40 protein-coding genes (1 of these 40 running past the window's edge) are annotated in these 46,947 nt (G+C 63.0%); 28 read left to right on the top strand and 12 right to left on the bottom strand.

Annotated elements, in window-relative coordinates; translation table 11 throughout:
• The first annotated feature begins 183 nt into the window (after positions 1-183).
• The 7 genes from AC3WLP_RS15580 to AC3WLP_RS15550 all read left to right on the top strand — a co-directional run bounded on the left by AC3WLP_RS15580 (position 184) and on the right by AC3WLP_RS15550 (position 8,225).
• Positions 184-1,437: a D-mannose isomerase gene (locus AC3WLP_RS15580; protein WP_012051350.1), complete on the top strand. Its 1,254-nt coding sequence runs from the start codon at positions 184-186 to the stop codon at positions 1,435-1,437.
• Positions 1,438-1,544: 107 nt separating this feature from the next.
• Positions 1,545-2,831, top strand: coding sequence for an ABC transporter substrate-binding protein (locus tag AC3WLP_RS15575; RefSeq protein ID WP_012051351.1), 1,287 nt, complete (start codon positions 1,545-1,547; stop codon positions 2,829-2,831).
• Positions 2,832-2,964: 133 nt separating this feature from the next.
• The gene (locus tag AC3WLP_RS15570; RefSeq protein ID WP_003255050.1) at positions 2,965-3,873 is read left to right on the top strand and encodes a carbohydrate ABC transporter permease; all 909 of its coding nucleotides are present in this window, start codon (positions 2,965-2,967) and stop codon (positions 3,871-3,873) included.
• Positions 3,866-4,711: a carbohydrate ABC transporter permease gene (locus AC3WLP_RS15565; protein WP_012051352.1), complete on the top strand. Its 846-nt coding sequence runs from the start codon at positions 3,866-3,868 to the stop codon at positions 4,709-4,711. The genes AC3WLP_RS15570 and AC3WLP_RS15565 overlap by 8 nt, the downstream gene beginning before the upstream one ends.
• A 3-nt stretch (positions 4,712-4,714) precedes the next feature.
• Positions 4,715-5,869 (top strand): ABC transporter ATP-binding protein, encoded by a 1,155-nt coding sequence (locus AC3WLP_RS15560; protein ID WP_012051353.1) that lies wholly within the window; start codon positions 4,715-4,717, stop codon positions 5,867-5,869.
• A 40-nt stretch (positions 5,870-5,909) separates the two neighbouring features.
• Positions 5,910-7,253, top strand: a complete 1,344-nt coding sequence (locus tag AC3WLP_RS15555; RefSeq protein WP_004575641.1) for a carbohydrate porin — start codon at positions 5,910-5,912, stop codon at positions 7,251-7,253.
• 117 nt (positions 7,254-7,370) lie between these two features.
• Complete coding sequence (locus AC3WLP_RS15550) at positions 7,371-8,225, top strand: D-hexose-6-phosphate mutarotase (protein ID WP_003255044.1); 855 nt, start codon at positions 7,371-7,373, stop codon at positions 8,223-8,225.
• On the opposite strand, the gene hexR is transcribed toward AC3WLP_RS15550, so the two are convergent.
• Positions 8,218-9,081, bottom strand: a complete 864-nt coding sequence (gene hexR / locus AC3WLP_RS15545; RefSeq protein WP_169774905.1) for a DNA-binding transcriptional regulator HexR — start codon at positions 9,079-9,081, stop codon at positions 8,218-8,220. The two genes, AC3WLP_RS15550 and hexR, sit on opposite strands and share 8 nt — an antisense overlap.
• Before the next feature lie 211 nt (positions 9,082-9,292).
• Here hexR and zwf point away from each other — a divergent pair, with 211 nt between their 5' ends.
• From zwf to AC3WLP_RS15520, 5 genes are all read left to right on the top strand, one after another.
• Entirely contained in the window at positions 9,293-10,762 is a 1,470-nt protein-coding gene (zwf, locus tag AC3WLP_RS15540) for a glucose-6-phosphate dehydrogenase (protein ID WP_012051354.1), read from the top strand.
• A complete protein-coding gene (gene pgl / locus AC3WLP_RS15535; RefSeq protein WP_012051355.1) occupies positions 10,749-11,462 on the top strand; it encodes a 6-phosphogluconolactonase in 714 nt (237 codons plus the stop codon). The genes zwf and pgl overlap by 14 nt, the downstream gene beginning before the upstream one ends.
• A gap of 17 nt (positions 11,463-11,479) precedes the next feature.
• Positions 11,480-12,160: a bifunctional 4-hydroxy-2-oxoglutarate aldolase/2-dehydro-3-deoxy-phosphogluconate aldolase gene (locus AC3WLP_RS15530; RefSeq protein WP_003255037.1), complete on the top strand. Its 681-nt coding sequence runs from the start codon at positions 11,480-11,482 to the stop codon at positions 12,158-12,160.
• Positions 12,161-12,379: 219 nt separating this feature from the next.
• Positions 12,380-13,099, top strand: a complete 720-nt coding sequence (locus AC3WLP_RS15525) for a monalysin family beta-barrel pore-forming toxin (protein WP_012051356.1) — start codon at positions 12,380-12,382, stop codon at positions 13,097-13,099.
• A 19-nt stretch (positions 13,100-13,118) separates the two neighbouring features.
• Positions 13,119-13,832: a monalysin family beta-barrel pore-forming toxin gene (locus AC3WLP_RS15520; RefSeq protein WP_014755484.1), complete on the top strand. Its 714-nt coding sequence runs from the start codon at positions 13,119-13,121 to the stop codon at positions 13,830-13,832.
• Between the two features lie 62 nt (positions 13,833-13,894).
• On the opposite strand, the gene leuA is transcribed toward AC3WLP_RS15520, so the two are convergent.
• From leuA to AC3WLP_RS15500, 4 genes are all read right to left on the bottom strand, one after another.
• Positions 13,895-15,568: a 2-isopropylmalate synthase gene (gene leuA / locus AC3WLP_RS15515; protein WP_003255035.1), complete on the bottom strand. Its 1,674-nt coding sequence runs from the start codon at positions 15,566-15,568 to the stop codon at positions 13,895-13,897.
• A gap of 467 nt (positions 15,569-16,035) precedes the next feature.
• Positions 16,036-16,863 carry a M23 family metallopeptidase gene (locus tag AC3WLP_RS15510; protein WP_012051358.1) on the bottom strand — a complete coding sequence of 276 codons (828 nt, stop codon included), beginning with the start codon at positions 16,861-16,863 and terminating at the stop codon, positions 16,036-16,038.
• A 3-nt stretch (positions 16,864-16,866) separates the two neighbouring features.
• Positions 16,867-18,246 carry an exodeoxyribonuclease VII large subunit gene (gene xseA, locus AC3WLP_RS15505; RefSeq protein WP_029611814.1) on the bottom strand — a complete coding sequence of 460 codons (1,380 nt, stop codon included), beginning with the start codon at positions 18,244-18,246 and terminating at the stop codon, positions 16,867-16,869.
• Positions 18,247-18,451: 205 nt separating this feature from the next.
• Positions 18,452-19,330 (bottom strand): LysR family transcriptional regulator, encoded by an 879-nt coding sequence (locus AC3WLP_RS15500; protein ID WP_003255031.1) that lies wholly within the window; start codon positions 19,328-19,330, stop codon positions 18,452-18,454.
• A 97-nt stretch (positions 19,331-19,427) separates the two neighbouring features.
• On the opposite strand from AC3WLP_RS15500, the gene AC3WLP_RS15495 reads away from it, so the two are divergent.
• From AC3WLP_RS15495 to guaA, 4 genes are all read left to right on the top strand, one after another.
• Positions 19,428-20,183 (top strand): sulfite exporter TauE/SafE family protein, encoded by a 756-nt coding sequence (locus tag AC3WLP_RS15495; protein WP_012051361.1) that lies wholly within the window; start codon positions 19,428-19,430, stop codon positions 20,181-20,183.
• A gap of 47 nt (positions 20,184-20,230) precedes the next feature.
• Positions 20,231-20,788 (top strand): hypothetical protein, encoded by a 558-nt coding sequence (locus AC3WLP_RS15490; protein ID WP_003255027.1) that lies wholly within the window; start codon positions 20,231-20,233, stop codon positions 20,786-20,788.
• 86 nt (positions 20,789-20,874) lie between these two features.
• Positions 20,875-22,344, top strand: coding sequence for an IMP dehydrogenase (gene guaB / locus AC3WLP_RS15485; protein ID WP_003255025.1), 1,470 nt, complete (start codon positions 20,875-20,877; stop codon positions 22,342-22,344).
• A gap of 78 nt (positions 22,345-22,422) precedes the next feature.
• Entirely contained in the window at positions 22,423-24,000 is a 1,578-nt protein-coding gene (gene guaA, locus AC3WLP_RS15480; protein WP_003255024.1) for a glutamine-hydrolyzing GMP synthase, read from the top strand.
• Between the two features lie 124 nt (positions 24,001-24,124).
• On the opposite strand, the gene tri1 is transcribed toward guaA, so the two are convergent.
• On the bottom strand, positions 24,125-25,192 hold the full coding sequence (tri1, locus tag AC3WLP_RS15475) for an ADP-ribosylarginine hydrolase Tri1 (RefSeq protein ID WP_088512959.1): 1,068 nt from the start codon (positions 25,190-25,192) through the stop codon (positions 24,125-24,127).
• Positions 25,189-26,664, bottom strand: coding sequence for a DUF6861 domain-containing protein (locus tag AC3WLP_RS15470; protein WP_012051363.1), 1,476 nt, complete (start codon positions 26,662-26,664; stop codon positions 25,189-25,191). The genes tri1 and AC3WLP_RS15470 overlap by 4 nt, the downstream gene beginning before the upstream one ends.
• 340 nt (positions 26,665-27,004) lie before the next feature.
• Here AC3WLP_RS15470 and AC3WLP_RS15465 point away from each other — a divergent pair, with 340 nt between their 5' ends.
• Positions 27,005-28,384: a multicopper oxidase family protein gene (locus tag AC3WLP_RS15465; RefSeq protein ID WP_014755491.1), complete on the top strand. Its 1,380-nt coding sequence runs from the start codon at positions 27,005-27,007 to the stop codon at positions 28,382-28,384.
• On the top strand, positions 28,384-28,863 hold the full coding sequence (gene tadA, locus AC3WLP_RS15460) for a tRNA adenosine(34) deaminase TadA (RefSeq protein ID WP_012051365.1): 480 nt from the start codon (positions 28,384-28,386) through the stop codon (positions 28,861-28,863). The genes AC3WLP_RS15465 and tadA overlap by 1 nt, the downstream gene beginning before the upstream one ends.
• A 91-nt stretch (positions 28,864-28,954) precedes the next feature.
• Here tadA and mltF read toward each other — a convergent pair whose 3' ends face one another.
• Entirely contained in the window at positions 28,955-30,412 is a 1,458-nt protein-coding gene (gene mltF, locus AC3WLP_RS15455; RefSeq protein WP_012051366.1) for a membrane-bound lytic murein transglycosylase MltF, read from the bottom strand.
• A 337-nt stretch (positions 30,413-30,749) separates the two neighbouring features.
• On the opposite strand from mltF, the gene purL reads away from it, so the two are divergent.
• Entirely contained in the window at positions 30,750-34,649 is a 3,900-nt protein-coding gene (purL, locus tag AC3WLP_RS15450) for a phosphoribosylformylglycinamidine synthase (RefSeq protein WP_012051367.1), read from the top strand.
• A 3-nt stretch (positions 34,650-34,652) separates the two neighbouring features.
• The gene (locus AC3WLP_RS15445; RefSeq protein WP_012051368.1) at positions 34,653-34,964 is read left to right on the top strand and encodes a YqfO family protein; all 312 of its coding nucleotides are present in this window, start codon (positions 34,653-34,655) and stop codon (positions 34,962-34,964) included.
• A gap of 103 nt (positions 34,965-35,067) precedes the next feature.
• On the opposite strand, the gene tatC is transcribed toward AC3WLP_RS15445, so the two are convergent.
• Genes tatC through tatA form a run of 3 tightly spaced genes read right to left on the bottom strand, consistent with a single transcriptional unit; the run spans position 35,068 to position 36,349 of the window.
• On the bottom strand, positions 35,068-35,829 hold the full coding sequence (gene tatC / locus AC3WLP_RS15440) for a twin-arginine translocase subunit TatC (protein WP_012051369.1): 762 nt from the start codon (positions 35,827-35,829) through the stop codon (positions 35,068-35,070).
• The gene (gene tatB, locus AC3WLP_RS15435; protein ID WP_003255013.1) at positions 35,826-36,116 is read right to left on the bottom strand and encodes a Sec-independent protein translocase protein TatB; all 291 of its coding nucleotides are present in this window, start codon (positions 36,114-36,116) and stop codon (positions 35,826-35,828) included. The genes tatC and tatB overlap by 4 nt, the downstream gene beginning before the upstream one ends.
• A complete protein-coding gene (gene tatA / locus AC3WLP_RS15430) occupies positions 36,116-36,349 on the bottom strand; it encodes a twin-arginine translocase TatA/TatE family subunit (protein WP_003255011.1) in 234 nt (77 codons plus the stop codon). The genes tatB and tatA overlap by 1 nt, the downstream gene beginning before the upstream one ends.
• Before the next feature lie 145 nt (positions 36,350-36,494).
• On the opposite strand from tatA, the gene gspK reads away from it, so the two are divergent.
• Positions 36,495-37,460: a type II secretion system minor pseudopilin GspK gene (gene gspK, locus AC3WLP_RS15425; protein WP_088512958.1), complete on the top strand. Its 966-nt coding sequence runs from the start codon at positions 36,495-36,497 to the stop codon at positions 37,458-37,460.
• A 129-nt stretch (positions 37,461-37,589) separates the two neighbouring features.
• Here the strand turns inward: gspK and AC3WLP_RS15420 are convergent, their stop codons facing one another.
• Complete coding sequence (locus AC3WLP_RS15420; protein WP_088512957.1) at positions 37,590-39,665, bottom strand: PhoX family protein; 2,076 nt, start codon at positions 39,663-39,665, stop codon at positions 37,590-37,592.
• Positions 39,666-39,889: 224 nt separating this feature from the next.
• Here AC3WLP_RS15420 and AC3WLP_RS15415 point away from each other — a divergent pair, with 224 nt between their 5' ends.
• The 7 genes in view from AC3WLP_RS15415 to gspH are tightly spaced (at most 21 nt apart) and all read left to right on the top strand, a layout consistent with a single transcriptional unit that may run on beyond the window.
• Entirely contained in the window at positions 39,890-41,530 is a 1,641-nt protein-coding gene (locus AC3WLP_RS15415; protein WP_033726021.1) for a bifunctional UDP-sugar hydrolase/5'-nucleotidase, read from the top strand.
• Positions 41,530-41,952 (top strand): pilus assembly protein PilZ, encoded by a 423-nt coding sequence (locus tag AC3WLP_RS15410; RefSeq protein WP_088512956.1) that lies wholly within the window; start codon positions 41,530-41,532, stop codon positions 41,950-41,952. Before AC3WLP_RS15415 ends, AC3WLP_RS15410 begins: the two co-directional genes overlap by 1 nt.
• Before the next feature lie 21 nt (positions 41,953-41,973).
• Positions 41,974-43,710 carry a type II secretion system secretin GspD gene (gspD, locus tag AC3WLP_RS15405; RefSeq protein ID WP_088512955.1) on the top strand — a complete coding sequence of 579 codons (1,737 nt, stop codon included), beginning with the start codon at positions 41,974-41,976 and terminating at the stop codon, positions 43,708-43,710.
• The gene (locus tag AC3WLP_RS15400; RefSeq protein WP_088512954.1) at positions 43,710-45,158 is read left to right on the top strand and encodes a GspE/PulE family protein; all 1,449 of its coding nucleotides are present in this window, start codon (positions 43,710-43,712) and stop codon (positions 45,156-45,158) included. Before gspD ends, AC3WLP_RS15400 begins: the two co-directional genes overlap by 1 nt.
• Before the next feature lie 3 nt (positions 45,159-45,161).
• Positions 45,162-46,364, top strand: a complete 1,203-nt coding sequence (gene gspF / locus AC3WLP_RS15395) for a type II secretion system inner membrane protein GspF (RefSeq protein ID WP_088512953.1) — start codon at positions 45,162-45,164, stop codon at positions 46,362-46,364.
• 17 nt (positions 46,365-46,381) lie between these two features.
• A complete protein-coding gene (gspG, locus tag AC3WLP_RS15390) occupies positions 46,382-46,816 on the top strand; it encodes a type II secretion system major pseudopilin GspG (protein ID WP_004575677.1) in 435 nt (144 codons plus the stop codon).
• Positions 46,817-46,818: 2 nt separating this feature from the next.
• On the top strand, positions 46,819-46,947 hold the beginning of the coding sequence (gene gspH / locus AC3WLP_RS15385) for a type II secretion system minor pseudopilin GspH (protein WP_003254996.1). Its footprint extends 303 nt past the window's final position; only the first 129 of its 432 coding nucleotides appear in the window; it begins with the start codon at positions 46,819-46,821; the stop codon falls past the right edge of the window.

The raw sequence follows: 46,947 nt of genomic DNA, 5'->3' as shown, positions 1-46,947 counted from the left end.
GGTGAACCCGCTCCTGCGACGCAAACCTGACTCGGCCGTTGTAGGAGCGGGTTCACCCGCGAAGAGGCCCGCACAGGCACCCCAAATGTCACTGACCGGTGACAATCCCGTCGTCCTTCGTGACATCCGCCATGACCCCGCTGGCTAGAATTCGCAAACGACTGGCAAGGATCAAGCTGGCCCATGAACACCCTCAACCTGCCGCCCACCAGCTGGCTCAACGCCCCGGCCCATACCGCCTGGCGCCTGGCCGAAGCACAGCGCCTGCTGGCATTCGCCAAAGCTGCGAAACTGCCTGACGGCTTTGGCAACCTGGATGCCAAAGGCCAGCTCGCTCCTGGCGCCTGCGCCGAAACCATGAACACCGCGCGAATGACCCACTGCTTCGCCCTGGCCCATCTGCAGGGCATTCCCGGCAGCCTGGCCTATGCCGAACACGGTGTGGCTGCCCTGCGTGGGGCCATGCAGGACGCCAGCTACGGTGGCTGGTTCGCCCACCCCGGCGGCCAGGAAGACAGCGGCAAGGCCGCCTACCTGCATGCCTTCGTCGCCCTTGCCGCCAGCTCTGCAGTGGTGGCCGGTGCAGCCGATGCCCAGCTGTTGCTGGCCGATGCAACCGAGGTGATCGAAACGCACTTCTGGAGCGAAGCCAAGGGTGCCCTTCGAGAGACCTTCTCTCGCGCATGGCAACTGCCTGAGCCATACCGTGGCGCCAACAGCAACATGCACGCGACCGAGGCATTCCTGGCCCTGGCCGATGCCACCGGCAACAGCCTTTGGCTGCAACGCGCCTTGCGCATTGCTGAGCGCATTATCCATACCCATGCCGCCGCCAACGGTTATCGGGTCATCGAACATTTCGACGCCCATTGGCAGCCGCTGCCGGATTACAACCGCGAGCACCCCGCCGACCACTTCCGGCCCTATGGCACTACGCCCGGGCATGCCATGGAGTGGGCACGGCTCCTGTTGCACCTGGAGGCCAGCCTGCAACGGGCCGGGTTGCTCGCCCCGCAGTGGCTTCCAGACAGTGCCTGCAGATTGTTCGATGCCGCCTGCCAGCATGCCTGGAACGTCGATGGCGCTGCAGGTTTCGTCTACACCCTGGACTGGGCCAATCGCCCGGTGGTGCATGCACGCCTGCACTGGGTGCACGCCGAAGCTTGTGCCGCAGCAGCAGCCTTGTTGCAGCGCACCGGCGAAGCTCAGTACGAGCAGTGGTACCGCAACTGCTGGGGCTTTATCGCCAACCATTTCATCGACCCTGTCGCTGGCAGCTGGCACCACGAACTCGATGCCCGCAACCGGCCAGCGGGGACCATCTGGCCGGGCAAACCCGACCTCTACCACGCCTACCAGGCGCTGCTGCTGCCAGGCTTGCCGCTGGCACCCAGCCTGGCCAGCAACCTGGCCAGCTCCAGCTATGTAACCAGATGATGACATTCACGCATCGCTTCGTTACCTGACGAGGCGGGCACGCTGTTTAGACTTCATGCTACGCAAGCGATCGACTTGCACGGCATAACAACAAGAAAGGTGCTCCGATGAATTCCACGCTCCGTCTCGCTGCCGCAATCTCTCTGGCTTCTTTACTTCCTTTGGGGGCTTCGGCTGCCGAATCCAAAGGCAGTGTCGAGGTCGTGCACTGGTGGACCTCTGGCGGTGAAAAGGCGGCGGTCGATGTGCTCAAGGCGCAGGTCGAGAAAGACGGCTTCACCTGGAAGGACGGCGCTGTTGCCGGTGGTGGTGGTGCCACGGCCATGACCGTGCTGAAAAGCCGCGCCGTCGCAGGCAACCCGCCCGGTGTCGCGCAGATCAAAGGCCCCGACATCCAGGACTGGGCGGCCACCGGCTTGCTTGATGCCGATGTGCTCAAGGATGTGGCCAAGGCCGAAAAGTGGGACTCGCTGCTCGACAAGAAAGTGGCCGACACCGTGAAGTACGACGGTGATTACGTTGCTGTACCGGTGAACATCCACCGCATCAACTGGTTGTGGATCAACCCCGAGGTGTTCAAAAAAGCCGGCATCGACAAGGCGCCTACCACCCTCGACGAATTCTACGCCGCCGCCGACAAGCTCAAGGCGGCCGGCTTCATCCCGCTGGCTCATGGTGGCCAACCCTGGCAGGACAGCACCGTATTCGAAAGCGTGGTGCTGTCGGTGATGGGCGTCGATGGCTACAAGAAGGCCTTGGTCGACCTTGACAGTGCAACGCTGACCGGGCCGCAGATGGTCAAGGCGCTGACCGAGCTGAAAAAGGTCGCCACCTACATGGACCCGGACGGCAAGGGCCAGGACTGGAACCTGGAAGCCGCCAAGGTCATCAACGGCAAGGCCGGCATGCAGATCATGGGCGACTGGGCCAAGAGCGAATGGACCCTGGCGAAGAAAACCGCCGGCAAGGATTACCAGTGCGTGCCGTTCCCCGGTACCGACAAGGCCTTCCTGTACAACATCGACTCGCTGGTGGTGTTCAAACAGAACAACGCCGGCACCTCTGCCGGGCAGCAGGACATCGCGCGCAAAGTGCTGGGGGAGGACTTCCAGAAGGTCTTCAGCATCAACAAAGGGTCGATCCCGGTGCGTAACGACATGCTCGCCGACATGGGCAAGCACGGTTTCGATGCCTGCGCGCAAACCTCCGCCAAGGACTTCCTTGCCGATGCCAAGACCGGCGGCCTGCAGCCGAGCATGGCGCACAACATGGCCACCACGCTGGCTGTGCAGGGTGCGTTCTTCGATGTGGTGACCAACTACATCAACGACCCCAAGGCCGACCCGGCCGATGCGGCGAAGAAGCTGGCGGCGGCGATCAAGGCTGCCCAGTAACGGCTGTTCGCGGGCACGCCCGCTCCCAGATGGGCCCTGCTCACCACTGTTCCTGGTCATGACGCCGGACCTGTGGGAGCGGGCTTGCCCGCGAAGCGGTGCGTAGCACCGCCACTACCTCGGGATCCAAGACATGACTACGACCACCGCCCAACTGCGGGCCTCACCCCTGGACGCGCTTCAGCGCTGGCTGCCCAAGCTGGTGCTGGCACCCAGCATGTTCATCGTCCTGGTGGGCTTCTACGGCTACATCCTCTGGACCTTCGTGCTGTCCTTCACCACCTCGACCTTTCTGCCTACCTACAAGTGGGCGGGCCTTGCGCAATACGCCCGTCTGTTCGACAACGACCGCTGGTGGGTGGCGAGCAAGAACCTGCTTCTGTTCGGCGGCCTGTTCATCGCCATCAGCCTGGCCATCGGTGTGTTGCTGGCGGTGTTGCTCGACCAGCGCATCCGTCGCGAGGGCTTCATCCGCACTATCTACCTGTACCCCATGGCACTGTCGATGATCGTCACCGGCACGGCCTGGAAGTGGCTGCTCAACCCCGGCATGGGCCTGGACAAGTTGTTGCGTGACTGGGGCTGGGAGGGTTTTCGCCTGGACTGGCTGATCGATCCCGACCGGGTGGTGTATTGCCTGGTGATCGCGGCCGTGTGGCAGGCTTCGGGCTTCATCATGGCCATGTTCCTTGCCGGCTTGCGTGGCGTTGACCCGTCGATCATCCGCGCTGCGCAGATGGATGGCGCCAGCCTGCCGCGCATCTACTGGACCGTGGTGCTGCCCAGCCTGCGCCCGGTGTTCTTCAGCGCGCTGATGATCCTCTCGCACATTGCCATCAAGAGCTTCGACCTGGTGGCGGCAATGACGGCCGGCGGCCCGGGTTACTCCTCCGACCTGCCGGCAATGTTCATGTACTCGTTCACCTTCAGCCGCGGCCAGATGGGCATGGGCTCGGCCAGCGCCATCCTGATGCTCGGGGCAATCCTGGCGATCCTCGTGCCTTACCTGTACTCGGAGCTGCGGAGCAAACGCCATGCATAGTCCTGTCGACAAGCCGGTGTTCAGCCTCAGCCGTATGGCCATCCATGCCGTGTTGCTGATCGCCGTGCTGCTGTATCTGGTACCGCTGGTGGTGATGCTGCTGACCAGCTTCAAGACCCCCGAAGACATCAGCACCGGCAACCTGCTGAGCTGGCCTGCAGTGATTACCGGCATAGGCTGGGTCAAGGCCTGGGGAGCGGTCAGCGGTTACTTCTGGAACTCGATCATGATCACCGTGCCCGCGGTGCTGATCTCCACCGCGATTGGTGCACTGAACGGCTATGTGCTGTCGATGTGGCGCTTCCGAGGTTCGCAACTGTTCTTCGGCCTGCTGCTGTTCGGCTGTTTCCTGCCGTTCCAGACTGTGCTGCTGCCGGCCTCGTTCACCCTCGGCAAGCTTGGCCTGGCCAGCACCACCGGTGGCCTGGTGCTGGTGCATGTGGTCTACGGCCTGGCCTTCACCACGCTGTTCTTCCGCAACTTCTACGTGAGCATCCCCGACGCATTGGTCAAGGCCGCACGGTTGGACGGCGCCGGGTTCTTCACCATCTTCCGCCGCATCATCCTGCCGATGTCCACGCCGATCATCATGGTCTGCCTGATCTGGCAGTTCACCCAGATCTGGAACGACTTCCTGTTCGGCGTGGTGTTCTCCAGCGGCGACTCGCAACCGATTACCGTAGCCCTGAACAATCTGGTCAATACCAGTACCGGGGCCAAGGAATACAACGTCGACATGGCGGCAGCAATGATCGCTGGCCTGCCAACCCTGCTGGTCTACGTGGTGGCAGGCAAATATTTCGTGCGCGGGCTGACGGCCGGCGCGGTCAAGGGGTAAGCCATGGCAACGCTCGAACTTCGCAATGTGAACAAGACCTACGGCAGCGGCCTGCCGGATACCCTCAAGGACATCCAGCTGTCGATCAAGGACGGCGAGTTCCTGATCCTGGTGGGCCCGTCGGGCTGCGGCAAGTCGACCCTGATGAACTGTATCGCCGGCCTGGAGCAGATCACCGGCGGCGCCATCCTCATTGACGAGCAGGACGTCAGTGGCATGAGCCCCAAGGACCGCGATATCGCCATGGTGTTCCAGTCCTATGCGCTGTACCCGACCATGAGCGTGCGCGAGAACATCGAATTTGGCCTGAAGATCCGCAAGCTGCCCCAGGCCGCCATCGATGAGGAAGTGGCGCGGGTTGCCAAGTTGCTGCAGATCGAACACTTGCTGGCGCGCAAGCCGGCGCAGCTGTCCGGCGGCCAGCAGCAGCGCGTGGCCATGGGCCGGGCACTGGCGCGGCGACCCAAGATCTACCTGTTCGATGAACCCCTGTCCAACCTCGATGCCAAGCTGCGGGTCGAAATGCGCACCGAAATGAAGTTGATGCACCAGCGCCTGAAGACCACCACGGTGTACGTCACCCATGACCAGATCGAGGCCATGACCCTGGGCGACAAGGTGGCGGTGATGAAGGACGGCATCATCCAGCAGTTCGGCACCCCGCAGCAGATCTACAACGACCCGGCCAACCAGTTCGTGGCCAGCTTCATCGGTTCGCCACCAATGAACTTCATTCCGGTGCGTCTGGCCAGGCAGGACGGCCGCTTGCTGGCGTTGCTCGACAGCGGCCAGGCGCGCTGCGAGCTGCCCTTGGGGGGGGCTGCTGACGCGCTTGAGGGGCGCGAGATCATCCTCGGCATCCGCCCTGAGCAGATTGCCCTGGGCGCTGCTGACGGCAATGGTTTGCCGGCTATCCGCGCCGAGGTGCAGGTCACAGAGCCCACCGGGCCGGACCTGCTGGTGTTCGTCACGCTCAACCAGACCAAGGTGTGCTGCCGCCTGGCGCCAGATGTGGCGTGCCGGGTGGGTGACACCCTCAACCTGCAATTCGACCCGGCCCGGGTGCTGCTGTTCGACGCTGCCAATGGCGAGCGCCTGCACCTGGCCAGCACTGGCGCAACCGCAAAGGACAACGTGGCTCACTTCAAAGGCCGTTGAATCGTCTACACCATCAATAAGAAAAAGAGGACGCAAAGGGATGGAACAGCGCAAACGCATCAAGACACTGGGATCGCTGGCTCTGCTTGCACTTGTAGGCAGCAGCGGTACACAGGCTGCCGAGGCTTTTTCCAGCGAATCCAAATGGATGACCGGCGACTGGGGCGGCACCCGGACCGAGCTGCTGGACAAGGGCTATGACTTCACCCTCGATTATGTGGGTGAGGTGGCTGGCAACCTGCATGGCGGCTACAACGACGACAAGACAGCACGCTACAGCGACCAGTTCGCCCTCGGCGCGCATCTGGACTTGCAGAAGATACTGGGCTGGCATGATGCCGAGTTCAAGCTGGCAATCACCGAGCGAAGCGGTCGCAACCTGTCCAACGACCGCATCAGCGACCCGCGCGCCGGGCAGTTCAGCTCGGTGCAGGAGGTGTGGGGCCGTGGCCAGACCTGGCGCCTGACCCAGATGTGGATCAAGCAGAAGTACTTCGACGGCGCGCTTGACGTGAAATTTGGCCGTTTTGGCGAGGGGGAGGACTTCAACAGCTTCCCTTGCGACTTCCAGAACCTGGCCTTCTGCGGCTCGCAGGTGGGCAACTGGGTGGGCGGTATCTGGTACAACTGGCCGGTCAGCCAGTGGGCGCTGCGGGTGAAGTACAACATCACCCCGGCGTTCTTTGTGCAGGTCGGGGCCTTCGAGCAGAACCCCTCCAACCTGGAAACCGGCAACGGCTTCAAGCTGAGCGGTAGCGGTACCAAGGGAGCGATCTTGCCGGTGGAAGCGGTGTGGTCGCCCAAGGTCAATGGCCTGCCAGGCGAGTACCGCCTAGGCTACTACTACAGCACGGCCAAGGCTGACGATGTGTACGACGATGTCAACGGCAACCCGCAGGCGCTGACCGGTGAGGCCTTCAAGTCCCATTCCAGCAAGCACGGATGGTGGGTGGTGGCGCAGCAGCAGGTCACTGCCCATGGCGGCGACGTCAACCGGGGCCTCAGCCTGTTCGCCAACTTCACCGTGCACGACAAGGCCACCAACGTGGTCGACAACTACCAACAGGTGGGGCTGGTCTACAAAGGCGCTTTCGACGCCCGGCCCAAGGATGACATCGGCTTCGGCGTGGCGCGAATTCATGTGAATGACGACGTGAAGAAGCGCGCCGAACTGCTCAACGCACAGAGCGGCATCAACGATTACGACAACCCTGGTTTCGTACCGCTGCAGCGTACCGAATACAACGCAGAGCTCTACTACGGCTTCCACGTCACCAACTGGCTGACCGTGAGGCCCAACCTGCAGTACATCAAGAGCCCTGGCGGGGTGGACGAGGTGGATAACGCGCTGGTCGCTGGCTTGAAGATTCAGTCGTCATTCTGAGGCAACTTGTTGTAAATTTACGCCAATCCATTTTCGGTTCCCGGCACCCACTGGTCTGCAGTGGGTGTTGGGGATAGGCCGAGACAGCGCTATCTCAAACAACAAGAGCTCTGAACCATGCCCGAACATCCGCTCCATCGCTTCTTTTCCTCGCAGCGGCCCCGGCCGACATTCGAGTGGGAGCGTTATCAGCAGCGCGATGTCCTGATCATCGATCACCCCCGTTGCCAGGCGGTGTTCAGCCGCCAGGGCGCGCAGTTGTTGCACTTTCAACCAGCGGGTGAACGGCCGTGGCTGTGGTGCGCCGAACAGTGGCCGCAGGTTGGGGCGATCCGGGGTGGTGTGCCGGTGTGCTGGCCCTGGTATGGACGTCATCCCAGCGAAGACCTGTGGCCGGCCCACGGTTGGGCGCGGCTGCTGGACTGGAAGCTGGTGGACAGCCGTGAGGACGAGGAGGGCGTGACCTTGAAATGGCGGCTGGACCTGTGCGACTGGCAGGTCGACCTGCACGCCCGGCTGGGTAGCCGCATGGAACTGAGCCTGAGCACCGAGCATCAGGACAGCGAACCCTGCCAGTTGAGCCATGCGCTGCTGGCGTACTGGCGCATCAGCGACGTGTCCGAGATAGCGCTGTCTGGGTTGGAAGATATTGAGGGCTACGACCGCCTCAACCGCCAGGCTTGCCGTGAAGATGGCGCGCTGAAGCTCAAGGGCGGCTGCCAGAAGGTCTACCCCGGCACGCCACGGGTGCAATTGCAGGACCCGGCCTGGCAGCGCGAGCTGTGCATCGATACCGGTGACAGCGACGACACCGTGGTCTGGCACCCTGGCAATCGCCCGCTGATGGGGGTGACTGGCCGCGAGTCGCAGCGTTTTGTCTGCGTCGAGGCGACCAGCGGCAGTGGCGAAGGCCTGAGCCTGGCGCCTGGACAGCGTGCGCACCTGCGTTTGCAGGCGCACCGGCTCAGTTGAGTTCGTCGTCCTCGATCGGGTAGCGGCTGGCGTTGAGGCTTTCCTTGATCTTGCGCAGGTGGGGCTGGAAGTCCACGCCGCGGCGCAGGGTCATGCCGGTGGCCAGTACATCGAGCACGGTCAGCTGGATGATCCGCGAGGTCATCGGCATGTAGATGTCGGTATCTTCCGGCAGCGGAATGTGCAGGCTCAGGCTGCAGGCATTGGCCAGTGGCGAGCCCGCGGCGGTCAGGCCAAGCACCGAAGCGCCGTTTTCACGTGCCAGGCGCGCCACTTCGACCAGTTCGCGGGTGCGCCCGGTGTAGGAAATGATCACGAACAGATCGCCGGTGTGGGCGACCGAGGCCAGCATGCGTTGCATCAGCACATCGGCGTGGGCCGACACGGCCAGGTTGAAGCGGAAGAACTTGTGCTGCGCATCCAGGGCCACCGGGGCCGAGGCACCGAGGCCGAAGAAGTGGATCTGCCGGGCCTGGATCATCATGTCCACGGCGCGGCTGACCTGTTGCGGGTCCAGTTGCTGGCAGGCGCTGTCAAGCGAGGCGATGGCGCTGGCGAAGATCTTCTGGGTATAGGCGGCCGGGTCATCGTCGGCCTCCACTGCGCGGCTGACATACGCAGCCCCACTGGCCAGGCTCTGCGCCAGTTGCAGCTTCAGCTCGGGGTAGCCGCTGACGCCGAACGAGCGGCAGAAGCGGTTGACGGTCGGTTCGCTGACCTTGGCCGCCTGGGCCAGCGCAGCGATGCTGAAACGGGTGGCTTGTTGCGGGTTGAGCAGGATGACTTCGGCGACTTTGCGTTCGGCCTTGTTCAGCTCGTCGAGGCGGCCCTGGATCTGTTCCAGGAGGTTTCGCACGCGGTCCATGGGTGTGTCCTTGGGTCGGGAAGACAGCCGGCTGTGGGAGCAGCAGGCTTTTTGCACGGTCGTCTATCGTACTGTCGGTGCGGTTGGCGTACCACTTGTCTGTAACACTTGTGTGTAATGTTGTGGTTTTTACTACATTATCCCTTGAAAACCGTGTGTGAAAGCGGTATTCCTAGACCAACTTTAGGAAAGAACCAACATCATGGCTGCAATCAGTGTCGAACCTTGCACCTTTGCCCTGTTTGGCGCCCTCGGCGACCTGGCATTGCGCAAGCTGTTTCCTGCGCTCTACCAGCTCGACCGGGCCAACCTGTTGCACCCGGACACCCGCCTGCTGGCCCTCGCCCGTGAGGTCGGCAGTGCGCAGGAGCACCTGGACAGCATCGAAGCCCACCTGCGTCGGCACGTGCCCGAGGCAGATATCGAGCCTGCCGCGCTGGGGCGCTTCCTCGCCCGCCTGAATTACCAGCATCTGGACTTCCTTCAGCCCGAGGGCTATCAGGTCCTGGCCGAGCAACTACCCGGTGAGCTGCCGCTGATCGCCTACTTCGCCACGGCGGCGGCGGTGTATGGGGCCATCTGCGAAAACCTCGACAAGGTCGGGCTGGCTGCGCGCACCCGGGTAGTGCTCGAGAAACCGATTGGCCACGACCTGGAGTCGTCGCGCCGGGTCAACGATGCCGTGGCGCGGTTCTTCCCTGAAAGCCGGGTTTACCGCATTGACCACTACCTGGGCAAAGAGACGGTGCAGAACCTGATTGCCCTGCGCTTCGCCAATAGCCTGTTCGAAACCCAATGGAACCAGAACTCCATCTCCCATGTGGAGATTACCGTCGCGGAAAAGGTCGGTATCGAGGGCCGTTGGGGTTATTTCGACAAGGCCGGCCAACTGCGCGACATGATTCAGAATCACCTGCTGCAGTTGCTGTGCCTGATCGCCATGGACCCGCCCAGCGAACTGTCCGCCGATGCCATCCGCGACGAGAAGGTGAAAGTGCTTAAAGCCCTGGCACCGATCACTGGTGACGGTTTGAGCACCAGTGTGGTGCGTGGCCAGTACATTGCCGGCTACAGCGAAGGCAAACCGGTGCCGGGTTACCTGGAAGAAGACAACGCCAACGGCCAGAGCAACACCGAAACCTTCGTCGCCCTGCGTGCCGACATCCGTAACTGGCGCTGGTCGGGCGTGCCGTTCTACCTGCGAACCGGCAAGCGCATGCCGCAAAAGCTGTCGCAGATCGTCATTCACTTCAAGGAAACGCCGCACTACATCTTCGCCCCGGAACAGCGTTTGCAGATCGGTAATAAGCTGATCATCCGCCTGCAACCGGACGAAGGCATTTCTTTACGGGTGATGACCAAGGAGCAGGGCCTGGACAAGGGCATGCAACTGCGCAGTGGCCCATTGCAGCTGAATTTTTCCGATGCCTGGCGTAGTGCACGAATTCCGGATGCCTACGAGCGGCTGTTGCTCGAAGTGATGCGTGGCAACCAGAACCTGTTCGTGCGCAAGGACGAAATCGAGTACGCCTGGAAGTGGTGCGACCAGTTGATCGCCGGCTGGCGTAATGCGGGCGATGCGCCCAAGCCATACGCGGCGGGCTCCTGGGGGCCGATGAGCTCGATTGCACTGATCACACGCGATGGGAGGGCGTGGTATGGGGATATCTGAATTGAAACTGCCAGCGGCCGTGAAGGCTCATGAACTGGCGGATGCCAAGGCACTGTCCGTGTCCTTGGCTCATGATGTGGCTGAGCGCCTGCGCGCCGCGATTGCCGCCAAGGGGCAGGCCTGTGTGGTGTTGTCTGGCGGCCGCAGCCCGGTGCCGTTCCTGGAGAAGCTGGCCAGCGAGCAGCTGGACTGGGCCAAGGTCATCGTCAGCCTGGCTGATGAGCGCTGGGTGCCAGTGGAGCACGTTGACAGCAATGCCGGCCTGCTGGCCCGCCACCTGTTGAAGGGCGCAGCGGCCAAGGCCCGCTTCGTTGGCCTGTACCAGCAGGCGGAGAACCTTGATGCAGCTGCGCTCAAAGCTGACCAGGCCTTGGCCGAGCTACCGCCGATCGACGTGCTGGTGCTGGGCATGGGCGATGATGGCCATACCGCCTCGCTGTTCCCCGCCAGTCCCAACCTGGAAGCAGGCCTGGACCCGGCCGGCCCGCGCCGCTGCCTGCCATTGCTGGCGCCGAGCGTGCCGCACCAGCGCCTGTCGATGACCCGTTCGCTGCTGGCCAGCGCGGCCTTCATCGCGCTGTCTGTGCAAGGCCAGAGCAAACTCGCTACCCTGCGCGCCGCGCTGGCGGGCAATGACCTTACTGAAATGCCGATTCGCGCTTTTCTTCACGACCCCCTGGACATCTACTGGTGCCCATGAGCCAAGGATCCACAGTCATGACCACCCTTGAACGCCCACAGCCCAAGCTCTCGATGGCTGATAAAGCCGCGCGGATCGACGCCATTTGCAAAAAGGCGCGCATCCTGCCGGTAATCACCATTGCTCGTGAGGAAGACATCCTGCCGCTGGCTGACGCCTTGGCCGCTGGCGGTATCCGTACCCTGGAAGTGACCCTGCGCTCACAGCATGGCCTCAAGGCCATTCAAGTGCTGCGTGAGCAGCGCCCGGAGCTGTGTGTCGGTGCCGGTACCGTGCTCGACCGCAGCATGTTCGCGGCGGTTGAAGCTGCGGGCGCGCAGTTCGTCGTTACCCCTGGCATTACCCAGGATATTCTCGAGGCTGGCGTGGACAGCGAAATCCCGCTGTTGCCGGGCATCAGCACGCCGTCCGAAATCATGATGGGCTATGCCCTGGGCTACCGCCGGTTCAAGTTGTTCCCGGCGGAAATCAGCGGCGGCGTAGCGGCGATCAAGGCCTTTGGTGGCCCGTTCGGCGACATTCGTTTTTGTCCTACCGGTGGTGTAAACCCGGCCAACGTGCGCAACTACATGGCACTGCCAAACGTGATGTGCGTGGGGGGAACCTGGATGCTCGACAGCAGCTGGATCAAGAACGGTGACTGGGCGCGGATCGAAGCGTGCAGTGCCGAGGCAATGGCACTGCTGGACGCCAACTGAATCAGTTGTGTGCTTTACGGCTTATGGGGCGCTTGGTCGGCGCCCCTTTTTTTATCCGTTGATTTCGTTGTCTGCTTTGCCACCTGACGGCTGACGTGCCGGCCCTCAATACGTGATCACGCCCCCATAAACACTTCCTGGTGAGGAAACATGAGCGCCTAGGCGCAGAACTCAACAGTTAATAGTCTCACGCCTTCAACTATTGTTCAGAGGTGTGCGATGACAGGCTTCGAGCGTTTGTCACCCGATGCGTTCCCCGTTTTAAACGGTTCATACCTGATTGAAAGGTACCTGCTCAGCACGGACGAGTTTCATCCTGGATGTTGGATAGAAGGTGAAACCGTCTACGGTGGGTTTGGGTTTCCTTCAGGAAAAAAGAAGGTATTGACCCGCCCGGTTTTCGCCTACTTCGACTACGTGGGCACCTATAAAACATTAAGTGCTGGAGACTGTGAAATTGATCTGTCCCGTGCCAGTGGGCATGAGGTCTGGTTTGCACATGATGCCGAAGGCTTTTCTGCGCCGAGTGGAATTGGGCTGGTAAGCGTAAAGTCAGATCTGCTCTCCGGCTGCTCTGCCGAAGAGTGGCGGCCGTTATCATCGGTTGGGCATACCGTGCGCGTAGCGGGAGCTGAATGCTATGTGGCCTACCAGTTGAAACTGGTCTATGCGCATTGGGTAAAACAGGGCGATGCCCAGTGCTCTGAGCTGTTCAAGGTACAGCCCGTGCGTGTGCAAGGCGACAACAAAGGCGTTTTCTTCCTTTCTTCCGTGGCCACAGACCTGATGTGGGTAGGACATGGTTCGGATAACACCAAAGCGCCAATATCACGACAGGCGTTATATCACCTGATATTCAATCTTGCTTATGGCGCAGCGGGTGACGCCGGCTGGAGTTTTAATGATCAGGCGGCCAGCAACCGCTTCCTGCAATATTGAGTGGATGAGGTCATATTCAATGAGCGATTTGATGAATGAAATCAGCCGGTACCCCCTGAAAAGAGGGTCTTTCGAAATCGAGCAGTACCTGATAGGTGATCAGTTGCATGCCGGTTGCTGGGTGGATGCCGATACCACCTACGGTGATGTCAGGTGTGGTAACTATGACTGGGCCACTTACACGCGGCCAGTCTTTGCTTATCTGCAACATGTGGCCACGATACGATCCAATGTGCAAACGGAACACGAGCGCGAAGTGGTAGTTTGCGAGGGCTTCAGCAAGAGTTTCTCCCAAGGCGTCGAGTTTAAGGTAGGCTTCTCTGCTGACTTCGGCCCGGCGAATGCGAACGCTGAACTCACTGCCATGTTTTCGGTTTCTGAAACGGTGAGCGGTTCGGAGTCAACCAAGCGCTCATTGAGAGTGAAGGGCGATGGGACCATCATGGTGTATCAAGTGCACATGGTCTACGCGCACCACATGACATCCGCTGGCGTGCTTGCTGGATACGTACCCTATACCAAGAGCTCAGATATATTCAATGACGATGGGCGGCTGGTGCGGCAGGACATCACGATGCTTTCATCGGTGGTTTGCGATCAGCTTGTTCCGGTCAGGAATGAAAAATCAATAAAGCCTCTGACCTGGAGTCAGGTTAACCAAGCGGTCTTGTTCAATCAATTTGAGAAAGCGCCAGGTGCCAGACGCTGGACTTTTGATTTCTCGGTATTTTGATTAACGTCGTAATGAAAAAAGCCCGCATTAAACCAGCGGGCTTTCTGCCTGTAGTGGTTTGATCAAGCCGCTTTTGCTTCCTGCTGGCTCAGCGAGCGGTTCAGCGCGCTGAACAGGGCCTTGAAGCTGGCCGTGGTGATGTTCTCATCGATACCCACGCCATGCACCGGGCGGCCACCGGCCACGCGCAGTTCGATGTAGGCAGCTGCCTTGGCGTTGGTGCCAGCACCAATCGCATGCTCGTTGTAGTCCATGATCTCCACGGCAATCGGCAGGCCGGCCACCAGTGCTTCCAGGGCGCCGTTGCCCTTGCCGCGCCAGTGCAGGGTGGTTTCGCCTTCACCGGCAACTTCCACTTCCACAGCGCTGTGGCCGTTTTCTTCCTGCAGGCGATGGCTGACCAGTGCGTATGGCGCGTTGGCCTGGAGGTATTCCTTGTGCAGCAGGCTGTAGATCTGCTGGGCGGTCATTTCCAGGCCCAGGCGGTCAGTCTCACCCTGCACCACCTGGCTGAATTCGATCTGCATGCGACGCGGCAGGCTGATGCCATATTCCTGCTCGAGCAGGTAGGTAATACCGCCTTTGCCCGACTGGCTGTTGACGCGGATTACCGCTTCGTAGCTGCGGCCGATGTCGGCCGGGTCGATCGGCAGGTAAGGCACCTCCCACAGTTCCCCATCCTGCTGCTTGGCGAAGCCCTTGCGGATGGCGTCCTGGTGCGAGCCGGAGAACGCGGTATGGACCAGGTCGCCCACATACGGGTGACGTGGGTGTACTGGCAACTGGTTGCACTCTTCGACCACCTTGCGCACACCGTCGATGTCGGAGAAGTCAAGCAACGGGTCGATGCCCTGGGTGTAGAGGTTCAGTGCCAAGGTCACCAGGTCGACGTTACCGGTACGCTCGCCGTTGCCGAACAGGCAGCCTTCGGCACGGTCGGCGCCGGCCATGAGGCCCAGTTCGGTGGCAGCGATGCCGGTGCCGCGGTCGTTGTGGCAGTGCAGGCTGATGATCACGCTGTCGCGGCGGCTGACGTTGCGGCAGAACCACTCGATCTGGTCGGCGTAAATATTTGGCGTGGACACTTCCACGGTGGCCGGCAGGTTGAGGATGATCTTGTGTTCAGGGGTAGGGTTCCACACCTCGATGACCGCGTCGCAGACTTCCTTGGCGAACTCCATTTCAGTGGCGCTGAAGGTTTCTGGCGAGTACTGGAAGGTCCACTGGGTTTCCGGCTGCTGAGCGGCGTACTTGACGAACAGCTTGGCCGCGTTCACCGCGATGTCCTTCACGCCTTGCTTGTCCTGATTGAAGACGATGCGGCGGAACGACGGGCTGGTGGCGTTGTACAGGTGGACGATGGCCTTCTTCGCACCGCGCAGCGATTCGAAGGTGCGGGCAATCAGGTCTTCACGTGCCTGGGTGAGCACCTGGATGGTGGTGTCATCCGGGATGTGGCCGTCCTGGATCAGGGTGCGCACAAAGTCGAAATCGGTTTGCGAGGCAGACGGGAACGAGGCTTCGATCTCCTTCACGCCAACCTGCACCAAGGTCTTCCAGAAGCGCAGTTTCTTCTCCGAGTCCATCGGCTCTATCAGCGACTGGTTGCCGTCACGCAGGTCGGAACTGCACCAGATAGGTGCCTGGGTGATGGTCTTCGACGGCCAGGTACGGTCAGGCAGGTCGATGGTCGGGAAAGCGCGGTATTTCTTCGAAGGGTCTTTGAGCATGGTCATGGAAGCAATCCTTTTGTGTGCGGCCGAGATCGGGCCTGCCGAGCGATAACGATATGAAGAGGCGAGGCGACGCGATTCAGCCTGGTAGTCGGGCGCTGACCAGGCAGAGGCTGCGATGTTGTCGGAGCAGGATGAGGGTGCTGAAGGTTTTCATGCCTTCAAACTTAACCAGTGGGGTGGGGGATGGCAAGCGTTCGGGAAAAATTGAGAGGAATGCTTAAAAAAAGTAATTAGGCGAGATTTTATGGCTTGAATCTGCTGGGTGCTTATTGATTTTTGCGCAGTATTTTTCGATGGCGCAACACAGTTGAACTGCTGTCGACTGCGCTGGCCTCTTCGCGGGCATGCCCGCTCCCACAAGTATTGAGCTGTGTCTGAAGGCTTCGCTCCCACAAGTATTGAGCTGTGTCTGAAGGCTTCGCTGTACCTGTGGGAGCGGGCGTGCCCGCGAAGCAGGCGCCGCAGTTTCAGGGCTGGAACGCGCCAATGAAAATCGCCGGGTCCACCCGCGCATCGTTCAGGCTGACGTTCCAGTGCATGTGCGGCCCGGTAGCCCGCCCGGTCGAGCCCACGCGTCCGACCACCTCGCCACGACGCAGTTGCTGGCCCACCTGCACATCGATTTTCGACATGTGGCAGAACATGCTGATAAAGCCCTGCCCATGGTCGACGAACACCGTGCGGCCGTTGAAGAAATAGTCCCCCACCAGAATCACTTTGCCATTGGCGGGTGTCTTGATCGGCGTGCCTGCCGGCACCGCAAAATCTAGCCCCGCATGCGGGTTGCGTTCTTCGCCGTTGAAGAAGCGGCGCACGCCGAACTTGCTCGACAGCGGGCCGTTGACCGGCTTGTCGAGAACCAGGTTGCTCGGCAGGTTAGGGCTGAAGCTGCGGTAGGCCTTGATCTGCTCGGCCAGTTCACGGTCGATGCGCTTGAGGTCGGCCGGGTTCGGGTTGACCTGGCGCGTGTTCTTCAGGGTGATGCGCTGCTCAGGGTACGTCTTGCTGCCTACGCTGAAAGGCAGGGTGCGCCCGCCCTGGTTCAGCACTGCGGTGCCGGGCTTCTGGGTCAGCGGGATGCCGACGATGGCCAACCAGTTGTCCTGCTCCTTCACCACCAGCACCGGTTTGCCGTCGAAACGGGCGCTGGGTGCGTTGGCGGCGGGGCCCAGGTCGACGACTGCCACACCGCCAGGTACCGGTTTGTTCAGTGTGCGGGTGATGTAGCTGGCCTGGGCGCCGCCGGCCAGCAGCAACAGGGAAAGGGCAAGCAGGGGCGCGAGCACGCGGGGCATGTGTCAGTCCAGTAGTGAGAGGGTGACCGGGGTCAGGTGGTTGTCTTCGACCCGCACCAGCAGCTCGCCTTCGTTCAGGCGGGCGGTCAGGCGTTGGCCGTTGCGGGTCTGTTCCGCGCTGCGAATGGCCTGGCCTTGTTCATCCAGCAAAATGCTGTATCCGCGGGCCAGGGTGGCCAGCGGACTGACCACCTGCAGTGTCTGCAACTGGGCCTGGAACCGCTGGCGACGGTCCTTGAGCACCTCACGCATGGCCCGTGGCAGGCGCTCGGCCAGGCTGTCCAGGCGCTGGTTCAGCAGTTTCAGGTTACGCCCCGGATGCTGCGCGGCCAGGCGGGCGTCCAGGCGTGCCAGGCGTTCGCGGCGCTGGTTGAGGTTGAGCATGAACGCGCGACGCAGGCGCATGTCCAGGTCGTCCAGGCGTTGAGCCTGCTGGCGCAAACGCTCGCCTGGGTGACGCAGGCGGCGGGTGAGTGACTCCAGGCGCAGGCGGTCGTGGGTCAGGCGGTTCTGCATGCGCAGCAGCAGGCGCCGTTGCAGGCCATCCAGGCGTTGCCGAAGGCCGCTGTTGTCAGGGGCCAGCAGCTCGGCGGCAGCCGACGGGGTGGGCGCGCGCACGTCAGCCACGAAGTCGCTGATCGACACGTCGGTTTCATGGCCCACGGCGCTGACAATTGGCGTGACGCAGGCGGCCACGGCACGCGCCACGGCTTCCTCGTTGAAACACCACAGGTCTTCCAGCGAACCACCACCACGCGCCAGAATCAGCGCATCGAAGCCGAGGCTGTCGGCCAGGCGGATGGCGCGTACGATCTGCGCGATGGCTTCGCGGCCCTGTACAGCCGTAGGGATCAGGTTCAGCTCCACCTGCGGGGCACGGCGGCCGAACACACTGATGATGTCGCGGATCACCGCGCCAGTGGGCGAGGTGATGATGCCGATGCGCTGCGGGTGAGCCGGCAGTGGCTTCTTTCGTTCGGTGCTGAACAGTCCCTCGGCACCGAGCTTATCCTTCAGGGCCTCGAAAGCCAGGCGCAGCGCGCCATCACCGGCGGGCTCGACGGTGTCGAGAATCAGCTGGTAGTCGCCACGTCCCTCGAACAGCGAAACCTTGCCGCGCACCCGCACCGCCAGGCCGTCTCGCAGCGCCTGGCGTACCCGCGTGGCGTTCTGCCGGAACAACGCGCAACGCACCTGGGCGCCGCTGTCCTTGAGGGTGAAGTACATGTGGCCGGACGCCGGGCGGGCGAGGTTGGAGATTTCGCCTTCCACCCACACGCTGCGGAAAACGTCTTCCAGCAGCACGCGGGCGCGGCCGTTGAGTTGGCTGACGGTAAGGACCTCGCGGTCCAGCCCGAGTCGTTCGAAAGGGTCTTTGATCATGGCAGGCATCATAAATGACATCGGCCCCGGTTGTCTGTCTTGCCCCTACTGTCAGCCTTGACCCCATCCTTGTGGGAGCGGCCTTGCGTCGCGAAAGGGCCGCAACGCGGCCCCGGCACTTCATGCGGCGAAGCTGAAAACCTGGGGCCGCATCGCAGCCCTTTCGCGACGCAAGGCCGCTCCCACAAGACCGCAACCGGTGCCTTCAGCCCTGCATCGTCGCCACGAACTGCCGCACCAGTTGCCCCGCATCACGGCGACAGGCCAGTGCCACCGTGCTCTGGCAATCACCCTCCAGCGCTACGAAGCTGACTGAAGCCGGGGCAATCTCGCACATGCACCGCGGCAACAACGCCACCCCAAACCCCGCCTGTATCAGCTGCAACTGCGTAGTTTTGCGCGACAGTACCTGCGCCGCCTGCGGGAAGAACCCTGCCCCCATGCACAGCGAGGCCGACAGGTAGCTCAAGCCACCGCGATCCCGGTGCGGGATGGAAATGAAGCGTTCTTCCTTCAATTGCTCCAGTTGCACGTGCCGAGTACCCGCCAAGGGGTGCCCAGCGGCGACCGCCAGCAACAAGGGTTCGTCGAACAGTTCATGCAGCACCACGCCTTCATGCTGGCGCAGCACCGGCAAGCGCAACAGGCCGATATCCAGCCGTCCGGCAGCAATGTCTTCCAGTTGTGCCTCCGACGACTGCTGCGCAATCTCCAGCGAAACCCCTGGGTTGTGCTTCAGGTAGTTCCCCAGGCGAGCCAGAAGCCCGCCGGTCAGCGGCACGGTGCTGGAATGGTTCAGGCGCAAGCTGCCTTGCAACCCTTGGCCAATGTCACGGGTAACCCGCTCCGCCTGTGCCAGGTCAGCCAGCAGGCGTCGTGCCCGTTCAAGAAAGGCCTGACCGGCCAGCGTCAGGCGAGGCAGGCGCGCCGTGCGTTCGAACAGCGGCGTGCCCAGTTGCTGCTCCAGCTCCTTGATCTGCCGGCTAAGGGCAGACTGGGCGACGTACAGTCGCTCGGCTGCACTGCTGAAACTGCCACACTCGGCGATTTCCACGAAGTAACGCAACTGTCGGATCGACGTCATGTCATGCCTTTTCGAGATGGCTTTCTGGATAAAGGCATATTAGTCGGCATGGCTCATGGCTGACTAACCTTTGCCTGTCTCCCCAGGAACTGTTGCCATGCTTGCCCAACTGTCGTTTTCCGGCCTTGACTGGCTGCCGATCCTGTTCGCCATCGCTGCGGCCTACATCGTCTTCGGCATCGCCGGCTTCGGTACTGCACTCGTGGCGGGGCCGGTGCTGATTCACTTCATGCCGTTGTCACGCATCATCCCGTTGCTGGTGCTGCTGGATTTCGTGGCCGCGTTCGGCAACCTGCTGCCGTCGCGCCGGGATGTGGTACGCAGTGAATTGCTGCGGCTGCTGCCCTTCATGGCCTTGGGTTGTACGTTGGGCGTGGTGTTCCTGCTGCAACTGAAGTCCGACCTGTTGCTGCTGTTGATGGGGGTATTCGTGACTGCCTATGCACTTTACGGGCTGGCAGTGAAAGTGAGGCCAGCCAGCCTGTCCGGCTTCTGGGCGGTGCCGATGGGCACGGCAGGCGGGTTGTTCGGGGCTTTGTTCGGCAGCGGCGGGTTTCTTTATGCCCTTTACCTGAGCGCACGGCTGGAGGTGAAGGAACAGGTACGCGCCACCCAGAGCGCGCTGATCAGCTGCAGTACGATAGTGCGTCTGTCGCTGTTCCTGATCGCCGGTGTCTATGCCGACCAACGCCTGCTGCTGCTCGCCGCCTGCCTGCTGCCTGTCATGTTCATTGGTCTGTGGGTAGGGCGTCGGTTGACCCACCGGTTATCCCGCGAAGCGTTCGTACGGCTGGTGACCTGGCTGGTGCTGGCCAGTGGGCTGGCGTTGATTGGTCGCTACCTGAGCGCCTGAGCGGTAGAATTGCGTCATTACCGGCGTTTCTCAGGCTTGTCCCGTTCATGAACACCCAGAGCATCATCGTTCCAAAGCTGTCTACCGTCCCGGTGCATGAAGCCCGCGCACGCGCCATCCTGCGCTGGCTGGTGCGCGAAAAGGTCGTCGAGGAGCAGCTGACCACCTGTGGCCGCACCGGTAACCGCATGGGCCATGCCCTGGCGGCAGGAGCGCGCAAAGTGGCCCTGCACCCGGAAAAACTGCCCTTCGGCGAACCGGTCAACGGCCTGGAAGTGATGCTCAAGCGCTGCATCTATACCCCCACCGAAGGCTTCCTCGAAGAAGCCGGTTGCCCGGAGTGCCGGCGCGAGGTAGGCGAGCCGTTGTTCGAAAGCCTGGAAGAGTGGATGCCGGCAGTGAGCGACAACTTTACCTGCCCACTGTGCGGCTTCGAAGATGACATCAATGGCTTCATTTACCTGCAGCCATGTGCCTTTTCCAACCTGGGGTTCATCTTCAACAACTGGGGCGAGGCCGGGTTCACCCAGGCCTTTCTCGACAGCTTCGCCGACTGGCTCGACCAGCCGGTGGCCGTGGTGCAGGTAAAACTGCCACAAGCCTGACCGAAGGCCCTTATTTTGCATTGAGCGGCGCGCCATGCATGAGTATAATGGCGCGCTTCCATTTTTCCCGCCCGGGAGCCCCCGCGATGCTGCGTATCAGCCAAGAAGCCCTGACCTTCGACGATATCCTCCTTGTACCTGGCTATTCCGAGGTACTGCCCAATGAAGTCAGTCTCAAGACCCGTTTGACCCGTGGCATCGAGCTGAACATTCCGCTGGTTTCCGCTGCCATGGATACCGTGACCGAAGCGCGTCTGGCCATTGCCATGGCTCAGGAAGGCGGTATCGGCATCATCCACAAGAACATGACCATCGAGCAACAGGCCGGCGAAGTGCGCAAGGTCAAGAAGTTCGAGGCTGGCGTGGTCAAGGACCCGATCACCATCGACGCCGATGCCACTGTGCGCGACCTGTTCGAGCTGACCCGCCTGAACAACATCTCCGGCGTGCCGGTACTGGCGAACGGCGACCTGGTCGGCATCGTCACCTCCCGTGACGTGCGCTTCGAAAATCGCCTGGACGCCAAGGTTCGCGACGTGATGACGCCGAAAGAGCGCCTGGTCACCGTCCGCGAAGGCGCCGATAAAAACGAAGTTCGCGAGCTGCTGCACAAGCATCGCCTGGAAAAAGTCCTGATCGTTGACGACAAGTTCAACCTCAAGGGCATGATGACCGTCAAGGACATCGAAAAAGCCAAGGCTTACCCGCTGGCCAGCAAGGACGACCAAGGTCGCCTGCGCGTCGGCGCCGCCGTCGGCACCGGCAAGGACACCGGCGAGCGCGTTGCTGCGCTGGTGGCAGCTGGCGTTGATGTCGTCGTCGTCGACACTGCCCACGGCCACTCCAAAGGTGTGATCGACCGCGTACGCTGGGTGAAAGAAACCTACCCGCAAGTGCAGGTGATCGGCGGCAACATCGCCACCGGCGCTGCCGCCAAGGCCCTGGCCGAAGCGGGTGCCGATGCGGTCAAGGTCGGTATCGGCCCTGGCTCTATCTGCACCACCCGTATCGTTGCCGGTGTCGGCGTGCCGCAAATCAGCGCCATCGCCAACGTTGCCGCAGCACTGGAAGGCACTGGCGTGCCACTGATCGCTGACGGCGGTATCCGCTTCTCCGGTGACCTGTCCAAGGCCATCGTTGCCGGTGCGTCCTGCGTGATGATGGGTTCGATGTTCGCCGGTACCGAAGAGGCCCCGGGTGAAGTCGAGCTGTTCCAGGGCCGTTCCTACAAGGCCTACCGCGGCATGGGCTCGCTGGGTGCCATGGCACAGGCGCAAGGCTCGTCCGACCGTTACTTCCAGGACTCCTCGGCCGGCGCCGAGAAGCTGGTACCGGAAGGCATCGAAGGCCGCGTTCCTTACAAAGGCGCCTTGGCCGCGATCATCCACCAGCTGATGGGCGGCCTGCGTTCGTCCATGGGCTATACCGGCAGCGCAACCATCGAAGAAATGCGCACCAAGCCGGAGTTCGTGCGTATCACCGGTGCCGGCATGGCCGAGTCCCACGTGCACGACGTGCAAATCACCAAAGAAGCCCCTAACTACCGCGTAGGCTGAGGCTTCCAGCTACAACATAAAGCGGGGCTGTCATGACAGCCCCGCGTCGTTTCCGATTTCCACTGACGAGATTGAGTCATGGCCCTCGACATTCACGCTCACCGCATCCTGATCCTCGATTTCGGTTCCCAGTACACCCAGCTGATCGCCCGCCGCGTGCGCGAAATCGGCGTGTACTGCGAACTGCACCCGTTCGACATGGACGATGAAGCGATCCGCGAATTCAACCCGCGCGGCATCATCCTTGCCGGCGGCCCCGAGTCGGTCCACGAAGCCAACAGCCCGCGCGCTCCGCAAGCCGTGTTTGACCTGAATGTGCCTGTGCTGGGTATTTGCTACGGCATGCAGACCATGGCCGAGCAGATGGGCGGCAAGGTAGAAGGTTCCGACCTGCGTGAGTTCGGTTATGCCCGCGTGGACGTTGTCGGCAAGAGCCGCCTGCTCGACGGCATCGAAGACCACGTTGACGACGACGGCGTGCTGGGCCTGGACGTGTGGATGAGCCACGGTGACAAGGTCACCCAGATGCCTGGCAACTTCAACATTCTGGCCAGCACCCCAAGCTGCCCGATCGCTGGCATGTACGACGACGTCCGCGGCTACTACGGCGTGCAGTTCCACCCTGAAGTGACCCACACCAAGCAAGGGGGTCGCATCCTGTCCCGCTTCGTGCAGGACATCTGCGGCTGTGAAGCCCTGTGGACGGCGTCCAACATCGTCGAAGACGCCATCGCCCAGGTGCGTGCGCAAGTCGGTTCGGCCAACGTCCTGCTGGGCCTGTCCGGCGGCGTTGACAGCTCGGTGGTTGCCGCGCTGCTGCACCGCGCCATCGGCGACCAGCTGACCTGCGTATTCGTCGACAACGGCCTGCTGCGCCTGCACGAAGGTGACCAGGTGATGGCCATGTTCAAAGAGAACATGGGCGTCAAGGTGATCCGCGCCGACGCTGAAAAGCAGTTCCTGGACAACCTGGCCGGCGAAGCCGACCCTGAGAAGAAGCGCAAGATCATCGGCCGCACCTTCATCGACGTGTTCGATGCCGAAGCCAGCAAGCTGGAGAACATCCAGTTCCTCGCCCAGGGCACCATCTACCCGGACGTGATCGAGTCGGCTGGCGCCAAGAGCGGCAAGGCTCACGTGATCAAGTCGCACCACAACGTTGGTGGCCTGCCGGAGGAGATGAACCTCAAGCTGGTCGAGCCGCTGCGTGAACTGTTCAAGGACGAAGTGCGCAAGATCGGCCTGGAGCTGGGCCTGCCATACGACATGGTCTACCGCCACCCGTTCCCGGGCCCGGGCCTGGGCGTGCGTATCCTCGGTGAAGTGAAGAAGGAATACGCCGACATCCTGCGTCGCGCCGACCACATCTTCATCGAAGAGCTGCGCAAGGCCGACTGGTACCACAAGACCAGCCAGGCATTCGTGGTGTTCCAGCCGGTCAAGTCGGTCGGCGTCGTCGGCGACGGCCGTCGCTACGCCTGGGTTGTGGCCCTGCGTGCCGTCGAGACCGTGGACTTCATGACCGCGCGTTGGGCACACCTGCCGTACGAGCTGCTGGAAACTGTCAGCGGTCGTATCATCAATGAAATCGACGGTATCTCGCGCGTTACCTACGATGTGTCGAGCAAGCCGCCGGCGACCATCGAGTGGGAATAAGCCGGCACATGGCAATAGCCAGTGTCAGATGACCTGTAACACACAAAGGCCCGCGTAATCGCGGGCCTTTGTCATTCTGAGGTCTATCGGCTCCTCACGTTCATCTGCCCCGCTGCGTGCAATATCACAGCGAGTAGAACGGGTCGCTTTCAGGCGCCTGGTCGTGCAGCGCTTGGGCGAGGTCCTGTATGTGTTCTGACCACGCCACTGTCTTTACCCATTGCACGGGCATACCGGATACCCCGTACAACGCCCCGGCTAGTTGCCCCGCCACGGCTGCCACACTGTCGGCATCGTCTGCCAGGTTTGCGGCCAGAAGCACTGCGTCCCTGAAGTTGTCGGTATTCCACACCGCCCACAGTGCAGCTTCCAAGGTGTCGATGACATACCCTGAAGAGCGGATCTGATCGCGGCTTTTTTCCTTGTATTCGCCAGCGTTGATGATGGTGGCGCGGGCTTGCAGCGGGCGGACCATAGGGCGGCACATTTCATCCTTGTCCGCGCCGTTCAGGGCGAGGTGCAGCTGCGCACCCAGCAGTTCGCAACAACTTAGTGCTTCGGGCGCCCGGTGGGTGGTCCGACTCTGACTTTGAGCTTCGCGCCAGGTGGACGGTAGCATGTGGCGCCTGAATATGGCGGTCGGGGCGAGTCGGATGATCGAGCCATTACCGGCCGTGTTCGGGTCTGTGTTGCCTGACCAGTCCAAGCCTTGCCGTAGCCATCCTTCCAAGGCAAGGCGGGTTGCATTGCCGATGTCGAAGCAGACACCGTTAGCGCTGTTTTCCCCTTGCTTGTACCACCTGCACAGACGCTCAAGATAATCGGCATGGTCAAATCGCATGCACGCCAGGTACGAGTCCGCCAGGCAAAGCGCCATGCTCGTATCATCGGTCCACTCACCTGGCTTGAGCCTGAACGGCCCGCCGCCGACCATGTCATCGACATGCTTGGCATCACGGGGCAAGAACTCCAGCGTGGTGCCTACGGCATCGCCAATGGCCAACCCCAGCAATGCCCCCTTGGCTCTGTCGAGCGATTGATCGGGGGTGAGTGTGCAGGCGCGCGAATTTTGCCATTGCGGGTGTACGTAGCCACGGCTTGCGGATTCGCGTGGGGTGGGCGCTGGCAGCAAGTAGTTGTACCGGTAGGCATATTCGGTAACGGCGAGGGTGGAGCTGTGCAGGTCGATCATAGTACTTCTTCTAATAAGAGACGAGTCGTGGGGCCTTGTTCAATCCGATTCAGTACTCTGAAAGAGGTACCTGGCGGGTACAGTACCTCCGCTTCGGGAATTTGCGTGAGGAAACTGATGTCCTTGCCGGATACGCCGCGTACGACCATCTGGGTATTGCCCGAAAACGGTGTTGTAGCGGATGAGCTGAAGAATGCCATGTCGGTCTCTACTGCACCCATTTGCATCCGATTGAGCACATGCTGCGGAAGATCCGTTCCACGATAGGTTTCAGCGCCTAAGTAGCGAGGCAAGCGTGCCAGGCCTTCGGTTGCATGCTCGGCAAAGGCCTTGATACCAGGCGTAGCAGTGCCTTCGCGCAATGCTTGGTTATACGCCTTGTACACATCGTTGGTAGAGTAGCCGTAAAGTGCGCCTATTTGATCGTCGCTGAGCAGTCTCGAAAGCTCCGGGGCCCGTATGTCTGCCCGAGCGCGGCCTTCGGCAATCCATCGCTCTGCCATGTCCTTGCCCACTGCATCGCGCAGGCTCATGAGCTTCTTCGGCGCCGCTGCAACGGTTTTTTCCGTGGCTTGCGTCGCTGGGGGCAGCTCTGGCTCCGCTTTCTTAAGCGGCGTTGCGGTTTTCATCTGCAGCTCAGGTTCGATCAGCAGCCTGTTCTGGTTTTTTGCCAGCCAGTTGGCCAACTGCTTGTTGGAAATCTCGGCCTGAAGCTTGGCGCTGCGGCTGGCGATGCTTTCCATGCTGCTCATCACGCCGGCTTTCATCTGCCCGCGGGTCAGGTAGGTCACGATCGCCATCAGCAAAAGCATCACGAGTTGCTCTTGTCCGCGTGCCAGTTGCCTTGCAGCTTGTTCGGTACGTTCTTGAACCAGCGCGGCCGAGCCGCCCGAAGGGTCGAGACCCGAGGGTTTCAGGCCGTCTTCGGCAGTCCACGCGGTTGCAAGCCCCTCTTGCATCGAGGCCAGGCAGGCGGGAAGCCCTTGATAGAAATACTCCGCGATGGCGGCCAGGCCCAATGCCATCAGGATCAGGTTACCGACCTGCAGGCCGATACCGCTGCCTGCGACCACCCCAGGTGCCGCGCCCACGCCAAAGGCAAGAGAACCTACCGCGCCGCCTATAGCGCCGCCTAGCGCGACGCTGCCGCCGAGAATCATCACCACTTCCTGCACGAGCTTGAGCAGCACGGGCAAAATCTGGTCGATGTTGATGGATGCCCATTTGCGGGACAGATTTGACTGCATCATGGGATAGGACAGCGCCATCGCCTGCCGGACGTTGTCGATCCGGTGCCCGCCTACAGCGCCATAGGCCTGGCTGGCGCCATCGCTTACACGGCGGGTGAAGCCGTCCCAGCTGTCATGGGCACTGCGCAACCCGCTGCTGACGCTCTGATTCAGGGCGCTGAACTTCTGGTCCAGGTTGCGTTCGATGTCGTCCCAGCTAGGGACGTAAGCTGATAAGTCCATTTACCATTGCATTCCTATAGAGAAGGCCCGGTGAGTGTGCTGGCTGAAGGCGATTCATTCCCATGCACCGCCCTGGCAGTCAAGCCAACTGCCAAATAAGCTGATGGTTGCATTGCGAGGCATTTTCTCATCTGAGGTGCCTCTGGCAATGGTGTCAATTTGATGTCGGCGCTGTCGATTGGTTCCGCTACGCCTGCCGTCCAGCCAATGCCGTGGCTAAAGCGGACGATGCTTGGATACTTCACTTAATATTTCCCATTTGCAGGTGTATCGTATTCGCCCCTCATCGTCAGCGCCTTGCTGGCAGACTGATTGCGCAGAACACGAGGTACCCGCACCGATGTCCTTCACCCGTCGACAAATGCTCAAGGGCCTGACCGGCCTGGTTGTGGTTGGCCTGGGCGCCGGGGGCGCGGCGCGTTACTGGCTGGGCAAGGTCGAAGACGACAGCGCAGGGCACGATTATGAGCTGATCGCAGCACCCCTGGACGTCGAGCTGGTGCCGGGCTTCAAGACCGAGGCCTGGGCCTTCGGCCCATCGGCCCCGGGCACCGAGCTGCGCGTGCGCCAGGGCACTTGGCTGCGGGTACGCTTTATCAACCATCTGCCGGTCGAAACCACTATCCATTGGCACGGCATTCGCCTGCCGCTGGAAATGGACGGCGTACCCTATGTGTCGCAGTTGCCGGTCAAGCCGGGTGAGTACTTCGATTACAAATTCCGCGTGCCGGACGCCGGCAGTTACTGGTACCACCCGCACGTCAGCAGCTCTGAGGAGCTAGGCCGCGGTCTGGTCGGGCCGCTGATCGTCGAGGAACGTGAACCCACCGGGTTCCAGCATGAGCGTACGCTGAGCCTGAAGAACTGGCATGTGGACGAGCAGGGCGCATGGCTGCCTTTCAGCATTCCGCGCGAGGCTGCGCGCAACGGCACTGCCGGGCGGTTGATCACCATCAACGGCCAGGCCGACTCGATCACCGAGCTGCCGGCCGGCCAGGTGGTGCGGGTGCGCGTGCTGAACCTGGACAATACCTGGACCTACCGCCTCAACCTCAAGGGCAACTGCGAGGCGAGAATCTATGCCCTCGACGGCAACCCGGTGACCCCGCGTGCGCTGGACGAATACTGGCTAGGCCCTGGCATGCGTATCTGCCTGGCCATCCGCATTCCTGAGGCGGGTGAGGAAATTTCCCTGCGCGACGGTTTCGTGCGCCTGGGCACCCTGCGTTCGGTGGCCAACAACGACGCGCCGAGTGACTGGCCGCCCGCGCTGCCGCCCAATCCGATCGCCGAGCCGGACCTGGAGAATGCCGAAAAGCTGAACTTCAATTTCGAGTGGGCGGCCAGCGTCTCTGTCACCCCTGATCCGGCCAAGCCGTCGAGCATGTGGCAGATCAACGGCCAGGCCTGGGATATTACCGACAAGACCTGCGCCGACCGCCCCATCGCCACGTTGCAGAAGGGCAAGAGCTACATCTTCGAGCTTAAGAACATGACCCAGTACCAGCACCCGATCCACTTGCATGGCATGAGCTTCAAGGTGATCGCCTCCAACCGTCACGACATCAAGGAGCCGTGGTTCACCGACACCTACTTGTTGGGCAAGAACGAGCGCGCCCAGGTAGCACTGGTGGCGGATAACCCTGGGACCTGGATGTTTCACTGCCACGTCATCGACCACATGGAAACCGGCCTGATGGCCGCGATTGCGGTGGTCTGATGCGCCCGCAGATCATCGATCGCAGTCGCGATCAGGAGTTCATGCGCCTGGCGCTGGCCTTGGCCGCCGAAGGCGCGGCACTGGGCGAGGTGCCGGTGGGGGCGGTGCTGGTACAGCATGGGCAGGTGATCGGCCAGGGTTTCAATCGGCCGATCATCGACAGCGACCCCAGCGCGCATGCCGAGATGGTGGCGATCAGGGCGGCAGCCAGGTCGGCCAGCAACTACCGGCTACCCGGCAGCACCCTGTATGTGACCCTGGAACCGTGCAGCATGTGTGCGGGGCTGATCGTGCATTCGCGGGTGATGCGCGTGGTGTTTGGCGCGCTGGAGCCCAAGGCGGGGATCGTGCAGAGCCAGGGGCAGTTCTTTGGCCAAGGCTTTCTCAACCATCGGGTGATGGTGGAGGGCGGGGTGCTGGCGCAAGAGTGCGGGCAGATCCTCAGCGACTTCTTCAAGGCCCGCCGGGCCAAGGCTTGAGCAGCACCGGCCTCTTCGCGGGCAAGCCCACTCCTACAGGTTCTGCGCAAATCTTGTAGGCGTGGGTTTGCCCGCGAAGAGGCCTACTGGCTTACATCGGCGACGACTTGTCCGCTGGCTTGTCCTTGTTGACCCCAGGCACATGCAGGTTACCCTCGGCCACCTGGCCTTCGAGCTGCGGCTGGGTCACCCAGGTGAGGATGTCGTAGTAACGACGGATGTTGGCCACGAAATGCACCGGTTCGCCCCCACGGGCATAGCCGTACTTGGTCTGCCGGTACCACTGCTTCTGAGCCAGCCGCGGCAGCATTTTCTTCACGTCCAGCCACTTGTTCGGGTTGAGCTTCTCGCGCTTGGCCAGGGTACGGGCGTCTTCCAGGTGGCCGCTGCCGACGTTGTAGGCCGCCAGGGCAAACCAGGTGCGATCCGGTTCCTGAATGCTGTCGTCAAGCTCTTCCTTGATCTTCATGAAGTACTTGGCGCCGCCCTGGATGCTCTGCCTCGGGTCCAGGCGGTTGGACACACCCATGGCCTGGGCGGTGCGCTGGGTCAGCATCATCAGGCCGCGCACGCCAGTCTTGGAGGTGACTTCCGGCTGCCACATCGATTCCTGGTAGCCGATGGCGGCCAGCAGGCGCCAGTCGACCTGCTCGACCTTGGCGTAGCTCTTGAAGTGCTTCTCGTACTTGGGCAGGCGCTGTTGCAGGTGCTGGGCGAAGGTGTAGGCGCCGACATAGCCAAGCACGTCGACATGGCCGTAGTAGCGGTCCTTCAAGCGTTGAAGGGTGCCGTTTTTCTGTGCCTTGTCGAGAAATTCGTTGATTTCGTTGAGCAGGCTGTTGTCTTCGCCGGCTGCCACTGCCCAGCGCTGGTCGCGGGTGTCGCCCAAATCGAAGGCGACCCGCACGTTGGGGAAATACACCTGGTTCATCGCCAGTTCGTTGGAGTCCACCAGGGTCAAGTCGATCTGACCTTCGTCCACCATGCGCAGCAGGTCGACCACTTCGACGGCGTCGGATTCCTCATATTGCAAGGCAGGGTACTGCTTTTTCAGCTCGGCCAACTGGTCAGCATGGCTGCTGCCCTTGAGCACCATGATCTTCTTGCCGACCAAACCCTTGGCGCCGGTGGGGCGCGCGCGGCCGTTGCGGTAGATGACCTGCGGGGTCACCTCCAGGTAGGGATGGGAGTATTTCACCTGGGTTTTGCGCCGCTCACTGCTAACCAGGCCAGCGGCAGCAAGTACCGGGCCGGAAGGTTTGCCGAGGGCGTCGTACAGCTCGTCCAGGTTGTCGGCGGTCTCGATCTGCAGCTTTACGCCGAGATCGTCGGCGAAATGCTGGACCAGTTCGTACTCGAAGCCGGTTTCGCCGTTACGGTCCTGGAAGTAGGTTGCCGGGCTGTTGCGTGTGATCACGCGCAGCACGCCATCCTCCTTCACGCGCTCGAGGGTGCTGGGTTTTTCAACGCAGGCACCTAGCAGCAGAAAGAGTCCGGTTGCGAGAAGCCATTTGGCGCAACGCTGGCGCAAAGCAGTGTGGGCGAACATAGGTTGCAGTATACGCAAAGGACTGGCCCAACCATATCTCGACAACGGTTAGCTTGTCTGGTAGCGGGTTGTGTGGTTGGGGAGGGGGATTGCATGAGGGCTACCAGGTGCCCGGTTTGAGACATTCAGCGCCTGGGCGATCTCACAGGCGCTGAATGTGTTGAACCGGACACCCGGCGGCGCTCGATCTCGTCTCAAGCCGGACACCGCTGAAAACTGACCCCGAAGTCCGGTTCCGCCGCCTGGCAGGCGTGGCTTAGAGCAGGTGCCGAAAGCCATCGAATTAGGCTAGAATGCACGGCCTCTAAGCACACCCCTTCCTGAGGCTGTCCCGACGATGTTGATCCTGCGCGGCGCTCCTGCCCTTTCTGCCTTTCGCCACGGTAAATTACTCGAGCAACTGAGCCAGAAAGTCCCCGCTGTTACTGGTTTGTATGCCGAATTTGCCCACTTCGCCGATGTTGACGGCGAGCTGACCGCCGACCAGCAGCAGGTGCTGGGCCGTCTGCTCAAGTACGGCCCGAGCGTGCCGGTACAGGAGCCGACGGGTCGTCTGTTCCTGGTGGTACCGCGCCTGGGCACCATTTCGCCATGGGCCAGCAAGGCCAGCGACATCGCCCACAACTGCGGCCTGCAGTCGATCCAGCGCCTGGAGCGCGGCATCGCCTACTACGTGGCCGGCACCCTGAGCGACGCTGACGCCGCCCTGATCGCCGCCGAACTGCACGACCGCATGACCCAGCGTGTGCTCAGCCAGCTGGAGCAGGCCGCTGACCTGTTCAGCCACGCCCAGCCCAAGCCAATGACCTCGGTCGACATCCTGGCCGGCGGCCGTGACGCCCTGGCCAAGGCCAACATCGACCTGGGCCTGGCCCTGGCCGAAGACGAGATCGACTACCTGGTCAATGCCTTCCAAGGCCTCAAGCGCAACCCGAACGACATCGAACTGATGATGTTCGCCCAGGCCAACTCCGAGCACTGCCGCCACAAGATCTTCAACGCCAGTTGGGATATCGACGGCCAGGCCCAGGAAAAAAGCCTGTTCGGCATGATCAAGAACACCTACCAGATGCACAACGAAGGTGTGCTGTCGGCGTACAAGGACAACGCCTCGGTGATCGTCGGCAACGTTGCCGGCCGCTTCTTCCCGAACCCTGAAACCCGCCAGTACGGCGCGGTGCAGGAGCCGGTGCACATCCTGATGAAGGTGGAAACGCACAACCACCCGACCGCCATCGCCCCGTTCTCCGGCGCCTCCACCGGCTCCGGTGGCGAAATCCGCGACGAAGGTGCGACCGGCCGTGGCGCCAAGCCCAAGGCCGGCCTGACCGGCTTCACCGTGTCCAACCTGCGCATTCCGGGCTTCGAGCAGCCGTGGGAGCAGGCCTATGGCAAGCCCGAGCGTATCGTCGACGCCCTCGACATCATGATCGAAGGCCCTCTTGGCGGCGCTGCGTTCAACAACGAATTCGGCCGCCCGGCCCTGACCGGTTACTTCCGTACCTTCGAGCAAGCCATCAACACCCCGCACGGTGAAGAAGTGCGCGGCTACCACAAGCCGATCATGCTCGCCGGCGGTATGGGCAACATCCGTGAAGACCACGTGCAGAAGGGCGAAATCACTGTCGGCGCCAAGCTGATCGTGCTCGGTGGCCCGGCCATGCTGATCGGCCTGGGCGGCGGCGCTGCTTCGTCGGTGGCTACCGGTGCCAGCTCGGCTGACCTGGATTTCGCTTCGGTACAGCGCGAAAACCCGGAAATGGAGCGCCGTTGCCAGGAGGTCATCGACCGTTGCTGGCAGCTGGGCGACAACAACCCGATCGCCTTCATCCACGACGTGGGCGCTGGCGGTATTTCCAATGCCTTCCCTGAGCTGGTCAACGACGGTGGCCGCGGTGGCCGCTTCGAGCTGCGCAACGTGCCCAACGACGAGCCGGGCATGGCCCCGCACGAAATCTGGAGCAACGAATCGCAAGAGCGTTACGTGCTGGCCGTCAGCGCGGTCGACTTCGAGCGTTTCAAGGCCATCTGCGAGCGCGAACGTTGCCCGTTTGCCGTGGTGGGTGAAGCCACTGAAGAACCGCACCTGACCGTCAGCGACAGCCACTTCGGCAACACCCCGGTGGACATGCCGCTGGACGTGCTGCTGGGCAAGCCGCCGCGCATGCACCGTTCGGTTACCCGCGAAGCCGAGCTGGGCGATGACTTCGACCCGAGCGAACTGGACCTGGACAGCGCCGTCCAGCGCGTGCTGAACCACCCGGCCGTGGCCAGCAAGAGCTTCCTGATCACCATTGGCGACCGCACCATCACCGGCCTGGTTGCCCGTGACCAGATGGTCGGCCCGTGGCAGGTTCCGGTGGCTGACTGCGCCGTTACCGCCACCAGCTTCGACGTCTACACCGGTGAAGCCATGGCCATGGGCGAGCGTACGCCGCTGGCGCTGCTGGATGCCCCGGCGTCCGGCCGCATGGCCATCGGCGAAACCCTGACCAACCTGGCGGCTTCGCGCATCGAAAAGCTGTCCGACATCAAACTGTCGGCCAACTGGATGTCCGCGGCTGGTCACCCAGGTGAAGACGCACGCCTGTACGACACCGTGAAGGCTGTCGGCATGGAGCTGTGCCCGGAGCTGGGCATCACCATTCCGGTCGGCAAAGACTCGATGTCGATGAAGACCAAGTGGAGCGACGAGGGCGTCGAGAAGAGCGTCACCTCGCCGATGTCGCTGATCATCACCGGCTTCGCCCCGGTCACCGACATCCGCAAGACCCTGACCCCGCAACTGCGCATGGACAAGGGCGAGACCGACCTGATCCTGATCGACCTGGGCCGCGGCAAGAACCGCATGGGCGCCTCGATCCTGGCCCAGACCTACGGCAAGATCGCTGCGCAGGCACCGGACGTCGACGACGCCGAAGACCTCAAGGCCTTCTTCGCCGTGATCCAGGGCCTGAACGCCGACGGCCACCTGCTGGCCTACCACGACCGTTCCGACGGCGGCCTGGTTACCACCGTGCTGGAAATGGCCTTCGCCGGCCACTGCGGCCTCGACCTGCAACTCGACCCGCTGACCGACAGCAAGGGCGAAGTGCCGGCCATCCTCTTCAATGAGGAGCTGGGTGCGGTGATCCAGGTTCGCCAGGACGCTACCCCGGACGTGCTGGCTCAGTTCAGCGCTGCTGGCCTGGGTGAAGAGTGCGTCGCGGTGATCGGCAAGCCAGTCAACAACGCTGAAGTGACCATCAGCCTGAACGGCGAAGTGCTGTTCGACGATGACCGTCGCATGCTGCAGCGCCAGTGGGCTGAAACCAGCTACCAGATCCAGCGCCTGCGCGACAACGCCGACTGCGCTGACCAGGAGTTCGACCTGCTGCTCGAGGAAGACAACCCGGGTCTGTCGGTGAAGCTGGGCTTCGACGTCAACGACGACATCGCGGCGCCTTACATCAAGAAAGGCGTGCGCCCGCAAGTGGCCATCCTGCGCGAGCAGGGTGTCAACGGCCAGGTCGAGATGGCTGCTGCCTTCGACCGCGCCGGCTTCGCCGCCATCGACGTGCACATGAGCGATATTCTCGCTGGCCGTGTCGACTTCGAAGCCTTCAAGGGCCTGGTCGCCTGTGGCGGCTTCTCGTACGGTGACGTGCTGGGCGCTGGCGAAGGCTGGGCCAAGTCGGCGCTGTTCAACGCCCGTGCCCGTGACGCCTTCCAGGCCTTCTTCGAGCGTACCGACAGCTTCGCCCTGGGCGTGTGCAACGGTTGCCAGATGATGTCCAACCTGCACGAGCTGATCCCGGGCACCGAGTACTGGCCGCACTTCGTGCGCAACCGCTCGGAGCAATTCGAGGCCCGCGTGGCCATGGTCGAAGTGCAGAAGTCCAACTCGATCTTCCTGCAGGGCATGGCCGGTTCGCGCATGCCGATCGCCATTGCCCACGGCGAAGGCCATGCCGAGTTCGCCAGCGAAGAAGCATTGCTGGAAGCCGATGTGTCCGGTTGCGTGGCCCTGCGCTACGTCGACAACCACGGCAAGGTCACCGAAGCTTACCCGGCCAACCCGAACGGCTCGCCACGTGGCATCACTGGCCTGACCAGCCGCGACGGCCGCGTGACCATCATGATGCCGCACCCGGAGCGTGTGTTCCGCGCTGTGCAGAACTCCTGGCGCCCGGACGAGTGGCAGGAAGATGCCGCGCTGATGCGTATGTTCCGCAACGCGCGGGTGTGGGTGAACTAAGGCGTGTACAAGCTCGCCTTCTTCGTCCCCGCCAGCCATGTCGAAGTGGTCAAGGCCGCTGTGTTCGCTGCTGGCGGCGGGCGCATCGGTGACTATGAGCACTGCGCCTGGCAAACCCTTGGCCAGGGCCAGTTCCGCCCGTTGGACGGCAGCCAGCCGTTCCTCGGGCAAACCGGCCAGGTCGAGGTGGTGGAAGAGTGGAAGGTGGAGCTGGTGGTGGCTGACGAGCTGATTGTGCAGGTCGTCGCTGCGCTCAAGCAGAGCCACCCGTACGAGACGCCAGCCTATGAAGTCTGGCGGCTCGCCGAGTTCTAGAACGCATCACGGCTATTCGCGGGCACGCCCGCTCCCACAGGGACATCACAATCTTCAGAACCTGTGATATCCCTGTGGGAGCGGGCGTGCCCGCGAAAGGGCCCTACAATCCAGCCACAATCTCCTTGCCTGGCTCCGGCCGCTTCAACATTCCACAAGCCAGCAACCCCACCTCGAACAGCACCCACATCGGCACTGCCAGCATCGTCTGCGAAAACACATCCGGCGGTGTCAGGATCATCCCCACCACAAAGCACCCGACGACCACGTAGGGCCTGCTGCGCCGCAATGTGGCCACATCGGCCAACCCTGCCCAGACCACGATGAACGTCGCCACCGGGATCTCGAACGCCAGCCCGAAGGCCAGAAACAGCGCCAGGATAAAGTCCAGGTACTGGCTGATATCGGTCATCATCGCCACGCCGTCCGGCGTCACGCTGGCAAAGAAACCGAACATCATCGGGAACACCAGAAAGAACGCGAACGCCATGCCGGCATAGAACAAAACGATGCTCGATACCAGCAGCGGCAGGGCAATGCGCCGTTCACGGCGGTACAGCCCCGGCGCCAGAAAGCCCCAGGCCTGATGCAGCAGCAGCGGCATGGCCAGGAACAGGGCGCACATCGCGGTCAGCTTGAACGGTGCCAGAAAGGGCGAGGTGACGCTGGTGGCGATCATGCTCGCGCCTTCCGGCAAAAAGCGCCGTAGCGGCTCGGATATGAGCGTGTACAGCGTCTGGGCAAAGGGGAACAGGCCGGCGAACACCAAGGCCACCAGCGCCAGGCAACGCACCAGGCGTTTGCGCAGGTCGCGCAGGTGTTCGGTCAGGGGCATGTTCGCGGCAGGGTCCATGGCAATACTCATGAAGCATTTTCCTTGGGCAGCACGGCCGTGGCCGCATCATTGGCCGGTTCCGCGTTCAGGCTGATGCCCTGGCGGATCTCCTGTTCCAGGCGTTGCAGAGGTGCCTGGTCGAGGTTGGGCATCTCGATTTCGCGCTCCACCTGCGTGCGCAAGGCGTGCATGGCCCGGCGCGCCTGGCCCAGGCCGCGGCCGAGGGTTCGGGCTGCCACCGGCAGGCGCTCGGGGCCCAGCACCAACAGCGCGACGACGCCGATCAGCAGCAACTCGCTGAAGCCGACCTCGAACATCAGGCCTGGCGGTCCGCTTGAGATTGCTGGGCAACTTGGCCGTTCAGCGGGCACTGTTGCTGCACGTGCGCCTGGTCAGCGGCGCTGGCGTCATTGTCACCACCCATGGACTTGCGAAAACCCTGGATCGCCTCGCCCACATCGCTACCCAGGCCCTTCAGGCGCTTGGTACCAAACAGCAAGAACACGATCAGCAGTACGATCACCAGTTGCCAGATTCCAATGCCACCCATAGCGACCACTCCTGTAAGGTCATGAAAAGGAAGGGCAATCCTGCCTTGCCTAGATGACGAGCACATGACGAACGGGCACTGCCATCTAGCTGAAACACCCCGCGTGTTGACTGGCGTTTTTATTCCGCGAGCGAGGCACGCACCGATGGGTGGAAGGCAACAGCAGGGTGTGGCCCTGTTGATGGTGATGGTGGTGCTGGCAATGCTGGCGGCGGGCATGGCCTGGCTGGTGGAAGATGGCCGGCATCAGGTCGACGAAGTGCGCCTGCTGCACCAGCGAGTGCAGGTGCGGGCCATGGAGCAGGCCGGCCTGGCCTATGCCGGGCAGGCCCTGCGTGACCCCGCCTGGCGGCTCAGTCCGCTGTTCTGGCAAGCCTTGCGCGGGCAGCCGCTTAACTACGATTTTGGCGCTGGCCAGGCGCAGTTGCGGGTACGCGACCAGCACACCTGCTTCAACGTCAATGCGTTGCTGGGTGCCGATGGCGAACGCGCCGAGCGCCAGTTGCGTTACTTGCTGGGCAATGACATGGCGGCCGAACGCCTGGTCGATGCTTTGGCCGACTGGCTCGATGCCGACAGTGATGCCCGCCTGCAGGGCGCCGAGAGCGCCCAGTACCTGCGTCAGCAACCGCCACGGCTGGCGGCTGACCAGCCGATGCTCGACACCAGCGAGCTGAACCTGTTGCTGGAGTCGGACGCCAGCCGCCAGGCGCGTTACCCGATGCTGTGCGCCTTGCCCCAGACCACGGGTTGGCGGCTCAACGCCAACGCGCTGGGGTTGGAGCATCTGCCCCTGCTGGAGGCGCTGTATGAAGGGCGTTACTCGCGTTCGTTGCTCAGTCGCATTGTCAGCGGCAGGCCGGCGTCGGGGTATGTGGACGCGGCTGCACTGCGTCAGGCGCTTGGGGCGGTGGATGACGAAACGTTCGAACGGTTGAGCGAAGGGCTGCTGCTCAACAGCGGGCATTTTCTGTTGCAGCTGTCGTTCGAGGAAGAGGGGCGGGTGATGCGCAGCGAGTTCCAGGTGGAGGCGCTGGGGGTGGTGCAATGGCATGCCCGGGTGCCCGCGCAGCAAGTGCGGGTGCGTAGCCGGGAGCCAATAGCCTGGTAACGTTCACTGACCTCTAAGCGGGCAAGCCCGCCCCTACGCTGGTTCTGAAACCAGTGAGCCCCCTGTAGGAGCGGGCTTGCCCGCGAAGAGGCCGGTACAGCCAGCAAACGCTGGCTGACCGGCACGGGATCAAACGGTCCCGATCTCCCCACCATCAATACGCTGGATCACCACCGTCGAAGCCCGCGGCCGCACGGTAGCCCCAGCCGGCGTCGCATCGGTCGCCTTGTCGGTATACGGCCAGTTGTCCGGGTGTTGAATGTTGACGAACAGCGTCTTGTTGTCCGGGGTAAAGGTAATACCGGTCACCTCGCAACCATTTGGCCCGACAAAGAAGCGCCGCAGGTCCACCTGGTTCTGTGCGTTCACCGGCACCTGCTTGCCGCTGGCATCCACCAGGTCGGTAGGGATCACCGCCAGCAACTGGTCGTTGGTGTAGTCGGTCAAGGTGGTTTCGCCGTTGTCGGTCTCAAACCACAGCACGCCGCGGCTATCGAAGCTCATGCCGTCGGGGCTGGCGAACTGGTTCAGTTCGGTCAGGCCGGAGCGGTTGATGTCGGCGGTGCCGGCAGCGTTGGCGCCGAACACGAAGATGTCCCAGGTAAAGCTCAGTTGGTCGTCGCTGTCGTGCCAGCGAATGATGTGGCCGTGTCGGTTCGGGCCGCGTGGGTTCGCTGCATCGACCTTTTCCGGGGTGCGTGCACTGTTGTTGGTCAGGGTCAGGTACACATCGCCGTTCAGCGGGTTGACTGTCGTCCATTCCGGACGGTCCATCGGCGTTGCGCCCACGGCATCGCCAGCACCACGGGTGTTGAGGATGATGCCCGGCAGGTCACCATACAGCGCGCCCAGGGTGCTGCCGCCGGTGGTGGCGGTGGCCACGTCCAGCAGCAGCCATACGCCGGTGCCGTCGGCATTGAAGCGGGCCACGTAGAGTTTGCCTTGGTCGAGGTACTTGGCGCCGGTGGCCAGGCGGTCGGCCGGGTTGGCATCAGCGGCGTCCCACACGGCGGTGGACACCCACTTGTACAGGTACTCGTTGTTCGAGTCGTCACCCATGTACCACACCAGCGGCTTGCCGGCGACGGGCAGGCCGGGGGCGCAGCCCTCGTGGCGGAAGCGGCCCAGCGCAGTGCGTTTGGTGGCCAGGGTGCTGTTGTTGTACGGATCGATCTCGACGATGTAGCCGTAGGTGCTGGCTTCGTTGCGGTAGTCGTCCGTGGCGCTGGCCCCTTTGACGGTAACGTCGAAGCGGGCGAATTCGTCGTCCACTTCGCTGGCGTCACCGGCAGCGGTTTCCCACTTGTACTGGCCGCTGGAGGTGCCCACGCCAATGCGGCGCTGGTCCTCGGGGCGGGTGCCCTTGTTGACGAAGATGCCCGGCCAGTTCTCTTCGCAGGTCAGGTAGGTGCCCCACGGGGTGTAGCCGTTGCCGCAGTTGTTGTTGGTGCCACGGCAGTGGGTGCCAGCAGTGGAGTATTTGGTCTTGACGTGGTCGGTGCCACGCAGCGGGCCGGTGATCTCCATGCGTGAAGCCGTGGTGAAGCGACGGTTCAGCGGGTCGTTGTCGACCACTTGCCAACGGCCGTTGATCTTCTGCAGGCGTACAACGCCAGCACCGTGAGCGTTGATTTCCTTGCGCACTTCTTCAACCGGGCGCTTGCCATTGACATCGGTAGTGGGGCCGGCCGGGTGCAGGGCGGCAGTGTCGATGTACTCGAAATTGATTGCCAGCAGGCCGTCTTCCGAGCTGCCGTTGATGGGGAAGAAGTGCATGCCGTCGTGGTGCATGCCCATGGCGTTGGCCTGGTCGGTCGAGGTGTTGCTGCCGTCGGACTTCCACGGGTTGCCGTTGCTGTTCAGTGGCGTCCCCCAGGGCGCCAGCACGTAGGCGCTATAGCCGGTGGCGACCACACAGGCGTCGGTGCGCGAGCCTGGGATGGACTGGAAGCCCAGTGCCAGTTTCGGCACTTCCGGCTCGGTGACTGGCGGTTCGGTCACCGGGGGCTCGGTGACCGGATCATCGTGATCGGAACCACCACCGTCGAAGCAGCCTGTCAGGCCGGTACCGGCGATCATGGCGATGGCGGCGCCCAGGCTGCCGCGCATGACGCTGCGGCGGCTCAGGTAGGCGTCCATGACGTTGGCCATCGGCAGGTTGCCGCTTTGGTTCCGGTCCAGGTTGTCGCCGGTATCTCGACTCATCAGGGTGTCCTTGTGTTGGCTGAGTTGGAGGAAACCGCGACTTTAAGGCGCAAGTGTGATGATTCCTTGGCAGAAATGTTAACGAGCTTTTAAAACTGCCAGTTCTTAGATTTGTGGTCTACAGATCAAATTGGAATTGCTGTCGGATTTCTGCCATCAAACTGTAATGCCAACGCCGCAACATCCGGGTCCCTGAATGGACGTGGATAAGGATGGCGGATGCGATGGCGAGCAGTGTGCACAGGCGCGAAGTGATCGGCTGGATGGGTATCGGTGCCTTGGCACCGCTGCTCGGCGCCTGCACAGCCTTCCCAGGGCAGCAGGGCGGCAACGCCCAGCTCGACTTGCTGTACGTCGCCGATACCCTCGATGCCCGCCAGCCTGGCCAGGCGGTGGTACCGGCTACCCGGTTGGGGCCGGTCAGCCATTTGGGCCGCGCGCCCTGGATGACTGGCCGCAGTGCCAGTATCGCCTACCCGCAACTGGCGCCGCTGCTGGATGCCAGCCAGGCAACGACAGCGCAACTGGGCGGTTATGCGGTGCTCGCGGCGTTGCTGGAACAACTGCGTGGCGAGGCCGGTGCGGGCAACAGCCTGACCCTGGAGAACGGCCAAGGCTGGAATGGCAGTGGCCTGGCGTACCTGACCCAGGGCGAAAGTGGTGTGCAAGGCAGCCAACTGCTGGGCATCGAAGCGCGGGTCAGCAGCGATGAGCGTGTGCTGTGGCCACAACGCAGCACGGGCCTGTATCGCCAGGCCAGCGCCATTACCCTCGGCGCCGGGCTGGCTGACGCACAACGCCAGGCACTGGGTGTGCAAGCCCTGCACGTTTTCGAGCGCGGCGGTGCCCGTATCGCAGTGGTCGGCGTGACCGACCCGTACGCCCAGGATCAGAAAGCCTCACTTAAACAGTGGTACCAGTCTCTGCTGCCGGTATTCGAACAAGCCCGGCACGAGGCTGACCTGGTGGTGGCCATGGCCGATGCAGGCACGGGCCCCGGCCTGTGGCTGGCTGAACGGGTGCCGCAAATCGACGTGCTGTTGTGCGCCCGTGGTCAGGACCTGTGGCCCGCGCCGGTCGAGGTCACCCAGGCCAGCGGTCGCCGCGTACCGGTGCTGTTTGCCGGCTGCCGGGGCAGCGGTGCCTTCCGCCTGCGCTGCCAGCGTGTGGCCGGCCAGTGGCAGTTCGACGGGCGTTTTTTCCCGGCCTTTGAACAGCAACTGGCGCCTGCCGCGCAGTTGCGTGTCGCGCCACTGCAGGCGCAACTGCACCAGCAACGGGCCGGCCATGCGGCCTGGCTCGACCAGCCGCTGGCCCGCGCGCCCCAGGCCTTGTGGCGCCGCGATACCCGTGGCGGCAGCTGGGACCGCCTGCTGCATCAAGCCTTGGCCGACGATAGCAGCATGCCCGTGTTGCTGCCGGGCCTGCGTTATGACTACCCGCTGGCAGCAGGGGCGCCCATTACCCGCGAACACCTGATCAGCCTTACCGGTGGCTACCCGGCGCCAGTGGTCGAGGCACCGGCCAGGCAGGTCGAACAAGTGCTGGAAAACGCCGCTGAACAATTGTTCGGTGACCCGCTGCTGCTGGACAACAGCCAGGACCTGCCGCGCTGGCAGGGCCAGGCCTGGAGCGTCAGCTACAGCCCACAAGGCAAGCGCATCACGGGGCTGGAGCCGGTGCAGGGCCTGTGCCGCACCTTTGGCCTGCAATTCGAAAGCCAGGCCGGCGAGCCACTGTGGCAGCGGGTCGAAGCCTGGCTGGCCCGTCAGCCTGACAACTGGCAACTGGCGCCGCTGCAACTGCCCGAAGTGCGTTACGTGCAGGGGCACCCAGGCTGGCACCCACGGCAGTTGGCCTCGTGATGCTCACCTCGCGCCTGCTCACCGGCGCTGGCCTGACCCTGGCCGGCTGGCTGTCTGCGCAGTGTGTGCTGCAGTTGAGCTGGCAGCCACACCCGGCCACGGCGTCTGCGGTGGCCGACAGCCTGCTGCCCGGGCTGATGGTCGGTCACTGGCAGGCGCCGCCCGACGACGGCGCCATCACCATTACCCGTCTGCCGCTGCAATACCTCGGCGGCCTCAAGGCCCAGCCATTGGCCGCCAGTGTGGTGGTGCTGCGCTACGGCGAGCAAGTGCGCACCCTGGCCCGCGGTCAGCGCCTGGCGCCAGGGATCGTGCTGCAGGACATCGACAGCGATGGCCTGATTTTCAACAACCAGGGGCGGCGTGAGCGCCTGCCCTGGCCGCCACGCCCCGCCGTGACCGGCTTCAAGCGGCAAGGATGAACGATGCCTGTTAGATACTGCATGGCGGCTGCGCTGAGCCTGGCCTTGTCCATGGCCTATGCCCAAGAGCCGGTGTTCGATGACAACGGTACGCCGATGTACGAAGTGAACTTCGTTGATACCGAACTCGGTGAGTTCATCGACAGCGTGTCGCGTATCACCGGCACCACCTTCATCGTCGACCCCCGGGTCAAGGGCAAGGTCACCGTGCGCACTGTCGACCTGCACGACGCCGACGCCATCTACGACATCTTCCTGGCCCAACTGCGTGCCCAGGGCTATGCCACCGTCGACCTGCCCAATGGCAGCGTGAAAATCGTACCCGACCAGGCCGCGCGCCTGGAGCCGGTGCCGGTAGAGGCGGGCGGGCAGCAGGGCGAGGGCAGCGACAGCGTGGCCACCCGCGTATTCAGCGTGCGCAACGCCGCCAGCGAACAGGTACTGGGCATCCTCAAACCGCTGATCGACCCGCGGGTTGGAGTGATTACACCGTACCCGGCGGCGCACCAGTTGGTGGTGACTGACTGGCGCAGCAACCTCGAACGCATCGCCAGCCTGCTGCGCCAGCTCGACCGCCCTCAAGAGGCACCGGGCAACGGCAGCACCCAGGTGATCTACCTGCGCCATGCCAATGCTGGTGAAGTGGTCAAGGTGCTGCGAGGGCTCAGCCAGGAAGGGGCGGTGCCGGCTGAAGGCGCGGGCGAGGCAGAGGGCAAGGACCGGCCGGTGATGCCAGCCTCCGGTGGCCCGGGTATCCGCCTGGAATACGAAGAAGGGACCAATGCCGTGGTCATGGTCGGCCCCGACAGCGAGCTGGCAGCGTACCGGGCCATTGTCGAGCAACTGGACATTCGCCGTGCCCAGGTGGTGGTCGAAGCGATCATCGCCGAGGTGTCCGACAGCAGCGCCCAGGAGCTGGGCGTGCAGTGGCTGTTCGCCGACGAGAAGTTCGGTGCCGGTATCGTCAACTTCGGCAGTAACGGGGTGAATATCGCCAGCATTGCCGGGGCCGCCGCGAGTGGCGACAGCGAGGCCCTGGGTGACCTGTTGTCCACCACCACCGGTGCCACGGCGGGCATTGGCCATTTCGGCGGGGGCTTCAACTTCGCCATGCTGATCAACGCGCTGAAGGGCAAGAGCGGCTTCAACCTGCTGTCCACGCCCACCTTGCTGACCCTGGACAACGCCGAGGCATCGATCCTGGTTGGCCAGGAAGTGCCCTTCGTCACCGGCTCCGTGACGCAGAACAACGCCAACCCGTACCAGACCATCGAGCGCAAGGAAGTCGGGGTGAAGCTGCGCATCAAGCCGCAGATCAATGTCGACAACAGCGTGCGCCTGGACATCGTTCAGGAGGTGTCGTCGATTGCCGACACCAGTTCGGCCAGCGACGTGATCACCAACAAGCGCGAGATCAAGACCAAGGTCATGGTCGAGGACAACGGCCTGGTGATACTTGGCGGCCTGATCAGCGACGAGTTGAGTACCAGCAACCAGCGTGTGCCGCTGCTCGGCGACATTCCTTATCTTGGCCGGTTGTTCCGCTCCGATGCCACCAGGAACACCAAGCAGAACCTGATGGTGTTCATCCGCCCGCGCATTCTGCGCGACGGCCCGAGCCTGGCGGGCCTCAGTGAAGACAAGTACCGCACCCTGCAGCAGACCACACCGCTGCAATTGCCGGACCTTGCAGAGGGCACGCGGCTGTTGCAGGTATTCCCCGCCAGCCGCGCACGCCTGGAAGGCGGTGACTGGTGATGCTGCCCTATCGCCAGGCACGGCAGAGCGGAGTGGCCATGGCCCCGGCAGAGCAGGGCTGGCAGCTATGGCTGCGGCCCGACGCCGACAATGCCCAGTTGCAGGAGTTGCTGCGTGTGCATGGCCAGCCAAGCCTGCTCGAATACCTGGAACCTGCGCTGTTCGACGAGCGCCTTGGCCAGCTGTACCAGGCCGGCGATGCCGCCACCGAAGCGCTGATCGAAGGCATTGGCGACCAGGTCGACCTGGATAGCCTGATGAGCGAGATGCCGCGCATCGAAGACCTGCTTGAAAGCGACGACGAAGCCCCGGTGATCCGCCTGATCAACGGCCTGTTCGGCCAGGCGCTGCGGCTGCGCGCCTCGGACATCCATATCGAGACCTTCGAGCAGAGCCTGGTGGTGCGTTTGCGGGTCGATGGCCACCTGCGTGAGGTGCTGCGCCCTCCACGTGCGTTGTCGGCCATGCTGGTATCACGGATCAAGGTCATGGCCCGCCTGGACATTGCTGAAAAGCGTCAGCCCCAGGACGGCCGCATCACCTTGCGCGCGGCGGGGCGCGAAGTGGACGTACGGGTCTCGACCTTGCCCGGCATCCACGGCGAGCGGGTGGTGATGCGCGTGCTCGACAAGCAGGCCAGCCTTCTGGCGCTGGATAACCTGGGCATGCCGGCAGCGGTGTTGCAGGGCCTGCGCAGTTGCCTGGCGCGGCCCAACGGCATCGTGTTGTCCACCGGCCCGACCGGTTCGGGCAAGACCACGACCCTGTACGCCAGCCTGAACAGCCTCAACGACGGCAGCCGCAACATCCTCACCGTCGAGGACCCGGTGGAGTACGCCATCGCCGGCATTGGCCAAACCGCCATCAACCCGCGTGCCGGGCTGACATTTGCCAGTGGCCTGCGCGCCATCCTGCGTCAGGACCCTGACGTGATCATGCTCGGCGAAATCCGCGATCAGGAGACTGCGCAGATCGCCGTGCAGGCCAGCCTCACCGGCCACCTGGTGCTGTCGACCTTGCACACCAACAGCGCGGTAGGCGCAGTGACCCGCCTGCGCGACATGGGCATCGAGCCCTTCCTGATCGCCTCGTGCCTACGCGGCGTCCTGGCCCAGCGCCTGGTGCGGCGTTTGTGCAGTTGTGCCGTGGCGCATCCGCTACGGGCTGCCGAGCGCGAGCTGTGGCCCGAGCTGGCGGCGCTGGGCAGCACTTATCACGCCGTGGGTTGCGAGCAGTGCCAGGGCAGCGGTTATATCGGGCGACTGGGGCTGTACGAATTCATCGAGCTGGACGCTGGGCTCATCGGCTTGTTGTACGACGGCGCCAGTGAGCTGGCCATGCAGGATTACCTGGCTGATCGGCGCCAGAGCCTGGTGGCGATGGCCAGCGATTGCCTGGCCCGCGGTGAGACCAGCCTGGCTGAAGTGCTGCGCGTGGTGCAGGGCTAAGGCATGCCGACCTATCGCTACCAGGCCGTTGACCTCGCCGGCAAAACGCACAAGGCCAGCCTGCAGGCTGACAGTGAACGCCACGCCCGCCAGCTGCTGCGCGAGCAGGGCCTGTTCGCCCGCCAGTTGCAGCGCCATGAAGCCGGCAGCCGACAACCCCGACGCCAGCGCTTGAGCCGCGCCCAGTTGTGTGAGCTGACCCGTCAGCTGGCCACCTTGACCGGGGCCGGCATTCCCTTGGTCGATGCCCTTGCCACCCTTGAACGGCAACTGCGTCAACCCGCCTTGCACAGTGTGCTGGTGGCCTTGCGCGGCTCACTGGCCGAAGGCCTGGGCCTGGCCCGCAGCCTGGCCCGGCAGGGCGCACCGTTTACTGGCCTGTACTGCGCGCTGGTCGAGGCCGGCGAACGTTCCGGGCACCTGGCCCAGGTGCTGACCCGCTTGGCCGACCACCTGGAGCAGGTGCAACGCCAGCAACACAAGGCCCGCACAGCGCTGATATACCCCGCTGTGCTGATGGGTGTGTCGCTGGCAGTGGTGATTGGCCTGATGACGTTCGTCGTGCCCAAACTCACCGAGCAATTCGCCCACGCCGGGCAAAGCCTGCCGCTGATCACCTCGTTGCTGATCGGCCTGAGCCAGGGGCTGGTGCACGCCGGGCCCTGGTTGTTAGGGGGGGCGCTGTTGCTCGGGGGGCTGGCTGGCTGGCTGCTGCGCAAACCGCACTGGTGCCTGCGTCGCGACCAGCTGCTGCTGCGCCTGCCGCGTATTGGCAGCCTGCTGCAGGTGCTGGAGAGCGCGCGCCTGGCGCGCAGCCTGGCGATTCTCACTGGCAGTGGCGTGGCCCTGCTCGAAGCCTTGCAAGTGGCCACCGAAACCATCGGCAACCGGCGTATCCGCCTGGCCATGGAGCAGGTGCGCCAACACGTGCAGGGCGGCACCAGCCTGCACCGTGCGCTGGATGCCAGCCAGCAATTCCCGCCGCTGCTGGTGAACATGGTCGGCAGCGGCGAGGCCAGCGGCACCCTGGCGGACATGCTCGAGCGCGTGGCCGACGACCAGGAGCGCGGCTTTGCCCGCCAGGTCGATACCGCCATGGCGCTGTTCGAACCCCTGATGATCCTGGTGATGGGCGCCGTGGTGCTGTTCATCGTGCTGGCGGTGCTGCTGCCGATCATGCAACTCAACCAGGGCCTGCAATTGTGACGACAAGGAGTATTGCCATGCAGCATCGACGTAACCGCCAACGCGGCTTCACCCTCATGGAGATCATGGTGGTGATCTTCATCATCGGCCTGCTGATCGCCGTGGTGGCGCCCAGCGTGCTGGGCAACCAGGACAAGGCCATGAAGCAGAAGGTGATGGCCGACCTGGCCACCCTGGAGCAGGCGCTGGACATGTACCGGCTGGACAACCTGCGCTTCCCCAGCAGCGAACAGGGCCTGGCCGCGCTGGTGAAAAAGCCGGCTCAGGAGCCAGTGCCTCGGGCCTGGCGCAGTGATGGCTACGTGCGTCGCCTGCCGGAGGACCCGTGGGGCACCCCGTACCAGTACCGCATGCCTGGGGAACATGGCCGGGTCGATGTGTACTCGCTGGGTGCCGATGGCCTGCCAGGTGGAGAAGGCCAGGATGCCGACCTGGGTAACTGGGCGCTGTAACGGTGCGTCATCAGCGCGGCTTCAGCCTGATCGAACTGTTGGTGGTACTGGCCATTGCCGGGCTGATGACCGGGCTGGCGGTGGCCGGCCTTGGCAACGGCCAGGCCAGTGTCGAGCAGGCCCTGCAACGG

It is taken from the genome of Pseudomonas sp. FW305-E2, from assembly GCF_058782925.1.
Note: the sequence above shows the minus strand (reverse complement) of the source record. Positions and strands in the feature narration are given on the sequence as shown.

Coding starts and splice junctions, on each gene's coding strand:
- AC3WLP_RS15560 (WP_012051353.1), top strand. CDS start 4,715: ATGGCAACGCTCGAACTTCGCAATGTGAACAAGACCTACGGCAGCGGC.
- AC3WLP_RS15490 (WP_003255027.1), top strand. CDS start 20,231: ATGAACACCCAGAGCATCATCGTTCCAAAGCTGTCTACCGTCCCGGTG.
- AC3WLP_RS15495 (WP_012051361.1), top strand. CDS start 19,428: ATGCTTGCCCAACTGTCGTTTTCCGGCCTTGACTGGCTGCCGATCCTG.
- AC3WLP_RS15580 (WP_012051350.1), top strand. CDS start 184: ATGAACACCCTCAACCTGCCGCCCACCAGCTGGCTCAACGCCCCGGCC.
- AC3WLP_RS15510 (WP_012051358.1), bottom strand. CDS start 16,863: ATGCCCCGCGTGCTCGCGCCCCTGCTTGCCCTTTCCCTGTTGCTGCTG.
- guaA (WP_003255024.1), top strand. CDS start 22,423: ATGGCCCTCGACATTCACGCTCACCGCATCCTGATCCTCGATTTCGGT.
- AC3WLP_RS15470 (WP_012051363.1), bottom strand. CDS start 26,664: ATGGACTTATCAGCTTACGTCCCTAGCTGGGACGACATCGAACGCAAC.
- AC3WLP_RS15550 (WP_003255044.1), top strand. CDS start 7,371: ATGCCCGAACATCCGCTCCATCGCTTCTTTTCCTCGCAGCGGCCCCGG.
- AC3WLP_RS15520 (WP_014755484.1), top strand. CDS start 13,119: ATGAGCGATTTGATGAATGAAATCAGCCGGTACCCCCTGAAAAGAGGG.
- zwf (WP_012051354.1), top strand. CDS start 9,293: ATGGCTGCAATCAGTGTCGAACCTTGCACCTTTGCCCTGTTTGGCGCC.
- AC3WLP_RS15555 (WP_004575641.1), top strand. CDS start 5,910: ATGGAACAGCGCAAACGCATCAAGACACTGGGATCGCTGGCTCTGCTT.
- mltF (WP_012051366.1), bottom strand. CDS start 30,412: ATGTTCGCCCACACTGCTTTGCGCCAGCGTTGCGCCAAATGGCTTCTC.
- AC3WLP_RS15415 (WP_033726021.1), top strand. CDS start 39,890: ATGGCGAGCAGTGTGCACAGGCGCGAAGTGATCGGCTGGATGGGTATC.
- AC3WLP_RS15400 (WP_088512954.1), top strand. CDS start 43,710: ATGCTGCCCTATCGCCAGGCACGGCAGAGCGGAGTGGCCATGGCCCCG.
- tri1 (WP_088512959.1), bottom strand. CDS start 25,192: ATGATCGACCTGCACAGCTCCACCCTCGCCGTTACCGAATATGCCTAC.
- tatA (WP_003255011.1), bottom strand. CDS start 36,349: ATGGGTGGCATTGGAATCTGGCAACTGGTGATCGTACTGCTGATCGTG.
- gspD (WP_088512955.1), top strand. CDS start 41,974: ATGGCGGCTGCGCTGAGCCTGGCCTTGTCCATGGCCTATGCCCAAGAG.
- AC3WLP_RS15575 (WP_012051351.1), top strand. CDS start 1,545: ATGAATTCCACGCTCCGTCTCGCTGCCGCAATCTCTCTGGCTTCTTTA.
- purL (WP_012051367.1), top strand. CDS start 30,750: ATGTTGATCCTGCGCGGCGCTCCTGCCCTTTCTGCCTTTCGCCACGGT.
- gspF (WP_088512953.1), top strand. CDS start 45,162: ATGCCGACCTATCGCTACCAGGCCGTTGACCTCGCCGGCAAAACGCAC.
- guaB (WP_003255025.1), top strand. CDS start 20,875: ATGCTGCGTATCAGCCAAGAAGCCCTGACCTTCGACGATATCCTCCTT.
- AC3WLP_RS15465 (WP_014755491.1), top strand. CDS start 27,005: ATGTCCTTCACCCGTCGACAAATGCTCAAGGGCCTGACCGGCCTGGTT.
- gspG (WP_004575677.1), top strand. CDS start 46,382: ATGCAGCATCGACGTAACCGCCAACGCGGCTTCACCCTCATGGAGATC.
- tatB (WP_003255013.1), bottom strand. CDS start 36,116: ATGTTCGAGGTCGGCTTCAGCGAGTTGCTGCTGATCGGCGTCGTCGCG.
- xseA (WP_029611814.1), bottom strand. CDS start 18,246: ATGATCAAAGACCCTTTCGAACGACTCGGGCTGGACCGCGAGGTCCTT.
- gspK (WP_088512958.1), top strand. CDS start 36,495: ATGGGTGGAAGGCAACAGCAGGGTGTGGCCCTGTTGATGGTGATGGTG.
- AC3WLP_RS15500 (WP_003255031.1), bottom strand. CDS start 19,330: ATGACGTCGATCCGACAGTTGCGTTACTTCGTGGAAATCGCCGAGTGT.
- leuA (WP_003255035.1), bottom strand. CDS start 15,568: ATGACCATGCTCAAAGACCCTTCGAAGAAATACCGCGCTTTCCCGACC.
- tadA (WP_012051365.1), top strand. CDS start 28,384: ATGCGCCCGCAGATCATCGATCGCAGTCGCGATCAGGAGTTCATGCGC.
- AC3WLP_RS15410 (WP_088512956.1), top strand. CDS start 41,530: ATGCTCACCTCGCGCCTGCTCACCGGCGCTGGCCTGACCCTGGCCGGC.
- tatC (WP_012051369.1), bottom strand. CDS start 35,829: ATGAGTATTGCCATGGACCCTGCCGCGAACATGCCCCTGACCGAACAC.
- AC3WLP_RS15570 (WP_003255050.1), top strand. CDS start 2,965: ATGACTACGACCACCGCCCAACTGCGGGCCTCACCCCTGGACGCGCTT.
- AC3WLP_RS15420 (WP_088512957.1), bottom strand. CDS start 39,665: ATGAGTCGAGATACCGGCGACAACCTGGACCGGAACCAAAGCGGCAAC.
- AC3WLP_RS15530 (WP_003255037.1), top strand. CDS start 11,480: ATGACCACCCTTGAACGCCCACAGCCCAAGCTCTCGATGGCTGATAAA.
- pgl (WP_012051355.1), top strand. CDS start 10,749: ATGGGGATATCTGAATTGAAACTGCCAGCGGCCGTGAAGGCTCATGAA.
- AC3WLP_RS15525 (WP_012051356.1), top strand. CDS start 12,380: ATGACAGGCTTCGAGCGTTTGTCACCCGATGCGTTCCCCGTTTTAAAC.
- AC3WLP_RS15565 (WP_012051352.1), top strand. CDS start 3,866: ATGCATAGTCCTGTCGACAAGCCGGTGTTCAGCCTCAGCCGTATGGCC.